A 56485-nucleotide genomic window follows, 5' to 3' on the forward strand; every position below is an offset into this window, starting at 1 on the left:
CACCGCCGAGGACGTGATCGAGCTCAAGCAGATCAGCAACGTCTCGATCATCGGCGTCGGGAGTGGGGCCACGTTCGACCAGATCGGCATCCACATCCGCGAGGCCAGCAACATCATCATCCAGAACGTGACGATCAGGAACGTCAAGAAGTCCGGCTCGCCCACCTCCAACGGCGGCGACGCCATCGGCATGGAGAGCGGCGTCCGCAACGTCTGGGTCGACCACACCACCCTGGAGGCCTCGGGCGGCGAGTCGGAGGGCTACGACGGCCTCTTCGACATGAAGAACAACACCCAGTACGTGACGCTGTCCTACAGCATCCTGCGCAACTCCGGACGCGGCGGCCTCATCGGCTCCAGCGAGAGCGACACCTCCAACGGCTACGTCACCTACCACCACAACCTGTACCAGAACATCGACTCCCGCACGCCCCTGCTGCGCGGCGGCGTCGGCCACTTCTACAACAACCACTACGTCGACATCCACGAGTCGGGCATCAACTCCCGGGCCGGGGCGCGCGCCAGGATCGACAACAACTACTTCCAGGACGCCAAGGACGTCATCGGCACCTTCTACACCGACCAGGCCGGATACTGGCAGGTCAACGGCAACGTCTTCGACAACGTGACCTGGTCCGAGCCCGGCGACGACGCCAACCCCGCGGGACCCAACCCGCAGTCCAACACCAGCGTCAGCATTCCGTACTCCTACACCCTCGACGCCGCGAACTGCGTGCCGAGCGTGGTGAGCCAGACGGCCGGCGCCAACAAGGGCCTGCGGGTGTCGGACGGCAGCTGCACGCCGCAGAACCCCGACCCGACCGACCCGCCGGACCCGGACCCCACGGACCCGCCGGACCCGGACCCGACCGACCCGCCGGACCCGACCGACCCGCCCAGCGGCACCAACCTCAGCCTCGGTGCCGGCTCCGACGGCAGCAGCAAGGCCGACGGCACGAGCTACGGCAACGTCCGCGACGGTGACATGAGCACCTACTGGTCGCCCACGGGCTCCACCGGCTCCATCTCGATCAAGTGGGGCTCCGCCACCACGATCTCCGCGATCAACATCCGCGAGGCGGCGGGCTCCGAGGGGACCATCGGCTCCTGGCGCGTCGTCAACCACGGCACGGGCGCCGTCCTGGCCTCCGGCAGCGGCGCGGGCGTCATCAACTTCTCGCCCGTCTCCCTGACGAAGGTCACCTTCCAGATCACCAGTGCGTCCGGCACGCCGAGGGTCGCCGAGTTCGAGACCTACGCGAGCTAGCGGACAGCCGCACGAGCGCCACCGGCGGCGGCGCGGCCGAACGGCACCGTCAGCGTCGCCGAGGACCGCCTCTGTCCGAGGGCCGTCGACCCCACGGCCCTCGGACAGACCTGCCTCGGCCGGTGCGCGCCGCCGTGCGGGCATCGCCGCGACAGCGCGGGTCGGTCGGGCGGCGTGGAGACTCGGACGTACGCGGTGTCGCCGGGTGTGTTGAGGCTGTCGCCCCGGTGGCCGTAGGGTGTGCCGCGTCAGCCACCGTCGCTCACGACGGTGGTCCGTTGGGAGTCCGGCTCCCGGGTGGGTGGGCATGCTCGAAAGGCGTGTCCCCATGCAGGGCTATGTCGGCGTCCTGAGGATTCCCGGCCTACGCGTCCCCTTGCTCGCCACGGTGATCGGCGCGCTCCCCCTGGGCCTGCTGGGCCTGAGCCTGTTGCTGTACACGCACGAGCGGACCGGCTCGCTCGCCCTCGGCGGTGGAGCGGCGGCTTCGTTCGGCCTGGGAAACGCCGTCGGCCTGAGCGTGCAGGGCCGGCTGATCGACCGCCACGGACAGGCGAGGGTCATCGCCGTCGCGGGTCTGGCCTGCGCGGCCTGGGGCGTCTTCCTGGTGACCGCGACGCCGCTGGTGGCCTGGCGGGGTTTCGCCGTGGTGGCCAGCGCCGGGATGGGAGCGAGCGTTCCCGCGACGACCGGCAGCATGAGGGTTCTGCTGGCCGAACTGGTCCGGGACGTCGGGGCCAGGACGGCCGGGTACGCGCTGCTGGCGGTGCTGTTCCAGTTGGCGGTGCTGACCGGGCCGTTGATGACGTCGCTGCTGCTGGTGGCGGCCGGCCCGGGAGAGGCCGTGCTGGTGGGCGGGTTCCTGGCCTGCGGCGCGGCGTTGCTCTTCTCCAGAGCGGAGGCTTCCCGGTCGTGGCGACCGCTGCGTGTCCGTGTCGGCCGGGAGGGCGCCCGTGGGGCCACCGGCCTCGCCGTCCTGCTGGTGGTCATGGGAGGCGCGGGTGTGTCGGCCGGTGTGGTGGCCGTCGCCGTGCCGGCCGCCGCCCTCTCGCTGGGCAGCGCCGCGGACGGCGGCGTGCTCGTCGCGACGTCCTCGGCGGGTGAGATCGTCGCGGGCCTCGTCTTCGGGGCGGTCTCGTGGCGATGGTCCCACGCTCGGCTGATGCTCGCGGCTCTGGCGGGTTCGGCGGTGGCGCTCGGGCTGGCGGCATGGGCGGCGAACAGTCTCGCGCTGCTGTTTCCCGCGCTGTTCCTGGTCGGTGTGTGCGGTGCACCGTCGGCGATCGCCTCCTCGGCGCTGCTGGACACGCTGGCCCCCCGGTCCGCGCTCACCAGGGCCTACACCCTGATGGTCAGTGTCTGGCTGCTGGGCGGCGCGGTGGGCAACGCCGTGGGCGGGGTCGCGGCGGAGGGCATCGGACACCGGCCGACGCTCGCCCTCGGAGCCTGCTGGCTCGTCGCCGTTCTCGTCGCGGGAACACTGCTTCGGCGTGTCCTCGCTTCCGGTCCCGAGACAGGGAGGCGGCCCTGAGCCGGAGGTGTCGGGCCGTGCGGGGCAGCCGTGCGGTCGATCGCGCGTCAGTCGGCCGACGGACGCCAGCCCTCGGCGACGACGCGGGACGCGTCGCCGGGGCGTTCGCTGGCGAACAGCAGCCGGTCCCCGGCGTACACGCGCAGAGCGTCCACGTAGACGCCCCGCCCCTGGTAGTCGGCGTCGGTCGTGTAGGTGAACCGCAGGCGCGTCGTGCCGGCGGGCAGCTCGGGGACGGTGGCGTGGAGCCACCGGCGGCCGGCGTAGCCGTGGAAGGTGCCGGGGGACTCCCACCGGTGTTCCCCGGCGTGGCTGCCGCCGGTGCGCAGCTCGAACGGGACCGGCCGCCAGCCGCCGCCCTCGTCGGTGGAGGCTTCGAGGACGCCCACGTCGTACTCGGCCTCGGTGTCGTACCAGAGGCGGAAGGTGGCACGCGTTCCGGTCGCGGCCAAAGACGGCCCGAGGGGGACGGTGAGGCGGGCGGTGGCCGCGTCGGCCTGCCCCGCGTACCACGCCGTGCGGCCCACGGCCGGACGCACCGGCACGGCGCGCGCGAGCGCGCGGGACGGCCGACGGCGGTAGACGCTGTCGGTGCCGCGCTGCCGCGTCGGGTGCACGCGGTTGGTCAGGAGCACCAGGACGACGCGCGAGACCGGGTCCACGGTGACGGAGGTGCCGGTGTAGCCGGTGTGACCCGCCGTCACGGGGGAGCAGAGGGCGTCCATGTAGGAGCGTTGGTTCACCTGCCAGCCCAGCCCGCGTGGGGAGGCGCCGATGTCGGCGTTGTGGTCGGTGAGGACCTCCCTCACGGTCTCCTCCGTAAGGAGGCGGGTGCCGGCGTACTGGCCGCCGTCGCACAGCGTCTGGGCGAAGACCGCCATGTCGGAGGTGGTCGAGAAGATCCCGGCGTGGCCGGCGACGCCGCCGAGGGCCCACGCGTTCTCGTCGTGGACGCCGCCGCGGACCATGCCGCGGCCGGTCCACGGCTGGTACTCGGTGGCGGCGACGCGGGGCAGCAGTTCGGGCGGCGGGTTGAAGAGGGTGTCGCGCATGCCGAGGGGGCCGGTGACGCGGTCGGCGACGAGGGCGTCGAGCGGCCGGCCGGTGACGCGTTCGAGGAGGACGCCGAGGGTGATGAGGCCCAGGTCGGAGTACTCGTAGCCGCTGCCGGGCTCGCGGGCCAGCGGCGCGGCGTAGACGGCGGCGAGGCGGGCGGCGTTGTCGGGCAGGGAGGGGTCGTGGAGGTTGAGCCACGACGGCAGGCCCGAGCGGTGGATCAGGAGCTGCCGCACCGTGACGGCCGCCTTGGCCGGGTCGGTGGCGGCGAACTCCGGCAGGTACGCCACGACGGGTTCGTCGAGGGAGAGGACGCCCTGCTCGTGGAGTTGGACGGCGACGGTGGCGGTGAACAGCTTCGTCACCGACGCCATGTCGAAGACGGTGTCCGTCGTCGCCTCCACCCACTCCTCGGGCGGCAGCTCGACGGCGGTCGACGTCTCCTCGTCCCAGGAGGCGTAGCGCACGGCGTGGCCGCGCGCCTCGTGGGCGACGATCACGCCGTCCCGCACCGCGACCAGCGCGAACCCCGACAGGTGCGGGAAGGCGGCGACCTCGTCGGCGATCCGCGCGACGTGTCCGGGCAGGAGCCCCGCCTCCCCGGGGGAGCCCACGCGCAACGGGCGGGAGCGGGCCGGGAAGCGGATGTCGCGCGGGGTGACCGTCGGCGGACCCGAGGCCGCCGCGGCGCCGCCACGGCCCAGGGCGGAGCCGGCGACCGCGGGAGAGGCGGCGCTCAGGGTGACGGCGAGGCCGGCCACGCCCGGCAGGCCGTGGAGGAAACGGCGGCGTCTGATCGGCTTCATCGTCTGCTGTCCCTGCCCTCTCAGCGGTGGACTCTCGGCTCTCGGCGGTCGGCTCTCGGCGGTGGACTCAGCGGTAGAGGAGGTAGCGGCCGCGGAGGCGACGGAAGGCCGCGAGCTCGTCCCGCCAGATCGCCGGCAGCTCGTCGGCGTCCGCGCCCGCCTCCACGGCCAGCCTGACCCGCCGGTCCCCGCTGAGCTTGTCCAGCCAGTACCCGGTGGCCTCGCCGTCCTGCGAGCGCCACCGGTGCTCGGGGAAGAGCCGCCACTGCTCGGTGATCATGGTGAACGCGGTGCGGATCGGGTCGAACGCCTCGGGGTCGGTGACCTGGGCCTCCACCCCGCCACAGGTCCGACCCTGCCACTTGGAGAAGGTGGGAGCGAAGTACGCCTCGCGGAAACGGACGCCGGGCAGGCCGCGGTCGTTCAACGCCTCCTGCCACCCGTGGTCGATGCCGGGCGCGCCCAGCAGCTGGAACGGCTGCGTGGTGCCGCGCCCCTCCGACAGGGCGGTGGCCTCGAACAGGCAGGTGCCGACGTACAGCTCGGCGGTGCGCGGCGTCGGCATGTTGGGGGAGGGCGCCACCCAGGGCAGGCCGGTGTCGGTGAAGCGCTGCTCGCGCCGCCAGCCGGCCATGCGCTCGACGTGCAGCTCCGCCCGCGGGCCGCCGGTGGCCTCCGGCACGAAGACGTCGTTGAACAGGCCCGCCAGTTCGCCGACGGTCATGCCGTGCTGCTGGGCGATGGGCTTCAGGCCGACGAAGCTGGCGTTCTCCGGGTGCAGCACGGGACCGTACGCGTCGCGCCCGGAGAGCGGGTTGGGACGGTCGAGGACGACGAACCGCAGGCCGAGGCGGGCGGCGGCCTCCAGCGCCAGGTACATCGTCCAGATGTAGGTGTAGAAGCGGGCGCCCACGTCCTGGATGTCGAAGACGACGGTGTCCAGGCCGAGGGTGGCGAAGTGCTCCTCCATGGCCGTGGCGTCGTTGTAGGCGTTGTAGACGGGCAGCCCGGTCCTGGGGTCGGTGAAGAAGTCCTCGCCCTCGCCGGCCTGGGAGGTGCCGCGGAAGCCGTGCTCCGGGCCGAAGACGGCGTGCAGGTCGACGCGCCCGTCGTCGGCCATGACGTCGACGACGTGGGTGAGGTCGCGGTCGATGCCGGTGGGGTTGGAGACGACGCCGACGCGCTGACCGGCCAGGCTGGCGTAGCCGCTGTCGCGCAGCGTCTCGAAGCCGGTGCGGACGCGGCGGCCTCCGCCGCCCTCGGCGGTGCGCCCGGCGGTGCGGGCGGTGGCGGGTGCGGCGGAGGAGGCCGCGGCGAGCGGGGCGAGGGCGGCGGCGGTGGTCGTGGTGAGGAGTCGTCTGCGGCGCATCGTCCTGGGGTCCGTTCCGTGTCGTCGCGGGGCTGCCGCGTGCGGGTGTGCGGGAGGGGGTCGAGGGGTTCAGTAGCCGAGGCCGTGGCCGATGGGGTGGAGCGGGCGCGTGGGGTCGTCGGCCGTCGGGACCATGACGGGCAGCGTGCCCGTCGGCTCGCTCTCGCCCAGCAGCACCCGGGTCGCGGCCTCCAGCGCGACCGGGACGGACGAGTAGGTGGCCAGGTGGGTGGTGGCGTCGGGGTAGTGGGCGATGTCGTAGGGCACGTCGGTGGCGATGGTGACGACGGGTCTCCCGGCGTCGAGCAGGGCGTTGACGAGCGCCGCCTGCCCGGCGCGCGAGCGGGTGCCCGCCGTGGTGACGACGACGGTGTCGGCGTCGCGGGCCTCGGCGAGCACGGCGTCGATCGCCGCCGCGTCGGGGTCGGTCCCGGCGTGACGGGCGGTGACCGTCAGGCCGTCGCGGGCCCGCAGACGGTCCGCGAGGGTCTCGGTGGTGGCCCGGCTCGGTCCGGTCCCGGCGACCAGGAGGCGCTGGCCCTCGGGGGCGAGGGGCAGCAGGCCGTCGTCGTTGCGGACGAGGGTGGTGGTGTGGTCGGTGAGGCGCTGCGCCGCCTGTCGGTGCTCGGCGCTGCCGACGGTGTCGGCGACCTGCTCGGGGTCGGCGTAGGGGTTCTCGACGATGCCCTGCTGGTGCTTGAGGGTCAGGACGCGGCGGACGGAGGCGTCGATCCGCCGCTCCGTCAGCTCGCCGCTGGCGACGGCGTCGAGCACCGCGTGGTACGCGAGGTCGAGGTCGGGTGGCATGAGCAGCAGGTCGACGCCGGCCTTCAGGGCGCGGACGGGGACCTCGGCGTCGGGGTAGGTCTCCCGGACGCCGTCCATGCTGAGGGAGTCGGTGATCACCACGCCGTCGTAGCCGAGTTCCTCGCGCAGCAGGCCGGTGAGGATCGGCTCGGAGAGGGTGGCGGGGTCGCCGGAGGGGTCGAGCGCGGGGAACTGGAGGTGGCCGGTCATGACGGCGCCGACGCCGGCCTCGACGGCGGCGCGGAAGGGCGGCGCGTCGAGCGCGCGCCACTCGGCGAGGCTGTGGTCGATCACGGGCAGGCCGGTGTGGCTGTCGACGTCGGTGTCGCCGTGGCCGGGGAAGTGCTTGACGCTGGCGACGACGCCACCGTCGCCGCCGTCGCCCTCGCGCTGGTAGCCCTCGACCTGGGCGGCGGTCAGCGCCGCCGCCAGGGCGGGGTCGCCGGAGAAGGAGCGGACGCCGATCACGGGGTTGGCGGGGTTCACGTTCACGTCGGCGACGGGGGCGTGGTTCATGGTGATGCCCACGGCCCGCAGCTCCTGGCCGGCGACGCGGGCGGCCTCCCGGGCGTCGGCCTCCTGCCCGGAGGCGCCCAGCGCCATGCTGCCGGGGAGGAGCGTCGCGGGCTCGCCGAGGCGCACGATGGAGCCGTGCTCCTGGTCGGTGGTGATCAGCAGGGGCACCCCGGGGGACTGGGCGAGGGAGGCGCGTTGCAGGCCGTTGGAGAGGCCGGCCACCTGGGCGGGGTCGGCGAGGTTGTCCGACCAGGTGAAGTAGATGACCCCGCCGAGGTGGTACCGCTCCACGGCCTGCTGACCGTTGTCCACGCCGAGCCGCTCCTGGTTGGCGGCGACGTCCTCGGGGCGGGTGGTGTCGGCGGTCTCGCCGTTGACGTAGGTGACGAAGAGCTGGCCGACCTTCTCCTCCAGCGTCATCCCCGCCAGTGTCTCGGCGACCCAGTCCCGGCGCTCGCCGGCGGAGCCGTCCGTGGCGGAGGGGCCGCCGGGACCGTCGCCGGTGCCGGCGTCGGGGCCGCCGCCCGGGTCGGCGGTGGTGACGGCGGCGGGGCCGGGGGAGCGGGAGGAGCCCGGGGCGTCGTCGGCGCCCGTGGCCCCGCCGCCGGAGCAGGCGGTCAGCGCGAGCCCGGCGAGGCCGGCGAGCACCGCGAGGCGGCGGCGCGCGGCGTGCGCTGCCTGGGTGACGCGGGAGGCACGGGCGACACGGGCGGAGCGGCTGGTGGGAGCGGTGTGGTGGGCGTGGGGCATCGCGCACTCCTGTGGGGGTGAGCGGAGCAGGAGAACCGTCGCTCCCAGCAGGGTGGCGTAAATCTCCGCCGAATCAAGGGTGTTGCGGCGGGAAGTTTCCTTCAGCGCGAGGCGGCCGGGCCGCGGGGGCCGGGCCTCGGCGGCTCAGGCGTGGTGGCCGGCGGCCGTCCCGGGGGCCGGCTCGGGCTCGGGGTGCGGCTCGGGCGGCGGGACGGGCACGTCGGGCCCCGGCTCGGGGCGCGGCGGCGGACCGCCGGGTCCCGGCGGCCCCGGCGTCGGCGGGGGCGTCGGCTCGGGCGGCACCGGCGGCACCGGGTCGGGCCTCGGCGGCGGTGGCCTGTGCGGGGTCGGGTCGGTCACGGGCGGCGGGTGCCCCCGGGACCTCGCCGTAAACCCGGTGAACGCCGACGGGCGGGGCGGCGCCGGGCGCGCCGGTCAGCCGGGCCGTCGCGCCACGACGAGGCGGCAGCGGGGACTGCCGTCGGGGCGGGTGCCCAGCGAGGACAGCGGCCGGGTCTCCACGGCGAACCCGACGCCCGTGAGGTCCTCCAGCACGTCCGCCAGGCCGAAGGTGCGGTAGTACATGACGAAACGGGGCCGCCACACCGCGTTACGCACCCGCATCGCGGCGTCGAACCCCCAGCTCAGCCAGTACCAGCGCGAGCCGACCCGGGGCGGCGCGACGATCGGGAACGCGAAGACGCCGCCGGGGCGCAGCGCCGCGTGGGTCTGGGAGAAGAGCGCGGGCCGCTGGCGCGGCAGGAAGTGCCCGAAGGCGCCGAAGGAGGTGACGACGTCGAAGGCGCGGGAGAACGGCATGGCCAGCGCGTCGGCCCGCACCCAGTCGACGGCCGGCTCGGGCGCGCGGTCCGTGCCCGCGGCGCCGGGTGGTCTCGCCGCGTGGGCGGCCCGCGCCTGGGCGAGCATGCCGGCGCTGAAGTCGAGGCCGACGACGCGCCGCTCGCACACCCGCCGCAGCACGGGGATGCCGGCGCCCGTGCCGCAGCACAGGTCGAGGCCGGTCTGAAACGGGCCCAGCGCCGGCAACGCGTCCGCGACCGCGTCCAGCACGGCGTCCGGGGTGCGGAACGGCGTGTGGTCGAACGACGGCGCGAGCAGGTCGTAGCCGCGCTCCACGGAGGAGAGGGCCTGGACGGTGAGCTCGCGCAGGGTCGGACCCTGGGGTGTGAACATCCCCGTCACAGTACCGCCCGCCCGCGGGTCGCCCGGCCCACCAGCCCACGGCCGACGACGCCGTCGCCTCGGTGCTCACCGGTCAGTAGGCGGTCAGGCCGTGCCCCAGGCGGTACAGCGGCCGCGCGGGGTCGTCGGCGGTCGGGATCGTGACGGGCAGCCGGCCGCGCGGCTCGTTCTCGCCGAAGACGACGCGCGCGGCGGCCTCCAGCGCGACGGGCACGGCGGAGTAGGTGGCCAGGTGGGTGGTGGCGTCGGGGTAGTCGGCGATGTCGTAGGGCACGTCCGTGGCGATGGTGACGACGGGCTTCCCCGTGGCGAGGAGGTCGTTGACGAGCTGCGCCTGGTCGGGGTCGTCGCGGGTGCCGCTGCTGGTCACCAGCACCACGTCGTGGTTCTGGGCCTCGGCCACCGCCTCCGCGGGGCTCGTGGTGGCGGCCGGGCGGCTGGTCACCGTCACGTCCCGGGTGCCGACGCGGTCCGCCAGGGTCTCGACGGTCGCGCGGTCGGAGCCGGTGACGAGGACGCGCTGGCCGTCGGCGCGCAGGGGCAGCACGTCGTCGTCGTTGCGGACGAGGGTGGTGGTGTGGTCGGTGAGGCGCTGCGCGGCCCGTTGGTTGTCGGGGTCGCCGACGACGTCGGTGTCCGGCCCTCCCGTGACGGCGTCGAGGTCGGTGAAACCCTGCTGGTGCTTGAGGGTCAGGACACGGCGCACGGAGGCGTCGATCCGCCGCTCCGTCAGCTCGCCGCTGGCGACGGCGTCGAGGACGGCGTCGTAGGCGAGGCCGAGGTCGGGTGGCATGAGCAGCAGGTCGACGCCGGCCTTCAGGGCGCGGACGGGCACCTCGGCGTCGGGGTAGGTCTCCCGGACGCCCTCCATGATCAGGGAGTCGGTGATCACCACGCCGTCGTAGCCGAGTTCCTCGCGCAGCAGGCCCGTGACGATGGGGCGGGAGAGGGTCGCCGGGTCGCCCGAGGGGTCGAACGCGGGGAAGCGCAGGTGGCCGACCATGACGGCGCCGACCCCGGCCTCGATGGCGGCGCGGAAGGGCGGCGCGTCGATCCGTTCCCACTCCTCGACGCTGTGGGAGACCGTCGGCAGGCCGGTGTGGCTGTCGACGTCGGTGTCGCCGTGGCCGGGGAAGTGCTTGACGCTGGCGGCGACGCTGCCGTCGCCGTTGCGCTGGTAGCCCTCGACCTGGGCGGCGGTGAGGCGGGCGGCGAGGGTGGGGTCGCTGGAGAAGGAGCGGACGCCGATGACGGGGTTGGCGGGGTTCACGTTCACGTCGGCGTCGGGGGCGTGGTTCATGGTGACGCCGACGGCCCGCAGCTCCTGGCCGGCGACGCGGGCGGCCTCCCGGGCGTCCGCCGGCTCGCGCGAGGCGCCCAACGCCATGCCCCCCGGCAGGCGGGTGACGGGCTCGCGGAACTGCGTGACGATGCCGTGCTCCTGGTCGATGCTGACCAGCAGCGGCACCTGCGAGCCCCGGGCGAGCGCGGCCCGCTGGAGGTCCTCCGACAGCCGCGCCACCTGGTCGGGGTCGGCGAGGTTGTCCGCCCACTCGAAGTAGATGACGCCCCCGAGGTGGTACCGCTCGACGGCCTGCTGGCCGTTGTCCACGCCCAGGTACTCCTGGTTGGCCGAGACGTCCTCCGGACGGGCGGTGTCGGCGGTCTGCCCGTGGACGTAGGTGACGAAGAGCTGGCCGACCTTCTCCTTCAGCGTCATCTCCGCCAGGCGGTCCTCGGCCCACTCCGCGCTGGCCTCGGTGTCGCCGGTGCCTCCCACGCCGCCGTTGCCGCCGGCTCCGCCGCCGCCGTCGCTGGCCCCGCCGCCGCAGGCGGTGCCCAGCAGCAGCCAGGCGACGGCGGCCAGGACCGTGACCAGCACGGCGGGGGAGCGACGGGAACGGTGCCGCGCCGCGTGCCCCGCGCGCGCCGGCTGCACCCGGTGCACCGGCTGCACCCGGTGAACCGCCTGCACCGCCTGAACCGCCTGAACCATCGCGCACTCCTCGGCTCGGGCCAGCGAACGCCCCTCCCAGCAGGGTGAGCCAGATCGCCGCCCGCGGCGAGTCAGGACGCCCGCGCCTCAGACGCGGGCGAGCAGCGCGGCGTGCGCCGCCCGGGGGTCGTCGGCGTAGCACCGCAGGACGCGGGCGCGGGCGGGGCGGCCGAGGGGACGGCGGAAGGTGACCGGCTCGGTGAGCTCGATCGTGAGGTTCGTCAGGCCGCCGACCGGCAGGTCGAGCGTGCCGCCGTCCCCGTCGCCCTCGTCGACGCCCACCAGCCCGCCGACCTCGGGGGAGCGTTGCTCCAACCGGGCGGCGGCTACGTGCCCGGCGGGCACCCGGATGTCGAGGAGCGCGCCGTAGCGGACGCGGAGCGAGCCGTCGCCGCCCACGACGTGGGGGCGGTTCGCGCAGGAGGCGTGGAGGCAGACGATGAAGAGGATGCCCCACACGTCGACGACCAGCACGATCGCGTGCACCAGCGGCCAGGGGATGAGGAACGCCAGCGCCACCGTCTCCACGATCGAGACCATGAGGAAGAGTGAGACGGCGAAGACCTGGCCGGAGGCGTAGGCGGCCGGCACGTCGCCGGCGGCGGCGTTCACGCCGTGGGGCGGGCGGCGGGTCAGCCACCGCAGCAGGCTCAGGTAGAGGGCAACCTCGTGGCGGGCCAGGCGGACCGTGGCCCGCGCCAGGCGCCAGGTGCGGCTCGGGGACTCCGGGAGGCTGCTTCGGGGCGTCATCGGGCCCGCCCGCGCAGCAGCTCGATGGACTGCCGGATGGCCTCGGCCTGGGCGGGGGCGAAGTCGGCGAAGAACGCCCTGGCGAAGCCGCTGTCCGGCCACTCCGCCGCCGCGCCCTCGCCCTCGTTCTCGCTGTCGCCGTCCTCGGCGTCCGCCATGCCCCGGACCAACTCCTCCGGGGTCGCGTCGGCGATGGCGCGCGCGACCTCCGCGACGCGGGGGTCGTCGGTCGGTGCGGTGGCGAGGTCGTCGAGCCGGGCGTAGATCTCGTAGGCGTGGCGCATTCCCTCCGGCCCGGCGTCGGCCGCCGCCAGCAGGCCCTTCAGCCACTCGTCCGAGGCGCCGGACGTGGCGGAGGAGCTCTCCAGCAGGGCGAGCAGCTCCCGTTCCTTCGCGGCCATCGCCGGCTCGGGGCCGGGCAGGCCCGCCGCGGTGTCGGCCATCTCGTGGAAGAACGCGGCCAGCTCGGGCGAGACCGGGCCCTCGGCCGGCAGCCCGCCGCGCTCCTTCGCCTGGGTCAGCAGCTCGGCCAGGCGGGCGCGGCGGGCGCGGATGGCGTCCTCCTGCCGGGCCAGGTCGGCGTCGAGTTCGGTGAGGACCTCGACGAGGTCCAGGCCGGCGTCGTGGGCCGTGACGTCCCGGATCTCGTCGAGGCTGAGTCCGAGCTCGGTGAGGCGGCGGACGCGGGTCAGGGTGACGGCGTCACGCAGGCCGTAGACGCGGTACCCGTTGGCGAGGCGGGCGGGCTCGGGGAGGAGGCCGATGCGGTGGTAGTGCCGCACGGTGCGGGTGCTGACGCCGACGAGGGCGGCGAGTTCTCCGATGCGCATGCGTTCAGTAGAAACGTTGACGTCGCGACAAGGTCAAGTCGAGGTAAAACCGTCCTCGGCCCGAAATACCCCTGGGGGGTATGATCGTTGGTGACGGTGTTCGTGTGGAGCGGACCACACGCCAGGAGATCCGGATGCCGAGCCGGGCGTCCGCCGCCGTGAGGGAGCACGTCGTGCAGCACGAGAACCACCAGCACCACCACGAAGAGCGCCAGCACCACGGGGAGCACCGGCACGGCGCTCACGGACCTCACCCGTCCGCGAGCGACCGCGACCAGCCGCAGGAACGGACACACCCACCGGCCCAGAGCCCGACGAGCCCGACCGGCTGGGCCATGGCGATCCGCGCCACCCTCCACTGCCTGACCGGCTGCGCCATCGGCGAGGTCCTCGGCATGGCCATCGGCACCGCGCTGGGCTGGCACGACGTCCCGACCCTGGTGCTCGCCATCGTCCTGGCGTTCTTCTTCGGCTACCTGCTGACCGTGCAGGCCGTCCTCAGGGCCCGCGTCGGCCTGCGCGCGGCCGTCGGCATCGCGCTCGCCGCCGACACCCTGTCCATCACGGTGATGGAGGCCGTGGACAACGGCGTGCTGCTGCTCGTTCCCGGCGCCATGGACGCCGGCCTGTCCGACGCGCTCTTCTGGGGCGCCCTGGCCTTCGCCCTCGCCGTCGCCTTCGTCGTCACCGCGCCCGTCAACAAGTGGCTCATCGCCCGGGGCCGGGGCCACGCGGTGATGCACCAGCACCACCACGGGTGACGCACGGCCCGGCCGGGTCGCGGCTCCCTCAGGGGCTCAGTCGGGCACGGGCAGCAGGTGCGCCGCGAGGATCTCCGCCTCGCGGCGCAGCCGCTCGGCGTGGTCCGCCCGGCCGGCGCGCTCGTAGTCGTCCGCGGCGGAGAGCCGTTCGTCCCGCTCCGCGCGGACGATGCTCTCGACCTGCTCCTCGGTCAGCGCCCGCCGCGCGACGTCGGCCGCGCCGGCCCCCGCCGGGCTGTCCTCGATCGCCAGCGACGCGCCGGCCAGGGCCGAGCCGTCGACGGCCTCCGCGTTCTCGATCGCCGCCAGCGTGGCGCGCAGCGCCGCGACGGCGACGCGGTCACGGGACCTCATCGCGCCCGGGAGCGCGGCGCGGAGTCGTTGCCGCAGCGAGGCGGCGGGTTCGGTCGACATGCCGTGACCCTACGGGCTGGCCCTGGCCGAGCGCGACGGCGTTCCGGGGGCGGGAGGCGCCGCCGCGACGCCGCCGTGGGACCGCCGTGGGACCGCCGCGAGAACCGCCGCGAGAACCGCCGAAAGAAACTCGCGCGGCGATGTCGAGAATCCGTGGCTGGCTCCGTCCCGGGGGTGAACGCGACCACAATGGGTCGCACCAGTACCGAGGAGAACCACCATGGCCAAGTACCTGCTGCTCAAGCACTACCGCGGCGCGCCGGCAGCGGTCAACGACGTCCCCATGGACCAGTGGACGCCGGAGGAGATCTCGGCCCACGTCCAGTACATGCGCGACTTCGCGACCCGGCTGGAGGAGACCGGCGAGTTCGTCGACGGCCAGGCGCTCGCCCCCGAGGGCACCTTCGTGCGGTACGACGGCGAGGGACGCCCTCCGGTCACCGACGGCCCGTTCGCCGAGACCAAGGACCTCATCGCCGGCTGGATGGTGATCGACGTCGACAGCTACGAGCGCGCCGTCGAGCTGGCCGGGGAGCTGTCGGCCGCCCCCGGGGCGGGCGGGGAGCCGATCCACGAGTGGCTCGAGCTGCGCCCGTTCCTCACCGAGCCCCCCACCATCACGGAGTGACCCATCCGATGGACCCGATGGACGAGGCCCTGATCCACCGCCTCCGGAGCCTCACGCCCAGCGTCATCGGAATCCTCGTCCGCCGCGGAGCCGACTTCGCGGCGGCCGAGGACGCCGTGCAGGACGCGCTCGTCGAGGCGGTCCGGGCCCGGCCGGCCGACGCCTCCGCCACGCCTCCCGGTGCCCCCGGCTCGCCCAGCGCGGGTCGCCCGCTGCGGGACCCGAAGGGCTGGCTGGTCACCGTGGCCTGGCGCAAGTTCCTCGACGCGACGCGGTCGGAGGCCGCCCGCCGACGGCGTGAGGACCTCCTCGACGAGCAGCCCGCGCCCGGCCCCGTCTCCGCCGTGGACGACACGCTCCAGCTCTACTTCCTGTGCGCGCACCCCTCCCTGACGCCGTCGTCCGCCGTCGCGCTGACGCTGCGCGCCGTCGGCGGGCTCACCACCCGCCAGATAGCCCAGGCCTACCTCGTGCCCGAGGCGACCATGGCGCAGCGGATCAGCCGCGCCAAGCGCACCGTCTCCGGGGTGCGGTTCGACCAGCCCGGCGACGTCGCCACCGTGCTCCGCGTCCTCTACCTGGTCTTCAACGAGGGCTACTCCGGCGACGTCGACCTCGCGGCCGAGGCCATCCGGCTCACCCGGCAGCTCGCCGCCGCCGTCGACCACCCCGAGGTGGCGGGGCTGCTCGCCCTCATGCTGATCCACCACGCCCGGCGCGCCAGCCGCACCGCGCCCGACGGCGGCCTGGTGCCGCTCGCCGAGCAGGACCGAAGCCGGTGGGACACCGCGGCGATCGCCGAGGGCATCGCGATCCTCCAGGCCGCCCTCGCCCGCGACCGGCTGGGCGAGTTCCAGGCCCAGGCCGCCATCGCGGCCCTCCACGCCGACGCGCCCACCGCCGAGGAGACCGACTGGGTGCAGATCGTCGAGTGGTACGACGAACTCGCGCGGCTGACCGACAACCCGGTCGTCCGGCTCAACCGCGCGGTCGCCGTCGGCGAGGCCGACGGGCCCCGCGCCGGGCTCGCCGCGCTCGCGGCGCTGGACGACTCCCTGCCCCGCCACGCCGCGGTGGCGGCGTACCTCCACGAGCGCGACGGCGACCCGGCGACGGCGGCGCGGCTGTACGCGGAGGCCGCCGGCAAGGCGCCCAACCTGGCCGAACGCGACTACCTGACGCGGCAGGCCGCCCGCCTCAACACCGCGCGGCGCACCGCCGGCGGGGGCAGGACCGGCTAGCCGGGCGAGGAGAGGTCGAGCCGCATCACGACGCGCCGCCGCGTGGGCCGGCTGACCTCCCGGAAGCCGGCGTCCGCGAAGACGCTGACGCTGCCGACGTAGAGCTCGCCCCAGGTGACGTCCTCCCCGGGCCGCACCGTCATCGGGTACCCCTCGACCGCGCGGGCGCCGCGCTCCCGCGCGTGGGCGACGCTCGCGCGGGCCAGTGCCCGGCTGACGCCGCGGCGGCGGTAGCCCGCGCGGGTGACGAAGCAGGTGACGGCCCAGACGCCGGGGTCCTCCCGGTCCTCCTCGGGCCGGCCGGCCCACGGGACCCGAGCGTGCAGCAGGCGGACGTACGCCGTGCGCGGCGCGACCGCGCACCAGCCCACGGGCTCGCCGTCGAGGTACGCGACGAGGCCGCTGGTGGCGTCCGCCTCGGGACGGCCGGCGGCGGTCTGCTCGCGCAGCCGCTCCGCCCGCTCGGCGACGGGCCCCTCGCGCCACGCCGCGCCCCGCGTCCTGAACCACTGGCACTGGCAGCGGGCCGGCTCGCCGCGCGTGCCGAAGACCGCGCGCAGCTCCTCCCAGCCCGCCTCGTTGGCGGGTACGACCGAGATCATCGTCGCCGCGCTCCTCTCCCACCGTCTCCCCGTCGTATCGGCGAGCCGGACGGCCCGTGGCCGTGGAGTTCCGGATCCTGATCGTCGTGGACAACTGGTGGTACCGCAACATCGTCGAGCCCGGGAAGCTGCCGCTGCTCCTCGCGCTGCTGGCGTTCGTCGTCACCTTCGTCGCGACCCGTTGCACGACGCGGCTGATCCGGGCCGGGCGGGGCCCGTTCCGCGACGTGACGGCGGGCGGGCACCACGTGCACCACATGGTGCCCGGGGTGGTGCTGATGTGCGTCGGCGGCTTCGGCGCGATCGCCGCCGGCCGGGGGTGGGTGGCCGGGGCGACGGCGGTGGTGTTCGGGGTGGGGGCCGGGCTGGTGCTCGACGAGTTCGCGCTGATGCTGTACCTCCAGGACGTCTACTGGTCCGAGCAGGGCCAGAAGAGCGTCGAGGTCGTCGTGGTCACGGCGGCGCTGCTGGTCGTCCTGCTCGCCGGCTTCTCGCCGCTCGGCGTCAACGACCTCGGCGAGGACGAGCGCCAGGACCGCGCCGGCGTCATCACGACGCTGCTGGGGAACTTCGCCCTGGTGCTCGTCGCCCTCCTGAAGGGGAAGCTGCGGACCGCGCTGTTCGGCGTGCTCGTGCCGCTGGTGGCGCTCGTCGGGGCGGTGCGGCTGGCGCGCCCCGAGTCGTGGTGGGCGAAACGCGCCTACCGCCGCCGCCCCCGCACCACGGCGCGCGCCGAGCGCCGCGCGGAGCGGCACAACGCCCGGTGGGGCGCGCTGGAGCGGCGGCTGGACGACCTGCTCGGCGGCGCGCCGACGGCTCCCCGACCGGACCGCTGACCGGCCCTCGACCGGACGACTGACGGCCGCGATCCGCCAGGGCGTTGGCCACCACGGAACTGATCGTCACGAGTTGGGCAACCTCCCGGCCGCCGTGTGGGTCATCCCCGTAGCGTGGACGTCACCGCAGGTGGTGGCGGTGCGTCAGGGGTCGACGTGGAAGGGGAAGGGCCGCATGAGTCGTCGTTCGCGTGGTGTGGTGGGAGCCTGGGCGCAGGCACAGCGGCAACAACAGCTCAGGGCCCAGGCCGCGCACCGCACCTGGGAGCGCCAGCAGCGCGAGGAGGAGCGGCAGCGGCGCGCCTGGGAGCGCCATCTGGCGCGCACGGAGAAGGAGCGCCAGGCCGCGTACCGGCGGGGCCGGGAGGAGGCCGCGCGGCAGCGGACGGAGGAGCTTGAGGCACACGTCGCGCGCCTGGAGGGGCTGCTGGCCGCCGGCTGCGCCGCCCCCGCCTTCCACCCCGACGCCCTGACCAGGCCCGAGGAGATCGAGCCGTTCCAGCCGGGCCCGCTCGCCGAGCCCGTCCCGATGCCCGACCCCGCCCGGTACCAGGTGCGGCAGGACGGATGGGGGCCGTTCGGCGGCGCCCGGCGCGCGCAGGCGGAGGCCGAGGCGCGGGCCAGGTACGAGCGGGACTGGCACGCCGCCCAGGCCGCCGAGGCGCAGCGGCAGCAGCAGCTCGCCGCCTACCGGCAGCAGTACGAGCAGTGGGCGGGCGCCCGGCTGACGGAGATCCGCCGGCACAACGAGGACGCCGCGCAGCTCGTCGCGCGGGTGCGGCGGGGGGAGGCCGAGGCGGTCGTCGAGTTCTTCTCCGCCGCCCTGTACGCGTCCACCGTCTGGCCGGAGGACTTCCCGCACCGGGTCGAGGCGGCGTTCGACCCCGACGACCGCCAGCTGGTGCTGGACTGGGAGCTGCCGGCGTACGCCGTGGTCCCCGAGAACCGGGCGGTGCGGTACGTCGCCTCCTCCGACGAGGAACGCGAGACGGCCCGGCCGGCCACCCAGCGCCGCGCGCTGTACCGGAGCACGCTGGCGCAGTGCGTGCTGCTGGTGCTGCGGGAGCTGTTCGCGGCCGACGCGGCGGGCGCGGCCGGCGCGGCACGCGGCGCGGACGGGGCGCTGCGGTCCGTCGTCGTCAACGGCTTCGTCGACGACCACGACCCGGCGACCGGGCGGCGGACCCAGACCGTCCTGGCCACGGTCACCGCACCGCGCACCGCGTTCGAGGAGCTCGACCTGACGCGCGTCGACCCCGTGGAGTGCCTGGTCGGAGGGCTCGGCGGCCGGCTCTCCACGCGGCCCGACCAGCTCGCGGCCGTCACCCCGGGGCGGCGGCCCGCTGATGTGGGGCGGGGCGTGGTGTCGCTCGGCGACGACGACCCCGACCTGCTGGAGATGGACCCGGTCGCGTTCGAGGACCTGGTGGCTGAGCTGTTCCGCGCCCGCGGCATGCAGGCGGTCACCACGCAGCGCAGCAACGACGGCGGCGTGGACGTGGCGGCCTTCGACCCCGACCCGATCCGCGGCGGCCGGATCATCGTCCAGGTCAAGCGCTACCGGAACACCGTGCCGCCCAGCGCCGTGCGCGACCTGTACGGGACGGTGCAGGACGCGGGGGCGAACAAGGGCATCCTCGTCACCACCTCGGGCTTCGGTCCCGGCTCGGAGACCTTCGCCAACGGCAAGCCGCTGACGCTGATCAACGGCGGCCAGCTGGTGGCGCTGCTCCACGAGGCGGGCCTGCCGGGCCGCGTCGGCGGCGGCGCCCAGGCCCGAACGCCCGCACCCGAGCCCGCGCCCGAGCCCGTGCCCGTGCCTGAGCCGGTCACGCGGCGGGCGGCGGCACCGGCGCCCGTGCCCGCGCAGCGCACGGCGCCCACCGCTCCGGCTCCCGCTCCGGAGGAGGACGCGAACGTGCTGGGCATGGCGTGGCGGGGCGCGGTGGCACTCGACGTGTGCGCGCTCGTCTGCCAGGGCCAACGGGCACTGAGCGACCAGCACTTCGTCTTCTACAACAACCCGCGCACGCCCGACGGCGCCGTCCGGTCCGTGGCCGCGACCCCGCCCGACCGCGCCGCGCTGCGCGTCGCCTTCGACGGGCTGCCCGCGCACGCCGACCGGCTCGTGCTGGCCGCCGCCGTCGACCCGACCGTCGACCCCGACGCGGACCTGTCCGGCTTCGTCGACGCCCGCATCCGCCTGGCCGACGCGGCGGGCGCCGAGCTCGACACCCTCGACGTCTCCGACGGCCGACCCGGCGAGACCGCCCTGGTCCTCGGCTCCTTCCGCCGCCGACCGAACGGCGACTGGGCCTTCGTCACGGGCGGCCGGGGGTACACCGGGGGTCTCGCCGAGCTGATCGCCGACCACGGCATCGACGTGGCCTGACGGGGCCGCGGGAGCGCCGGGCGGACGGCTAGGCCGACACGGCCTAGGAGCGGTGGTACTGCGCGGGGACGTTCACCTCGCCGCCGAGCGTGACGGCGGCACGGCGCGGCCAGGACGGGTCGCGCAGCAGCTCGCGGCCCAGCAGCACGGCGTCGGCCCGGCCGCCGGCCACGATCTCCTCGGCCTGCTGCGCGTCCGTGATCAGGCCGACCGCCGCGACGGGCACGCCGGCCTCCTCGCGCACCCGCTGGGCGAACGGCACCTGGTATCCGGGGCCGACCTCGACCCTGGCGTCGGGGGCGTTGCCGCCGCTGGAGACGTCGATCAGGTCCACGCCGTGGGCCTGGAGCTCCTTGGCCAGCCGGACGGTGTCGTCCGTCGTCCAGCCCTCGCGCGCGTCGTCGGGGTTCTCCGTGAGCCAGTCGGTCGAGGAGACGCGGAAGAAGAGCGGCAGCTCCTCGGGCCACACCGCGCGGACGGCGTCGACGATCTCCAGCGCGAAGCGGGTGCGGCCCTCGAAGGAGCCGCCGTAGGCGTCGGTGCGGTGGTTGCTGTGGGGGGAGAGGAACTCGTGGATCAGGTACCCGTGGGCGCCGTGGATCTCGGCGACCTGGAAGCCGGCGTCCAGCGCGCGCCGCGCGGCGTCGGCGAACTGCAGGACGACGCGGCCGATCTCCTCCTCGGACAGCTCCTCCGGGATGGTCGACGCCGACGCGAAGGGGATGGGGCTCGGGCCGACCGGCTGCCAGCCGAGCGGCTGGTCAGGGGCGATCTCGCGCGGGCCCTCGACCCAGGTGCGCTCGGTCGACGCCTTGCGCCCCGCGTGGGCGAGCTGGATGCCGGGCACGGTGCCCTGCGCCGTCAGGAAGGCCGTGACGCGCCGGAAGGCGTCGGCCTGGGTGTCGTTCCAGATGCCGAGGTCGTAGGGGGAGATGCGGCCCTCGGGGCTGACGGCGGTGGCCTCCGTGATGATCAGGCCCGCGCCGCCGGTGGCGCGGGCGCCGAGGTGGACGAGGTGCCAGTCGTTCGGCGCCCCGGTCGCCTCGCCGTCGGGGGCGGCGCTGTACTGGCACATCGGAGCCATCCACACGCGGTTGGGGATGGTCAGGGACCGAAGGGTGTACGGGGTGAAGAGGGTGGCGCTCACGTCGACTCGACCTCCTGGCGGATGGGCTCGCCGCGAGAATAGTTGCAGACGCCATTACTTGCAAGCGCCGACTATTGCGCCCTGTGTCCTATCCTGGTCGTAGCCGTTGACCGGGACGAAGGAGGACGCGCACATGACCGCGACGGACCCCGCGCCCGCGCCCACGTCCGCCCTGCCCACGTCCGCCCTGCCCGCGCCGCCCGGTCTCGCCCAGGGCTGGTGTGCCCTCTCCCTCCTCCACGGGAGGATCGAGGCCCACCTCGAACGCGTGCTCCAGGCCGGGCACGAGCTGAGCGTGCGCGAGTACTCCCTGCTCGACGTGCTCAGCCGGCAGCTCGACGGCGGCCGGCACCTCCAGATGAAACAGGTCGCCGACGCCGTGGTCCTCAGCCAGAGCGCCACCACCCGGCTCGTCACGCGCCTGGAGGACCGGGGCCTGCTGGAGCGCGTCCTGTGCCCGACCGACCGGCGCGGCATCTACACCAACGTGACCGAGGCGGGCCTGGCCCTGCTGGAGCGCGCGCGGCCCACTCACGACGCGGCCCTGCGCGAGGCCCTCGACGAGGCCGCGAGGAACCCGGAGCTGACGCCGCTGGTCCGCGCCGTCGAGTCGCTGACCGCGCCCGCGTCCGCGTCCGCCCCGAGGTAGCGATCACTCCGTCGACACGGAGTCCTGGCGCTTCCTGGCGTGGAAGCGCGCCTTCTTCTGACGGTTCCCACAGGTGTTCATGTCGCACCATCTGCGGGTGCGGCTCCGGCTGGTGTCGAAGAAGGCGGCCCGGCAGCTCGGTGACGCGCACAGGGCCAGCCTTCCGTCCCGTTCGCCGGCGATGATGCTGATCGCGTCGGCGGCGATCACGCCGAGGGCGTCCTCCACGGACGTCGAGCCGAGCCGCCACTGCCGTTCGCCCTCGGGTGTCAGGATGGCCGCCGCTCGTCCCTGGACGCTGTGGTCGTTGATGACCTGGACGGCGGACGCGGGGAGGGGATCCTGGAGCGCGGCCGCCGTCGCGGCGGCGTGGATCGACTCCCTCAGCTCCCGGGCGCGGTCGAGCTGGGCGGGGGTGCAGGAGTCCACGACGAGGCCGTTCACCGCAAGCCAGTCGACGAGTCGTTGTGGCGTGGGGATGCGCTCCACGGGGTGTCCGTGACGCTCCGAGAGCGTGCCCGTGAAGCTGGTCGCCAGCACGGTACCGAGGCGGAAGTCGGGGAACCCGGTGGCACGCATGGAACCACCATAGCCGGTTGCACGCCGCGCGGCGGCGTGTTAGAACCGTCTTAGCCGGTTCCACTATGGTCAGGAGGACTCATGCCCCGCCTCGCCAGCGACGTGCAGGCATTCGAAGCCCACGCCACCGACGCCGACCTCGACGACCTGCGTGCGCGACTGGCCGCGGCGCGGCTACCGGAGGCCGAGACGGTCCACCGCGCCGCGCCCGGCCCGCGCCGGTGGGACCAGGGCGTTCCCCTCGCCGACCTCGTCGACGTCGTGGACTACTGGCGCACCGGGTACGACTGGCGGGCGTTCGAGGACCGCCTCCACCGCATCGGCCAGTTCCGCACGACCATCGATGACCTGGGAATCCACTTCCTGCACCGCCGATCCGCGCGCGCGGACGCCACCCCCGTGATCCTGACGCACGGCTGGCCGGGCAGCGTCGCCGAGTTCGTCGACGTGGTGGACGAGCTGGCGGATCCGGACGACGCGGACGCGCCCGCGTTCCACGTGGTGGCCCCGTCGCTGCCGGGCTTCGGTTACAGCGACAAGCCGGCCACCACCGGGTGGGGGACCGAGAAGATCGCGGCCGCGTGGGTGGAGCTGATGGGAAGGCTCGGCTACGGCACGTTCCTGGCCCACGGCGGCGACTGGGGAGGCAACATCACCACGGTGCTCGGCGGCAGGTTCCCCGAGCACGTTCTCGGCATCCACACCACGTTCGCGGAGGGACCGCCCGGTCTGACGACGGACGGGCTGACGGCGGTCGAACGCAGGTGGGCCGAGGAGACCCGCGACTTCTGGCACCACCGCGCCGCGTACGCGAAGCAGCAGGCGACCCGACCGCAGACCATCGGCTACGCGCTCGTCGACTCGCCGGTCGGGCTTCTCGCCTGGATCCTAGACAAGTTCGCCGAGTGGTCGGACACCGAGGACAGCCCGTTCGAGAGGATCTCCAGGGACCGCGTTCTCGACGACGTCACCCTGTACTGGCTGACGCGGACGGGCGCGTCGGCGGCCCGCATCTACTACGAGAGCCACAACGCGCTGGACCCGGAACTCCGGGTGGACGTCCCCTCGGCGATCACCATGTATCCCCGCGACGTCGAGAGGTATCCGCGCCCCTGGGCGCAGGAGCGGTACCGACAGATCGTCCGATGGAGGTCGCCCGAGGTCGGGGGCCACTTCCCGTCGCTGGAGGTTCCCGGGTATTTCGTCAGGGACCTACGGGAGGGCCTCGCGGCGGTGCTGGCCGCTCGTCGGTGAGGGCGGCTCGGGGCGCCGGCACTCGATCGTTCTCGGACGGGCGGCGTGGGACCGTCCGCCCCGCAGCCCTCGACGCCCACTCGCCCACCCGCCCACACCCCGACACCGCGTCAGGTCGCGGCCCTCAAGCATCGCGAGGGCCGCGATCAGTGGCGTCGGTGGCGAGAGCGAGCAGAGTTCAGACGTCGGGCAGGGCGTCGCCCTTGACGGCGGTGACGAACGAGGACCACCCGGCCGCAGGAAACACCAGCGCCGGGCCATCGGGGTTCTTGCTGTCCCGCACGGGTATGGCGCCCGGGATGTTGTCTGCCACCTCGACGCAGTCACCGTTGTCCGCGCCGCTGTAGGTTGACTTGCGCCAGCTCGACGGAGTCGAGACCTTGGAAGTTCTAGCTTCCTTCATTCCTGTACTCTTTCAGGTATGTGCTGATCAAGTCGGAGGATTCTTTCCCAGGAAGAGCCTTCGAGCATGCGAGTTCGAAGAGATGCACCAGTTCGGCGATCTTCTTCGGCGATTCGACAAACTCGCCGTTCTTGAAGCTCTCGACCAAGCCGACCGTTCCACCCTCTGCCAGGGCGAGGAGATTCAGGCTACCTCCTAGCATGGGGTGTGCGCCCTGGGCAAACGGGAGCACCTGAACCGCGACCTGCGGCTTCTCGGTTGCTTCAAGGATCGCCGCCAGTTGGGTCGACATGCAGTCGCCCCCTCCGATGGGACGCTTGAGCGCCGATTCGTCCATGATTGCCCAGTAGAAGGGTGGTTCGTTCGTGTCGAAGATGCGCTTGCGCTGCATGCGAGCGTCGACGCGTGCTCTGAGCTTGTCGTCTGACTCACCCGGGATTCCCGACCGGAACAGCTCCAACGCGTACGATTCGGTCTGAAGAAGCCCTGGAACGACCGAGCTGCCGAATGCCTGGATCCGGACTGCCTTCCGCTCATAGGTGACGATCGCTCGGCTGTAGTCCTTGATCTCGCTCTCGCGGGATGCCTCCAGTAATTCGGCGAACAGCCCGTCTGTATCGAAGCGGTTATCGAGTGCTTTCGCCAGGTCGTCGGAAGGAGCTTGCTGGCCCTTCTCCACGCGATGGATATATGTGTGCGGATAGCCGACTTGCTCCGCCAGTTCGCGTAGCGTCAGTCGCTCTTTCGTTCGCAACTTCTCCAGGCGGCGGGCGAGCATGGCCTGCGGCGTGGTGCGGTGGTCATCAGTGTTCGATTCCATATGCTCGAACCTCCGTGCGGCCAAGCGCTGTTCACTGAGGGGTTTTGGTTACAGCGTACGTGTGCACCGGGCGTTCCCGATGGGGGATGGTTATACCAAGTCGGCTGATCGCGAGCCGATAACCCGCCCTTGCGTCACGCGGAGGACTGCGCCCGGTCCTCGGTTGGCTGACATGTTCCGGCAGGGGACGGGTCTCACATCAACAACCAGGCCGCGCACGAGAACCCCGGCGACGGGTGCCACCGCCCCGGGGCGCGGCCGACAACTGCGGAGGAGTTGGCGACGTGGCCAACGGTAACTCGAAGTTCGTTGGGACACTCTTGCGCCCGGCATCCGTGGGCATCGACGACGGCTCGCGCCGGATTCACGGCGCGAGGGTGATGACCCGGTGAGCGGGGAAACGTCGGCGGCCCCGGCCCCGGCCGTGTCGGCCGGCGGACAGCCGGGCCCGGCGCAGGCGCAGAACGGCGGTGCGGACAGCGCGACCCTGAAAAGGCTCCGCGAGGAAGTGCGCAAGGCCAACGAGGCGGCCAGGAAGAACCGGGAGAGCAGGGGCGGCAGGGCACGCGGGGGATCGCGGTGAGCGCTCACGTGGTCCTGCGAGGTGCGACGTTGATGCTGTGCGCGGAACGGGCGCAGGAGGCGCCGGCCGCGTTGTACCGGGCGGCCTGCCTGAGTTGCCCCGCCGAATCCGACCTCGCGCGGGACGACCCCAGGCCCGTTCAGGTCTGGGCGCTGGGGCACGCCGAAGAGTTCGGCCTCGAACACCATCAGTTCCGCGTCACGGCGCACGACTACTGGCGCGTCGACCCGATCCACGCTCCGGTGGGAGCGGTGCCGTGGCCGCCCGTCGGCGGCGCCGCTCCTCCGCCGGGCGCGACCGTCCCCGGCGCCTCGCCCGGCGGTTCGGCCGCGCGGGCGAGACCGCGTCGGGGGTGGCGCCTGCGCAGGGGCATGAGGCGGTGGCGTCGACCGGTGGTGGCCCTGGCGATCCGTGGCGCTGGTTTCCTGCTGGTGTCCGTGCTCGTGCTCTGGTCGGCGCTGGGGGAGGCGTCGCCCGGGAGCGCGCGCGGTCGGCACGCGCCGCGCGGCGGCCGTCGGCGGAGAGGGCGGCGCGTGACGCCGGCCGGGCTGGTGGACCTACTCCGACTCGCTCCGCCCCCGCGCTGGCGATCCCCTCCGTAGACCCCCTGCCCCCTCGGGGGCAGGGACCCGGATCCCGCCCGCCTCCGGGCAGGAGGCGGGCGGGGAAGTCCCCCGATCGGACAAGCCAGGAGCGCGGGCAGACGTGCCCGATCCCAGCGGTCGCTCCCCCCAGCCTGAGGGCTGGGAGGCGCCCCCACGGAGCTCCCGCCCCGGTCCGCCCTCGTACGCGGGGTGCCGCACAGCGGTGAGGGACACCAGGCCCGCCCTTCGCCAGACGACGCGCGGAGGGCGGCCACCGAACCCGTTCCGGGCGGCGGTCGCGGCTGGAACACCGAGCCGCCGCCCGGAACGGGACGACATGACCGCCATCCGTGTGACGGGGACGTACACGCTCCCTCACCCCGACGCCAACGCAGTGCTCACGGCGGCGGAGAGTCCGATGACCATGACTGCCAGCCCGACACGAGATCCCTCCGCCGGCGCCGTGTGAGCCCGGCGACTACTGCGGGCCTGGGCCGTTGAGTGGCTGTGACCCCAGGAGATGAGCATGCGGCTCCCCACGCCTGACCTTCTGGCGTTGATGCGTCCGCACACGGGACACGTGACCGACGTCCGACCAGCGCGCGGCTTCAGTTCGGACCTGGTCGCGGTGATCGAGTGTGAGAACGGGCCGTACTTCGTCAAGGCTGTTCGGAACGCGGGAACACGCCGCGTCTCCATGCGCTGTGAGAGGGCCATCAACCCGTTCGTCCAGCCGCTCTCGCCGCCTCTGCTGTGGCAGAGCGAGGACGAGGACTGGATCGTTCTGGGGTTCGAGGTCGTTGACGGTCGGCGGGCCGATTTCGGCGTGGAGTCCGACGACCTGTGTGAGGCGCGGGGCGAGGAGCGTTACTGATCCTCTGCGGAGGCGGTGCTTCCTCCTGCGGAAGAGGAGCCGGAGGCCGCACCCGCGTGTCACGCGTCGTGCGGAGCGGCGCTCGTGGTTCGCCAGGCGCGGCGAGCGCCTGGAGCGGCTGCGAGGTGTGCGCCGCCTGTTCCCCCTGACGCGACTCGCGAGTAACGTGAACGCGATCCACGTTCATCTCTCGCTGTCCGGGAGGGCAAGGGTGCTGCTGAAGGAAGAACGCGAGGAGCTGGTCGCCGCCGGGCGTCGGCTGGCCGGGGCGGGGCTCGTCATCGGCACGGCCGGGAACCTCTCCGTCCGCGTGGACGAGCTGGTCGCCGTCACGCCCACCGGCGGCGTGATCAGCGAGCTCACCCCGGAGATGGTGACTGTCCTCGACCTGGACGGGAACATCGTGGAGGGTGAGCTGGCCCCCACCTCCGAGGTCCCGCTGCACCTGGCCGTCTACCGGGCCACCGGCGCGGGCGCGATCATGCACACCCACGCGGTGACCTCCACGGCGCTGGCCTGCACCACCCTCACCGAGATACCGGTGGTGCACTACGCGATGCTGAGCCTCGGCGGCAGCCTCCGCGTCGCCCCCTACGCCACCTACGGCACCCGCGAGCTGGCCGCGCACGTCGTCGCCGCGCTCGACGGGCGGCAGGCCGCCCTCATGGCCAACCACGGCTCGATCGCCCTCGGCTCCACCCTCGCGAAGGCCGTCGACCACCTCGAACTCACCGAGTGGGTCGCCGAGGTCTACGCCCGCACCCTCACGCTCGGCACGCCCCGCCCGCTCGACGAACGCGAGCAGGAGGCCGTCATCCACCAGGCCCTGGCCGGGGGCTACGGCACGACGAGGAAGCTGTGAGGGACCCCGTGACCACCCCAGCCGGCGCCACCGAGCGCGCCACCGAGCACGCCACCCGGCGCGCCACCGACCGCGTCGTCTCCGCGTGGCCGGACGTGGACGCCGTCGAACGTCGCCTTGACCGCCTCGTCCACACCCCGCCCCGCCGCCTCCCCGAGCGGGCCCTGGCCGACTACCACGCCTGGTACGTCGAGCACACCCCCGGCTCCCGCGCCACCGCCGAGGAGGCCGCCGCCTACATCCCCGACGGCGTGCAGCACAACCTCGCCCTCAACGACCCCTGGCCGCTGGAGATCGTCCGCGCCGACGGCGCCCACCTCTGGGACACCGACGGCAACCGCTACGTCGACTTCCTCGCCGCCGGCGGCCCCACCGTCCTCGGCAGCAACCACGCGCCCGTCCGCGAGAAGGTCACCGAACTCCTCGCCACCTGCGGCCCCGTCACCGGCATGCTCCACGCCTACGAGGTCCGCCTCGCCAAGCTCATCCACGACTTCGTCCCCAGCGTCCAGCGCTTCCGGATGCTCGGCAGCGGCACCGAGGGCGTGATGGCCGCGCTCCGCGTCGCCCGCGCCCACACCGGCAGGGCCCACGTCGTGAAGGTCGGCGGCGCCTACCACGGCTGGTCCGACCAGGTGGTCTACGGCCTGCGGCTGCCCGGCACCGGCGCTCTGGAGGCCGCCGGCATCCCCGCCGACGCCCTGCGCCTGACCCACGAGGTCCCGCCCGGCGACCTCGACGCCCTCCGCGACCGTCTCGCCGCCAACGAATCCGCGGGCGGCACCGCCGCCGTCATCGTCGAGCCGATCGGCCCGGAGAGCGGCACCCACCTCGCGCGCCCCGCGTTCAACGCCCAGGTCCGCGAGCTGTGCGACGAGTTCGGCGCGCTGCTCGTCTTCGACGAGGTCGTCACCGCCTTCCGCCTCGGCATGGGCGGTGCCCAGGCGTACTTCGACGTCCGACCCGACCTCACCGTCTTCGGCAAGTGCGTGGCCGGCGGCTACCCGGCCGCCGGGGGCCTCGGCGGCAGCCAGGAGGTGATGGCGGTCCTGGAGGGCGGCCTGACCGCCGTCGGCACCCGCGCCTTCGTCGGCGGCACCCTGTCGGCCAACCCCCTGTCCTGCGCCGCCGGCTACCACGCGCTGCTGGAGATGGACCGCACCGGCGCCCCCGCCCGCGCCGCCCGTGCCGGGGACCGGCTGCGCGCCGGCCTGGCGGAGCTGATCGACCGCCACGCGCTGCCCTACGTCACCTACAACATCGGCTCCATCGTCCACCTCCACACCTCCGGCGTCCTCCACCTCTCGCTCGACGACCCGGCGTTCGCCGACGAACTCGGGCCGCGCACCCGGATGCTGGGAGAGATGTCCATGGCCTACTCCGCCGAGGGGATGATCACCATCGCCGGCAGCCGCCTCTACACGAGCATGGCCCACACCGACGCGGTCATCGACGACGCCCTCGCGCGCTTCGGCCGCGTCCTGGCCGCAGCCGCGGCGCCGGGGAACGGGTCGCCGTGACGGGCCCGGCGCCCCGCCTCGTCGTCGGCGTGGACCTCGGCACCTCCGGCGTCAAGGTGCTGCTCGCCACCGCCGACGGCCGTGAGGTCCTCGGCCACGCCGCCGAGCGCACCCCGGTGCGCCTGCTGCCCGGCGGCGGCGCCGAGCAGGACCCCGACGACTGGTGGCGCGCGATCACCACGGCCGTGCGCCGGCTGCTGGCGGGCCGCCCCGACGCCGACCCGGCCCGCGTGGCCGCGATCTGCGTCTCCGCGCAGTGGGGCGGCACCGTCCCCGTCGACGCCGAGGGGCGCCACCTCCACAACGCGCTGATCTGGCTCGACGGCCGGGGCGCCCCCCACACCCGCCGCCTGGCCGGCGGCGGCCTGCGCGTCCCCGGCACCGGGTACAACGCGCGCCGGCTGCGCGCCTGGCTCTCCCGCACGGGCGGCGCGCCCACCCTCACGGGGAAGGACCCCGTCGGGCAGGCCCAGTTCCTGCGGCACGCCCACCCCGAGGTCTACGAGCGAGCCGCCTGCCTCCTGGACGTCCCCGAGTACCTCACGGCCCGCCTGACGGGCCGGCGGGTCGCGGCCTACGACACGGCCGTGCTGCGCTGGTGCACCGACAACCGCGTGCCCGACGCGGTCCGCTACGACGAGCGGCTCGTGCGGCTGGCCGGGTGGGACGCCGCCAAGCTGCCCGAACTCGTGCCGCCCGCCCGCGTCGTCGGGCCGATCCTGCCCTCGGCCGCCGCCGAGACCGGCCTCGGGGAGCACGTCCAGGTGGTCGCCGGCACCGGCGACACCACGGCCACGGCCGTCGGCGCCGGCGCCGTCCGCGACCACGAGGCGCACCTGTACGTCGGCACCTCGGCGTGGCTGAGCTGCCACGTGCGCCGCAAGAAGACCGACGTGCGCACGAACATCGCCTCGCTCCCGTCCGTCGTGCCCGGCCGGTACTGGGTGGCCACGGTGCAGGACGTGGCGGGCAGGGGCGTCGACTGGGTCGCCGGCGTCCTCACGCCCGACGCCGTCGAGGGCGAGGGAGGGGCGGGCGACGGGCGCGCGGTGGCGCGCCTCAACGAGCTGGCCGCAGGCTCCCCGCCCGGCGCGGGCGGCGTCGTCTTCACCCCCTGGCTCAACGGCGAGCGCACCCCCGTCGACGACCCGACCGTCCGCGGCGGCTGGTTCAACCTCTCCCTCACCACCACCCGCGCCGACCTCGCCCGCGCCGCGTTCGAGGGCGTGGCCCTGAACGCCCGCTGGCTGGCCGAGTCGGTCGAACGCTTCACGGGGCGCCCCTTCCCGCACCTGACCTTCGTCGGCGGCGGCGCCACCTCCGAACTGTGGTGCCAGGCCATGGCCGACATCCTGCGCCGCCCCGTCCGGCAGCTCACGGACCCCGTCCTCGCCCCGGCGCGCGGCGCCGCGTTCCTCGCGGGCGTCGCCCTCGGCGAGCTGACGTGGGAGGAGATCCCGGAACGGGTCGCGGTCGCGCGCGAGTTCCTGCCGGACGAGGACCCGGCCGTCCGCGGTGTCTACGACGCGGCGTACGCGACGTTCCGCACCCTCTACCGGCGCAGCCGCGGCCTGTACACCGGGGCCGACCAGGGCGGGCCGCGACGCCGGGCCGCGCCGTGACGCCGCTGGCCGGAAGAGCCCCGGTCACCGGGGTGAGGACCGTAGACTGGAGAAGATGATCAAGATCCCGCCCTCGACCCCGCCTCCGCCCTCACCCCCGGGCTCCGGTGCCGGGTCCGGCTCCGGCTCCGCTGTCGGCACTGGTGTCGGCTCCGGGATGCGGAAGGAGCCGCAGCAGGCGCGCAGCCGCGCCCGCGTCGAGGCCGTCCTGGCCGCCGCCGACCGCATCCTCGCGGAGGACGGCGTGGAGGCGTTGACGGTGCGTCGGATCTCCGCCGAGGCGGGCGTGGCCGTGGGCTCGCTCTACCAGTTCTTCGACGACAAGAACGCGATCCTGGCCGCCGTCGCCCGCCACCACATGGCCGCGCACGCCGCCGCCATGCGCGACATCCTCGACCAGGCGCGCACCGCGCGCTGGTTCGACCTCGTCGGCCTCGTCTTCGACCGGTACGTCGAACTCTACCGGCGCAACCCCGGGTACCTCGCGATCCGCACCGGCCGGTACCTCGGCCGCGAGCTCCTCCAACTCGACGAGGACAACAACGCGATGGTCGCCGAGAGCCTGCGCCGCATCCTCGTCTCCCAGGAGCAGCTGACCGACGGCCCCGCCCTGGCCGTCGCCTGCCGCGCCGGGGTCGCCGCCTCCGAGGCGCTGCTCCAGCTCGCCTTCCGCGACGACCCGGAGGGGGACCCGGCGATCCTCGCCCAGGCCCGCCGCATCCAGCACCTCTACCTCGCGGACGTCGTGGCCGACCCGGCGTACCGGAGCACGGGGCCCGTCGACTGAGCGCGAGGAGGCTTCACAGGCTCCTTCTTACCCGCTAGTAATGTCTGTCATGAGCGCGATCACGCGAGCCGCACGACGAGCCGCACGACGGGCGGGCCTGGCGGGCTGCCTGGCCCTCGGCTGCCTGACCCTCCCCGCCGCCGCGGGCGCCGCCGCCGAATCCGCCGGCACCGCCGCGTCCGCCGCGTCCGCCGGGCCCGGCCTCCAGGACGTCCTGTTCGTCGGCGACAACTGGGACGGCACCGTCACCGTCCTCACCCCCGACGCCGACCTCGACCACCTCGGCACCCTCAACGTCGTCCCCGACCTCGACGAGCGCCTGGCCGAGATCCGCCGCGACCCGATCCGCCTCGCCTTCTTCCTCGGCATCCGCCACCTCGTCGGCGAGGGCCACGACCAGTACGTCGACGACATGTACACCACCCCCGACGGCGGGATCCTCGTCGTCTCCCGCCCCAGCCTCGCCGACGTCGTCGGCATCGACACCGCCACCGGCGAGCTGCTGTGGCGCTTCGCCGTCGACGGCCAGCGCTCCGACCACATGGCCATCTCGCCGGACGGCACGGAGGTCGCCGTCTCCGCCTCCACCGCCGACACCGTCCACCGCCTCGACGTGCGCACCGGCGAGGAGATCGGCAGCTTCCCCACGGGCGCCGGCCCGCACGAGAACGTGTACACGGCCGACGGCGAACGGATCGTCAACGCCAGCATCGGCACCGTCTACACGCCGCTCGACGCGGACTGGCTGGACTGGACCAAGGGAGAGCGCTTCGTCCAGATCACCGACCGCGACACCGGCGAGATCCTGGAACGCGTCAACATGCGCGAGAAGCTCGCCGAGGCCGGCCACCCCCACATGAGCGCCTCCGTCCGCCCCATGACCCTCTCCCCGGACGAGCGCTTCCTGTACTTCCAGGTCTCCTTCTTCCACGGATTCGTCGAGTACGACCTCCAGGAGGACCGCGTCACCCGCGTCACCGAGCTGCCGGTCGCCGAGCACGTCGAGGACCTGCGGCGCGACGAGTACCTGCTGGACTCCGCGCACCACGGCATCGCCATGAACGGCGACGGCACCCGGCTGTGCGTCGCCGGCACCATGTCCGACTACGCCGTGGTCGTGGACCGCGCGAGCTTCGAACGGGAGCCGCTGGTCACCAGCGGCACCAAGCCGTACTGGGCCACCCGCAGCGGCGACGGCGAGCTGTGCTTCGTCTCGTGGAGCGGCACGGACACCGTCTCCGCCCTCTCCTACGCCACCGGCGAGGAGGTCGGCACGGCGTCCGTGGGCGACCACCCGCAGCGGATGCGCGTCGGTGCGTTGCCGGCCGACTGGTCCTCCCCGAGTCCGTGACAGCGCCTCCCGCTGCCCGCGCCGCTGCCCGTGCCACCGCCCGTGCCGGTTCCTAGCGGAAGGCGGCGACGTGCCGGCGCGCCCAGTCCGTGAAGGGGCGGGCCGCCCGCCCGAGGACCCGTTCGACGTCGGGGCTGACGCGCCGCTCGTCGGGGGTGGGCTCGCCCAGGATGGCGAGCGTCGTCTCGACGACGGGCTCGGGCATGAACCGCAGCATCTCCGCCCGCGCCTCCTCGCGGGTCTGCTCGACGAAGCGGACAGGCTCGCCGAGCGCCTCGCCGAGGGCCGCCGCCCGCTGGCGTGGCGTGAGGGGAGCGGGGCCGGTCAGCACGTGGATGCGGGAGGCGTGCTCCTCGCCCCCGCGCAGGGCCGCGGCGGCCACGTCGGCGATGTCGGCGGGGTCGACGCTCGGCAGGCCGACGTCGGCGAACGGCGCGGCGACGATCCGTCGGGCGCGGACCGACCCGGCCCAGGCGAGGGCGTTGGAGTGGAAGCCCCCCGGGCGCAGGATCGTCCAGGCCGCGCCGGACTGCCGCACGGCGTCCTCGTAGGCCCGGGCGGTGCCGCCGTGGGAGGCCGACTCCGGCCGGGTGGCGACCGCCTGGGAGGACAGCAGCACGACCCGTTCGACGCCGCCGGCCTTGGCGACGTCGAGGAGGGCGGTCGGGCTCAGCAGGTGCGCGCTGGCGCCGCCGCCGTCGTGGAGGAAGAGCGCCTCGGCTCCGTCCACCAGCGGCCGCAGGCTCTCCGCGTCGGTCAGGTCGGCCCGGGCGTGCCGGACGCCCTCCGGCACGTCGGCGCCCGTGACGTTCCTGGACACCGCGGTGACCCGCTCGCCGGCCGCGGCGAGGGTCCGTAGCAGAGACCGGCCCACGGTTCCGGTCGCGCCCGTCACAACGATCATGATGAACTCCTGAGCTCCCTGGTTTCGGGTGGACGGAGCGACGCTAACACCGTGGGTATAGTAGGTACCTAGAGGAAAGTGACTAGGTCAGAGCAGAGTGTCGGAGGGACGCGCATGGCCGGGGACGGGGAGTGGGCGGCGAGCGCCGCGACCGATCCGGGGCTCGCCTGCCCGATCAGTCCGGTCGTCGACATCGTCTTCAGCCGCTGGACCACGCCGATCCTGTGGACCCTCCACACGCACGGCCGGCAGCGTTTCGTCGCGCTGGAGCGGCGGATCGACGGCATCACGCCGAAGGTGCTGACCCAGCGGCTGCGGCAGCTGGAGCGGGACGGCCTCGTCGTGCGCACGTACCACCCGGAGGTGCCGCCCCGGGTGGAGTACGAGATCAGCGAGCTCGGGCGCAGCCTCGCGCCCCTCTTCGCGCACCTGGCCGCCTGGGGGTCGAGCAACCTGGACCAGGTCGAGCGGGCCCGGCGGGAGTACGACGCCGCCTCGGCGCGGTAGGCGCGGTAGGCGGTCAGGGGCGACGGGCCGGCTGGCGGCTCGGCAGGGGCGGCAGGCCCGTCACGCTCGTCATCAGCGAGTAGATCGTGGTCGTGGCCGCGATGAACAGGCGGTTGCGGCGCGCGCCGCCGAAGCGGATGTTGGCGACGGTCTGGGGCACGTGGACGCGGCCCAGCAGCGTGCCGTCCGGGTCGTAGCAGTGGACGCCGTCGGTGAGGGCGGCGGCCCAGACGCGGCCGGCGTCGTCGAGGCGGATGTTGTCGAAGCGGTGGCCCGGATTGCTGGCGAAGACGTCGCCGCCGGTGAGGGAGCCGTCCTCGTGGACGTCGAAGACGCGGATGAGGCCGGCGCGGCTGTCGGAGACGTACAGCCGCGTCTCGTCGGGGGAGAAGACCAGGCCGTTGGGGGCCTCGAAGCCGTCGGCGGCGAGGTGGACCTCGCCGCTGGCCGGGTCGACGCGGTAGACGTTGCGGGCACCGATCTCGCTCTCGGCGCGGTTGCCCTCGTAGTCGCTGAGGATGCCGTAGTCCGGGTCGGAGAAGTAGATCGAGCCGTCCGTCGAGCGCACGGTCGCGTCGTTGGGGCTGTTGAGGCGTTTGCCGCCGAAGCGCTCGGCGATCACGGTGAGGGAGCCGTCGTGCTCGGTGCGGGTGACGCGGCGGTTGCCCTGCTCGCAGGTGATGAGGCGGCCCTCGCGGTCGAGGGCGTTGCCGTTGGGGAAGCCGGCGGGGGAGCGGAGGACGCCGACTTCGCCCGTCGTCTCGTCCCAGCGCAGCAGGCGGTCGTTGGGGATGTCGCTCCACAGCAGGTACCGGCCGGCGGGCACGTACAGCGGGCCCTCGGCCCAGCGACACCCCTCGTACAGCACCTCCAGTTGCCGGTCGCCCTTGTCGCACAGCCCGGTGGTGAACCGCTCGTCGAGCACCTCGTAGATCATGGTGACCACGTCTACCACCGGGCCGCGCGCGAACCTAGTCGTTGGTCACGGTGTGGGATCCGAGAAGGGCGGCGTGTTCGAGGACGTCCTCAAAAGGGTCGTCGATCTGCCCCGTCACGAGGAGGCCGGAACGGGGGCCGATCACGGTGGTCCCCGAGTAGTGCTCGTCGGCGTGGGCCGTGCCGGCCGCCGCGAGGAGGGCGACGAGGGTGGCCACGCCGACCGTCGCCGCCAGGACGAGGGACCGGTGGGCACGCGGACTGCTCCGAATGGGTGTCATGTCCTGCTTACCGAGCGGGAGTCGCCCGGGTTACGGCCTGCGGCGGCCGCGGTGCCGGAGGGCGGCGGGCCATCCCCGCCCGGCCCGGCGGCGAGCGCCGCGCGGGGACGCAGCACCAGGGTCGCGGTCAGGAAGCAGGCCGCGCACCACAGCCAGCCGTAGGCGTGGCCGCCGAAGCGGTCGGCGAGCGCGCCGAAGACCAGCGGGCTCAGCATCAGACCCAGGAAGAACGCGCCCTGAACCCGGGCGGAGGCGCGGGCGACGGCGACCGGGCCGCTGAGGTGCATCACCACCAGCATCGCCAGGCCGTTCCACGACGCGGAGCTGAGCCCGGCGAACGCCGCCGCCCCCCACAGCGCAGCCGGGCCCGCCACCTTGGCCAGCAGGACCAGACCGACCGCCACCGCCGCGCCGGCCGCGCACAGCCGCAGCAGCACCATGCCCCGGTGGGCCGGGCGCGGCGAACGGTCGGCCAGCAGCGGCCACGCGACGCGGCTGCCCATCGCGACCAGGCCGACGAGCGCGAACTGGGCGCCCGCGACCCGCACGTCCACTCCGATCTCCTCGTGTGCGTATACCACGAGGAAGGTGTTCAGCCCGGCCGCGCCCGCGCCCATCAGCGCCGCGAAGCAGCCGAGCCGCACCAGCGGCCCGCGCGTCGCCCGCCGGCCGGCCGGCGCGTCGCCGCGCGGCGGCCCGCCGCCGCGGCCCAGCCGGCCGCCGCTCCACGCCAGCAGCGGCAGTGACAGCACGCACCAGGCGGTGCAGCACACCAGAGCCACCCGCCAGCTCGCGCCCAGCGCCACCGCCGGCAGCGTGGCGCCGGCCAGGAACGCGGCGGCCTGCACCCCCGCCTGTTTGACGCCGACGAGCGCCGCGTGGGGCGGGCGCATACCCACGATGCTGAGGTTCGTCGCCGGGTTGGCGGTGGCCGCCGCCGCGCCCGCGAGGACGATGCCGACCAGCAGCCCGGCCAGCGTGGTGGCCGCCGCGGTCACCGCCGTGCCGGCGGCCCCGAGCGAGGCGGCCACGAGCATGCCGCGCCAGCCGCCGACGGCGCCGGTCAGCCGACCCATGACGGGGGACAGTCCGCTGGCGGCCAGGTAGTAGCAGGCGACGACGAGGCCGAGGCCGGTGTGGTCGAGCCCGAACTCCTCCTGGAGGAACGGGGCCAGCGCACCGAGGGCGAACTGCATGAGGCTGGCGCTGACCATGACCGCGGCGAGCGTGGCGGCGGCGCCGACCCGGCCCCGGCCGGGGGCCGCCGCGCGCTCACCGCCCGTGCCCGCCGCGCCCACGTGCCCGTCGTTCTCGTGCCCGTCGTCCTCGCGCACGTCTCCGGCGCGGTGGCTCCCCGTCGCCTTCCCCGGCCGCCGCACTACACTCCCGCGCCCAGGGCCTTGCTGACCCCTCGGGCACACTCCATGACGTCCGCCGCGACCTTCGACAGCCGGTCCGTCGGGAAGCGGAACTCGGGGATGGTCAGCGCCACGTCCCCGATGACCCGTCGGCTGTCGAAGACCGGCGCGGCGATCGCCGCCGCCCCCGGCAGCCGCTGGCCGCGCGAGACAGCGAAGCCCTCGTTCCTGATGCGCGCCAGCAGCCCGGCGAGCTCCTCGCGGTCGACGATGGTGCGCTCGGTGAGCGCCGGCAGGCCGTGGTGCTCGATGACGCGGTCCCGCTCGACCTCGGTGAGGTGGGCCAGTATCGCGAGGCCCGTGGCGCCGGCGTGCACCGGCAGCCAGCGGTCGAGCTGGCGGGTGTAGCGGATCGGCTGCGTCGACTCCACCCCGGTGGCGACGAACAGCTGCATCCGCTGGTAGTCGTAGACGTTGAGCAGCGCCGTCTCGTCGTAGCGGGCGACGAGCTCCTGGAGCAGCGGGCGGGCGGTGCGCGAGAGGGGGAAGCCCTCCGTCGCCACGCGGGCCATCCGCAGGAAGTCGAAGCCGAGCGCGTAGCGGCCCGAGGCGGCGTCGCGGGTGACGACGCCCGCCTCCTCCAGCAGCCCGAGCGTGCGGTGCGCCGCCGAGGGCGGCATGCCCGCGCGCCCGGCGATCTCCCGTACGCCGACGTCGCCGTCGCCGGCGCTGTCGACCATGCAGCGCAGGATCGCGAACGCGCGCGACACCGGGTTGTGCCCGCGCTCCCCGGCCGTTCCCGTCATGGCGTCCCTCTCCCCGCCGCCGGAGAGGTCACGGCGGCGATCACGTCGGGCGGGACCTGGAGCTCGCTGAGCACCTCCTCGGTGTGCTCGCCGAGGGAGGGCGGGTAGCGCGGCGGGGTGGCGCCGGTGCCGTCAGCCAACTTCAGGGGGTTTCCCGCGAGTTCGATGCTGCGTCCATCGTCGCCCACGAGCGCGAGGACCATCTCGCGGTGCCTGACCTGAGGCTCGTTCAGGGCGTCGGCGACCGAGTTGACGAGCGCGGCCGGCACCCCCTCCCGGCGCAGGAGCGGCAGCCACGCGGCGGCGGGGCGGGCGGCGAAGCCGGGCTCCAGCTCCCGGTCGAGGTGCTCGCGGTGCCTCAGCCGGGCGGCGTTGTCGACGAAGCGCGCGTCGTCGGCGAGGTCCTCGCGGTCCAGCGCCCGGCACAGGCCACGCCACATGTCCTCGGTGTTGGCCGTCACGATGACGTCGCGGCCGTCGCCGCAGGTGAACGCGCGGTAGGTGGGGATGCTGACGTGGCCGCGGCCCTGCGGCCCCGGGACCTGGCCCGAGACCAGGTAGTAGGCGGCCTGGTAGCTCAGCATGGAGATCTGCGCGTCGAGCATCGACACGTCGAGGTGGCCACCCTGCCCGGTGCGTTCGCGGCGGAGCACGCCGGCGAGGACGCCCGTCGCGCCGTACATGCCGGCCGCCAGGTCGCCGAGGGGGACCCCGGCGCGGACCGGCGGCCTGCCCTCCTCGCCGGTCATGCTCATGCCGCCGGAGAGGGCCTGCACGATGGCGTCGTAGGCGGGGAAGTCCCGCAGCGGTCCGTCCTGGCCGAAGCCGCTGATCGAGCAGACCACCAGGCCGGGGTTGACCTCCCGCAGCGTCTCGTAGGACAGGCCGAGCCTGTCCATCACGCCGACCCGGAAGTTCTCCACCAACGCGTCGCTGCGCCGCACCAGGTGGAGGAGGGCGTCGCGGCCGGCGGGGGACTTCAGGTCCAGCACAACGCTGCGCTTGTTGCGGTTGACGCTCAGGAAGTACGCGCTGTCGCCGGCCACGAAGTGGGGCGGCAGGCGGCGTGTGGCGTCGCCGGACGGCGACTCGACCTTGATCACGTCGGCGCCGAGGTCGCCCAGGATCATCGTGCAGAACGGCCCGGACAGGAACGTCGTCAGGTCGAGCACGCGCAGCCCGGACAGGGGCCCGTTGGACGGATGGCTAGTCATCACAGGTTCCTCGTGGGGTCGACCTACACGGTCAGGATGTGGACGCAGGACGCGCCGTGGTCGAATCCGGAGATGCCGCCGCCGGAGCAGTGCGTCATGGCGACCCGGGGCGTGCCCGCCTGGCGTGCCCCGGCCTGGCCGCGCAGCTGCCAGACGGCCTCGCAGACCTGCGCCACGCCCGTGGCGCCCACGGGGTGGCCGCGCGAGAGCAGCCCACCACTGGGGTTGACCGCGACGCGCCCGCCGATCGACGTCGCGCCGCTCGCCAGCAGCGCGCCGGCCTCGCCCTCCCCGCACAGCCCGAACGCCTCGTAGTACATGAGCTCCGCGATGGTGAACGCGTCGTGCAGCTCCACCACGTCCAGGTCCTCCGGGCCGATTCCGGCCTCCTCGTAGGCGGCCTCGGCGGTGCGCCGCGCCAGCTCGCTGTGGGCCATGTCCCGGAAGCCGGTGCCGAAGTCGCCCGAGGTCAGCGTCGAGCTGTCGATCCGTGGCCCCGTGACACCGCGGCGGCGGCACTCCTCCTCGGACATGACGACGAGGGCGGCGGCGCCGTCGCTGACCGGCGAGCACATCGGCAGCGTGAACGGCTCGGCGATGGGCTTGGCGGCCAGCACCTCCTCGACCGTGGTCTCCGTGCGGAAGTGGGCGTAGGGGTTGCGCGCCCCGTTGCTGCGGGACTTGACGGTGACCCCGGCCAGCGTGGCGACGTCGGTGCCCGTCTCGTGGAGGTAGCGGGCGGCCCGCATCGCGTAGACGCCGGGCATGACCATGCCGGCCATGACCTCCGGGTCGGTCGCCTCCAGGGGCAGCGTGCCGCCCCCGAAGCGGGTGAGCTGGTCGACGCCCAGCACCAGCACGGTGCGGGCGCGGCCCGAGCGGATCGCGGCGATGGCGTCGCGCAGCGCCGTGGCGCCGCTGGAGCAGGCGTTCTCCAGGTTGCTGATCGGTATGCCGGTCATGCCGAGCCGGCCGAGGATCCGCTGGCCCGCCATCGGGCCGCCGTAGCCGGTGCCGCAGAGCACCTCGTCGATGTCCCCGCGCTCCAGGCCGCCGTCCCGCAGTGCGGCGAGCACGGCCTCACGGCCGAGGTCCTCGAAGCTGCGGGTGCGGTGCTTGCCGAACGGCACCATGCCGACGGCGGTGACGTGGACCTCGGGCCAGTCGGGCCAGCCGACCGGGGCCGCCGGGTCGGGGCCCGAGGCGGCGGCGTGCCGCGTGACGCGCTCCGTGGCGTGCTGCGTGGTGGTCTCGGGCATCTCAGGCCTCCTGTCGCGAGAAGAGCGGGGCCGTCAGGGGGCTGCCCTCGGCGGTGGCCCCCACGACGGCGGGCGCGCCGGTCACCGCCTCGCCGATGGCGGGCGTGTCCTCCTCGGGCAGCCGGCCCAGGACGCGCGGCCCGTCGTCGAGGTCGACGTAGGCCAGCCGGTAGGGGGTGGGGAACTCCGCGGGCGCGGCGTGGATCCGGGTGCGGCTGTAGACCCGCCCCCGGGGCGCGATCCGGTGGAGGGCCGTCGTGCCGCTCGCGCCGCAGACGTGGCAGACGTCGGTGGCGGGGAAGGCCCGGTTGTCGCAGCGTTCGCAGCGGGAGGCCAGCAGCCACCAGGCGCCGTCGGCACGCACCCAGCCGGCGGCGTCCGCCGCCTCGGACGCCGCCTCGGACGGTGACGCCACCTCGGGGGCGGACGGGGGAACGGGGGGCGAGGAGCGGGTCATCACGGTCTCCTTGGTCGGTCGGGAAGAGGGCGCGGCGTGCGGGAGGCGGGGCGTGGGGGCCGCCTCAGGCCGGGGCGGGCGTGGGGGCCAACGCGGCCGTCCAGGGGTTGTAGCCGTAGACGGACACGGCCGGCGCGCCGTCGCGCATGAACGTGTTCCTGTGGGACTCGGTCTGCATCCACGAGGTCCGCGTCAGGCGGATCGCGACGTAGTCGCGCAGCGCGCCCTCCGGGTCCCGCGGCGTCCTGGCCAGGCAGCGGCTGAGGATCACCGCGTCCTCCAACGCCATGGCGGCGCCCTGCGCCATGTACGGGGTCATGGGGTGGCAGGCGTCGCCCAGCAGCACGACCCGGCCCTCTCCCCAGCTGGTCATCGGGTCGCGGTCGCACAGCGCCCACTTGTAGGTGCCCTCGGTGCGGTCGAGGACCGCCCTGACGGGGGCGGGGAAGTCGGCGAACGCGGCGCGCAGCGCGTCCGGGTCGCCGCGGGTGGACCAGGACTCCCGGGTCCAGTCGTCCTCGGGGACGCTGGTGACGTAGTACATCTCGCGGCCGGCGTTGATGAAGTACAGGACGATGTGCCGGTCGGCGCCCCACCACTTGGCGAAGTCGTCCAGGCCCGCGACGTCGAGGCCCGCCGTGGGGACGACGTCGCGGTAGGCGACGCGGCCGGTGTAGCGGGGGCGGTCGGCGCCGAAGAGTTCGGCCCGGACGTGGGAGCGGATGCCGTCGGCGCCGACGACGACGTCGGCCTCCGCCTCGCCGCCGTGGGCGAAGCGCAGCCGCACGCCGCCGGCGTGCTCGGTCAGGCCGACCAGACGGTGACCGAGCCGCAGGTCCTCGGCCGGCACCGCGGTGCTGAGCGCGGTGTGCAGGTCACCGCGGTGCATCTGGAGGAACGGCGCGCCGTAGGTGGCGGCGGCCTCCTCGCCGAGGGGGAAGTCGTGCAGCAGGGCGCCGGTGCCCGCGTCGTAGTTGCGCCAGGAGCGGGGCAGCGAGGCGTGGGGTTCGAGGGCCGGCAGCAGGCCGAGTCCGCGCAGCGCGGCCGTGGCGTTGGGGGAGACGTTGATGCCGGAGCCGATGCGTTCGAAGCGGGTGGTCCGTTCGTAGACGGTGGCGGCGAGCCCGGCGCGGCGCAGCGCGAGGTGGAGCGCGAGGCCGCCGATGCCCGCGCCGACGATCGCGATCCGCGGCGCGTCGCCGGATGGCGGGGAGGTGGTGGTCACGGGAGGGCCGTCCTTCCGGTCGTGGTCGTGGGTCGTGGGCCGTGGTGGTGGCCGTCGGCCGCGTCGGCGGGAGCGGCTACTTCTCGGCCGACCAGGGCAGCAGCCAGCGCCCCAGGAGGTTGAACCCCCAGGCGGACAGGGCGCCCACGAGGCCGACGATGGTGAGGCCGACGAACATCGCCGGCACGTCGAGCACCTGCCAGGAGTTCCAGATGAAGTAGCCGATGCCGTCGTTGGCGGAGAGGAACTCGGTGGACACCACGAGGATCAGGGCCTGCCCGAAGCCCAGCCGGGCACCCGCCATGATCGAGGGCATCGCCGCCGGGATGATGACCCGTCGGAAGCGGATCGTGACCGGCAGGCGGAACGCGGAGCTGACGTCGGCGTAGACCGGGTTGGACTGGATGACGCCGAGGGTGGTGTTGATCGCCAGCATGTAGAAGGTGCCGAGCGCGATCAGGGCGATCTTGCTCGCGTCCCCGATGCCGAAGATGATGATCATCAGGGGGAAGAGCGTGAGCTTCGGCAGCGGGTAGGTCGCGTTGATCAGGAGGTCGAGCGCGTTACGGGCCGGTGTGAGCAGGCCCATCGCGAGCCCGACCACCAGTCCGGCCAGGCCGCCGATGAGGAAGCCGCCGAGCAGCCGCACCCCGGAGACGCCGAGGTTGTGCAGGAGGTCGGAGCGCTGGGTCGGGTCGGTGACGAACAGGCCGGCCTGCCGCAGCACCTCCGAGGGCGGCGGGAAGAACCGGTCGTCGATCATCGCGGAGCGCGAGAGGATCTCCCACACGATCAGCAGCACGACGGGCGTGGCGATGCTGAGCACCACCCGGGAGACGCGCGCGCGGCGGCGGTCGCGGCGGAGCGTCTCGGCGATGCCGTCGACGGCCGTGGCCTGGTGGGAGGAGGCGGGGCGGGTGGTCAGGACGGTCACGAGGCGGCACCTTCCAGGCGGGGCGCGCCGAGCGACTGGCCGACCTGCTCGGCGACCACCTGCCACAGGCCCATGGTGAGTTCGCCGAACTCGGGGTTCTTGCGCAGCTCGCTGACGCGGCGGGGATGGGGGAAGGGGATGCGCTGGTCCAGGCTGACCCGGCCGGGACGGGCGGAGAGGACGATCACCCGGTGGGCGAGGGTCACGGCCTCCTCGATGTCGTGGGTGACGTAGACGATGGTGGAGCCGGTGTCCTCCCACAGCCGCAGCAGTTCCTCCTGCATGATCAGCCGGGTCTGGGCGTCGAGCGCCGCCAGCGGCTCGTCCATCAGCAGCAGCCGGGGCCGGGTGGCCAGCGCGCGGGCGATGGCCACGCGTTGCCGCATGCCGCCGGAGAGCTCGTGCGGGTAGGCGCCGCCGAAGTCGGCGAGGCCGACGAGGCCGAGGGACCAGGCCACCCGGCGGGCGATCTCGGCGGACGGCAGGCGCAGGCTCGCCATGCCGAGGCGGACGTTGTCGGTCACCGACAGCCACGGGAGGGTGGAGTCGCTCTGGAAGACGGTGGCGCAGCGCAGGCGGTCCTCGGCGCCGCCACCACCCGCGCGGGCGGCGGAGGAAGCGCCGTCCACCGTGTCGTGCCAGTCCACCTCCCCGACGTAGGAGCGGTCGAGCCCGGCGAGGATGCGCAGCAGGGTGCTCTTGCCGCATCCGCTCGGGCCGAGGATCGCGAGGATCTGCCCCTGGTCGACGGAGAGCGTGATGTCGTGGAGCGCCTTCACCACCTCGTCCCGGCGGGTGAGGAAGACCTTGGTCAGTCCCCGTACGGTGACGGCGGACTTGTCGGTGTCAGCCACGGGCGCGCCTTTCGTTGGGGAGTGCGGTGGCCGGGAGGGTGGCCAGGAAGTCGTCGACGAGGCGGGTGAACGCGGCGGGCTGCTCGATCGGCGCCAGGTGTCCGGCGCCGGGCAGCTCGCGGTAGGTGGCGTGGGGGAGGAGTGTGGCGAGCCGCCGGCCCACGGCCGGGGGCGTGGAGACGTCGGCGCCGCCGCAGACGACGAGCGTCGGCGCGGTCAGGCGCGGCAGCACGTCCTCGGCGTGGAAGCCGCCGATGGCCTCCCAGCCCCAGGCGTGCGTCACCGGGTCGGCCTCCGCCAGCCAGGACCGCACCCGCGCCACCGTGTGGGGGTGGGTGGCGCGGAACGTCTCGGAGAACCAGCGGGTCGTCGTCGCGTCGAGCACGGCGGCCATGCCGCCGGCGCGAACCCGGGCCGCGCGCTCCCGCGTCGCCCGCCGCATCGCCTCGGAGGCGCCGGGCTGGGTGTCGGCGAGGACGAGCCCGGCCACCAGCTCGGGCCGGGCGGCGGCGGCGAGCTGGGCGACCATGCCGCCCAGCGAGATCCCGACCAGCACGGTCGGCCCTCCCGGCGGCAGCCGCTCCATCTCGGCGGTCAGCTCGGCGGCGAGGTCGGCGACGGTGAAGGGGCCCGCCGGGCGGGGGCGTTCGCCGTGGCCGGGCAGGTCGACCGCCACCGTCGGGTGGCGCTCGGCGAGGCCCTCGACCAGCTCCCAGACGCGGGCGGACAGGCCGATCGGGTGCAGCAGCACCAGCCGCGCGCGGGGCGGGGGGAGAGCGCGCCCGGCGCCCGACGCGCCGGGGTCCGCCGCGCCGTCCCCCGACCCGGCCGTCCCGGCGCCCGACGGTGGGCGGTGGGCCATCACCGCGCCCCGAGCTCGGCCACGGCGGCCTCGGCGTAGCTGGTGTCCACCATGTCGGCGACGTCGATGGGCTCGCGCAACAGGCCCTGCTCGACGAAGAAGTCCTGGAGGTGCCCGAGGTAGTCCTGGTTGACGTGCTGCTCGGGGTCGAGGCCGCCGGGGGAGGCCGCCGCGACGGTCTCCGGGGCGATGTCGGCGCGCTCGGCGATGATGTCGATGACCTCCTGGTCGGGCTCACCCCCGGCGAACGCCTCGTTGTAGTCCCGCACGCCCCGCAGGTAGGCGTTCATGAACGCCTGGGGCGCCTCGTCGCCGTCGTCGATGAAGGTGCGGCCGTAGACCAGGGGGACGAGGGTGATGCCCTCCTCGGGGACGACCTCCACGAGGTCGGAGACGAGCGCGGCGTCGCCGGAGCCGACGGCCTGCGTCAGGAAGGGCTCCAGCATGATCGCGGCGTCGACGGCGCCGGAGGAGAGGGCGCCGGCCATGTTCGCGTAGCTCAGCTCGGTGACCTCGACGTCGTCGAGCGTCATGCCGTGCTGGGCGAGCAGGTCGTTGAGGAGGAGGTAGACACCGGAGGCGCGGGCGGAGATGGCGATCGTCCTGCCTTGGAGGTTCTCCAGCGACTCGGCCGTGTTCGCGCCCACCAGCTCGGGGCTGGCCACGAGCCGCGTGGCGGAGAAGCCGGTGCGCAGGCTCTGCTTGTCACCGACGATCTTGGAGCCGAGGCCCTGGGACATCGCGCTGTACAGGCCCGGCGTGACGGAGATGCCGGCGGCGTCGAGCTGGCCCGTGGCCAGGGCGTTGGTCAGGGCGGGCCCGCTCTCCAGCCGCTCGAACTCGATGTCGATCCCGGCGTCCTCGAAGTACCCGCGCTCGTCGGCCAGGTAGAGGCCGGCGTCGGTCAGGCCGCCGACGGAGCCGAAGCGGACGACCGTGAGTCCGTCCTCGCCCTCGCCGCCGGAGGAGCCGCCGGCCGGGCCTCCGCAGGCGGACGCGAGGAGCGCGCCCAGTGAAACGACCAACGCCAGGCACGTCCGTGCCCTGATCGAAGTGCCCATCGTGATCCCCTCTCGCGACGCCAGATCCCGTGCCAGCGGCCGCTGTTCCGTTAAACGGAACGCTTGTTCCATCGCTTGGGGATGCAGCGTGCATCCCGTCGCGACCTGGGTCAAGGGGTTCGACCGCATCGATCCGGAACGTGCTCGTCCGTTGGCGCCGACGCGGGAGTCGTCGGGGAGCGTTTCGGGCGCGCCTGGAGCGGCGGTCGGCTGGTGGCTGACGCCGCGTCATCGCGGCGCGGTGGGTGGGCGCGTGGCACCTCGCGTTCGTGACGGGAGGGCTTGACGCCGTGCCGTGCGCGCTCTACTGTCCCGGTCAGCATTCCGAACGTTGTTCGAAATAACGAATAGCGATCAACCAACAGAGCCGCCTGCCCCACCCCCACCACGGTCCCCGACCGCCGGGCTCGCGAGCCGTCGCCGCCACGGGCACCCCCTGCCCGCGCTCGCCTCCCACCCCACGTCGCCGCTGGGGCTTGCCGTGCTCTGCTCCGCCACGGAAAGGGAGAGAGAAAACCATGGCAGCGACGAGCGAGCCTGGAGGCGCGACGCGGCGCCGCGCGTCATCCGACGGACGACGGGAGCGCGAGCGGCGACGGGAGAGAGGGGAACGACGAGGGTCGCGGCCGGGTGAGGCCCGGCACGAGGCCGGGCGGCAGGCCCGGCGCGGCCCAGGACGCCTCGGGCTCCTCGTGGCCCTGGTCGCCCTGCTCCTCGGCGGCGGCGCCGTCGCCGTGCCGCAGCAGGCCACGGCCGCCGAGGTGGACACCGGCGCCACCTACGCCCTGGTCAACCGGCACAGCGGCAAGGCGCTGGACCTCTACAACTTCTCGATGGAGGACGGCGCCGACATCGTGCAGTGGAGCCGCAACGACGGCACCTGGCAGCAGTGGCGCTTCGTCGACTCCGGCGGCGGCTGGTACCGCGTCAGGAGCGTCCACAGCGGCAAGGTCCTCGACATCGAGGGCGGCTCCACCGCCAACGGCGCCGGCGTCGTCCAGAACACCGACACGGGCAGCGCCAGCCAGCAGTTCCGGCTGGAGGACTCCTCCGACGGCCACGTCCGCCTCATCAACCGCAACAGCGGCCTGGCCCTCGACGTCCTCGACTTCGCCACGGGCAACGGCGGCCAGCTCGTCCAGTGGCCCGACCTGAACGGCGCCAACCAGCAGTGGGAGCTGATCAGGCTCGGCTCAGGGACCTTCACCAACCCCATCAAGACGAACGGCCCCGACCCCTGGCTCCAGTACCACGACGGCTACTACTACCTCGCCACCACCACGTGGAACTCCACGATCACCATGCGCCGCTCCCTGACCCTCGCCGGCCTGGCCAGCGCCCGCGACCAGGTGATCTTCGACCTCTCCGGCAGGCCGAACGGCTGCTGCAACATGTGGGCGCCCGAGTTCCACCTGATCGACGGACGCTGGTACTTCTACTACGTCGCGGGCCAGAACGTCCCCGACTTCAACCCCACCCAACGCCTCCACGTGCTGGAGAGCGAGGGCGACGACCCCATGGGCCCGTACCACTTCAAGGCCGACCTCGCCGGCGACTGGGAGATCGACCCGAGCATCCTGCGGGTCGACGGCCGGCTCTACCTGATGGGCAGCATCCTCGACGGCACCCAGAGCCTGTCGATCACGCCGATGAGCAACCCCTGGACCCTCAGCGGGCCCCGTCGCACCATCAGCCAGCCCACCCACGACTGGGAGCGCCAGTCCGGCACCGTCAACGAGGGCGCCGAGCCGCTCTACCACAACGGCGAGACCATGATCGTGTACTCGGCCAGCGCCTGCTGGGGCCCCGACTACAAGCTCGGCCTCCTCACCCTCACCGGCAGCGACCCGACGAACGCCTCGCACTGGACCAAGCACCCCCGGCCGGTCTTCCAGCGTGACGACGAGGACGGCGTCTTCGCCCCCGGCCACAACGGCTTCTTCACCTCGCCCGACGGCACCGAGGACTGGATCGTCTACCACGCCAACTCCTCCGCGAGCGGCGGCTGCGACATGAACCGCTCCACCCGGGCCCAGCGCTTCACGTGGAACGCCGACGGCACACCCAACTTCGGCACCCCCCACCCGACCGGCGTCCAGCTCACCGCGCCCTCCGGCGAGTAGCGCGCCGACCCCGCACGTTCCCCTTCCCGCGCCCGTCCCGTTCCCCCGCCCTCAAGGAAGGTTCACCACCGTGTCCACCCAACCCCCCACCCCCGCCAGCCGCCGACACCTCCTGCGCGCCGCCCTCGCGGCCGGCGCGGCGGTGCCCGCGGCCGGCGCCCTCGGCCTCTACCGCGCCTCGGCCGACACCCCCGCCGCACCGACCTCCGCCGGCGCCGGCGCCCGCGCCGCCACCCCGCGCCAGGCGTACCCCAACCCCGGCGCGGTCACCGGCGACATCGCCGTCCACGACCCGACCGTCGTCAAGCGTCCCGACGGCAGCTACCTGCTCGCCCACACCGGCGACAACGTCGCCCTGAAGACCTCCGCCGACCGCACCGCCTTCCGCAACGCGGGCGCCGTCTTCCCCGGCGGCGCGCCGTGGACCGAGTCGTACACGGGCGGCAGCCGGAACCTCTGGGCGCCCGACATCTCGTACCACAACGGCCAGTACTACCTGTACTACTCGGCCTCGACCTTCGGCTCCAACCGCTCCGCGATCTTCCTCGCGACCAGCCCCACCGGCAACTCCGGCGACTGGACCGACCGGGGCCGGGTCATCGAGTCCCGCACCTCCGACAACTTCAACGCCATCGACGCGAACCTCATCGTCGACGGTGGCCGTTGGTGGCTGTCGTTCGGCTCGTTCTGGTCGGGCATCAAGGCCATCGAGATCGACCCCGCCACCGGCCTGCGGCGCGGCGACAGCCTGATCTCCCTCGCGGGCCGCGGCGGCGACGCGATCGAGGCCCCGTACATCTTCCGCCGCGGGAACTACTTCTACCTCTTCGTCTCCTTCGACCTGTGCTGCCGCGGCGCCGACAGCACCTACCGCATCATGGTCGGCCGCTCCACGAGCGTCACCGGCCCGTACGTCGACCGCAACGGCGTGGACATGAACAACGGCGGCGGCACCGAGATCCTCGCCGGCCACGGCAGCATCAACGGCCCCGGCCACCAGGCCGTCTTCGCCGACAGCGACTACGACATCCTCGTGTACCACTACTACAACGACAACGGCACGGCCCTGCTCGGCATCAACTGGATGTCCTACGACTCCGCCGGCTGGCCCTACGTCCACTGACGCGCCCGGTCCCCTGACCCGTCGACCCCCCGCCGGCGCCGACCCCACACGGCGCCGGCGGGCGGGCGAGGCTCCCGGGTCGTTCCGCCGGCGGTATCTGAGTACGCGTACTCAGGTGCCGACCACACCGTCGTTCCATACTTGAACGTATGGAACGAAAAGGACGAACGCTTCTGCTCGCGGCCGTGGGCCTCGTCGTGTCGGTACCCGTGGCCGTGTGGGGCCTGGTGGGACAGCACGACGCTGCCGGCGTGCCCCCCGCCGAACTCGACTACGTGGTCCGCCCCTGGGATCTCCCCGACGGCGCCAGCGTCCTCCTCGGCGGCGGCGCGACGCTCACCGCGCTCGGCTGCGCCGCGGTCCTCGTGCACGCCACCCACGCCGGCCGCCTCCACCCCCGACGGTGGCAGGTGCTGGTCCCCCTGGTCCTGGCCGGGGCGGCGCTGGGCGCCGGCTGGCGCGTGATCACCGCCGGCACGATCGGCGCGAACATCGGCGCGGGCCTGGTCATCCTCGTCGGTGGCCCTCTCGTGGCCGGACTGCTGCTGTGGTCCGCCGTCCAGGGGCTGCGTCAGGTGGCGCAACGGCACTGACCGCGGCGCCTCGGGAGACGCACGGGCGAGGAGCGCCGGTCTCGTGACGGTCCGTCACGCTCGCTCCCGGTCCCTTCCCGGTCGACCAACTCGCTACTACGATCTTCCGCGACACGAGTGGGAGCGCTCCCATTCCCGCGCCAGCCTCCTCTCGGGACGGACGTCTCAAGGAAAGGACTCCCGGATGCATGCCACGCATGCCTTCCCCAGGCTCGCGCGACGCAGATCCGCGCTCTGGCTGACGGTCTGCGCCCTCGTGGTGGCGGCCGTGGCCCTCGCCGCCCCGTCGGGCGCCACCGCGACGACCCCGGCCGCGGCGCCCACCGCGGCGGCGGCGCAGGAGCCGGTGACGGTGGTCGCCTCCGACTTCGAGGACGGCACCACGCAGGGCTGGTCGGCGCGCGGCGGCGAGACCGTCGCCGCCAGCACCGAGGTCGCGCACGGCGGCACCGGCAGCCTGGCCGTGACGGGCCGGACCGGCACCTGGCAGGGTCCGGCGCTGAGCGTGGGCGACCTCCTCACGCTCGGCACCAGCTACGACGTCTCCGTGTGGGTGCGACTCGCCGACGGCACGGCCGGGGACACCGTCCGGCTGAGCGCCGAGCGCCACGTCGACGGACAGGCCAGCTACCACACCCTCGGCAGTGCGCAGGCCACAGCCGGCGGCTGGGTCGAGTTGACCGGCGAGTACACCCCGACCGCGGCCGCCGAGTACGTCGGCCTCTACGTCGAGACGGCGAGCGTCACCGCCGACTTCTTCGTCGACGACGCCCTCGTCTCCTACCAGCCCGACCCGCCGATCCAGACGGACATCCCGTCCCTGCGGGACGCCGTCACCGGCTTCCCCGTCGGCGCGGGCGTCGAGCCCTCCCACCTCTACGGCTCGCGCGGTGACCTGCTGGCCAAGCACTACGAGTCGCTGACCACGGGCAACGCCCTGAAGTGGGACGCCACGCAGCCGACCGAGGGCACCTTCCGCTTCACCGACGCGGACGCCATCGTGGACTTCGCGACGGAGCACGGCATGGCGGTGCGCGGGCACACGCTCGTGTGGCACAACCAGACCCCGTCCTGGGTCTTCACCGACGCGAACGGCGACCCGATGACGCCGACCGCGGAGAACAAGGCGCTGCTGCTGGACCGGCTGGAGACCCACATCAGGACCGTGATGGGGGAGTACGCCGGCCGCGTCGAGGTGTGGGACGTCGTCAACGAGGTCATCGACGAGTCGCAGTCGGACGGGATGCGGCGCAGCCCGTGGTTCCAGATCGCCGGCCTGGACTACATCCGCACCGCCTTCCGCGTGGCGCACGAGGTCGACCCGGACGCCCGCCTGTTCATCAACGACTACAACACCAACGTGCCGGCGAAGCGCGACGCCCTCTTCGACCTCGTCAGCCAGCTGCGCGCCGAGGGCGTGCCGATCCACGGCGTCGGCCACCAGATGCACGTCAACGTGGAGTGGCCGTCCGTCGCGGAGACCGAGACGATGCTCCAGACGTTCGCCCCGCTCGGCCTCGAACAGCAGATCACCGAGATGGACGTCTCGATCTACACCAGCTCCGGCGAGTCCTTCCCGACCCCGCCCGAGGAGCGGCTGCGGGCCCAGGCCGAGCAGTACCGGGCGATGTTCCAGCTGTTCGACCGGTACGCGGACCAGATCACCTCGGTGACGCTGTGGGGTGTGACGGACACCGACAGCTGGCTGAACGGCAGCCGCGCCGACGCGCCGCTGCTCTTCGACCGGGAGTTCCAGGCGAAGGAGGCGTTCTGGGCGGTGGTCGACCCCGACTGGCCGAACGGCCCGGGCGAGCCGACGGGCGACTGCGCCGTCCGGTACCAGGTGGTGGGCAGCTGGTCAGGCGGCTTCGAGGGCCGGGTCACGGTGACCAACACCTCGGCGGAGCCGGTCGACGGCTGGAGCCTGAGGTGGACGTTCGGCGCCGGCCAGCGGGTCACCCAGGGGTGGAACGCCGAGCTCAGCCAGAGCGTTGACGTCGTCACCGCCGAGAACGCCTCGTGGAACGGCCAGTTGGCCGCCGGCGGATCGCGCGCGTTCGGCTTCCTCGCCTCCTGGACGGACGCGAACCCGGCGCCCGAGACGTTCACCCTGAACGGCGTGTCCTGCACGACCGCCTGAGCGGAAGCGCCCGCGACTGACCGCCGCGGTCGGCGGGCGCCTCCGTGAGTGGTCTCCCTGCCCGGCCGTACCCCCGGCCGGGCAGGGGGGCCGTGACGACGACGTTCGACCGCGCGCGTGGCGGTGGAAGCGGCCGCCCACCCCGAACGCCGCCAGCACGCCGGCGCCGCCAACGTCGCCAGCACCGCCAACGTCGCCAGCACCGCCAGCGCCTCCCCGACGCGCCAGCGTCCCGCCGCCCCCGTGCGCGCCGGCCGGCGCGCGGATCAGCCGAGGATCCTCTCCTGGGCCTGGCGCAGCGCCCGCAGTATCTCCGTCTCCCGCGCGGCGTCGAGGCGGACGGTGGGAGTGGAGCAGCTCAGCGCCTCGTTGACGACGCCGTCGAAGCGCAGGGGGAGCGCGATGCAGCGCAGCCCGAGGGTGGACTCCTGCTCGTCGGTCGCGTGGCCGCGCTCCGCCACCGCCTCCAACTCGGCGCGCAGCGCGGCCCGGTCGGTGATCGTGTGCTCGGTGCGCGGGGTCAGCGTCCGCGGCAGGAGCGCGTCCACCTCGGACCAGCGGCGGTGCGCGAGGATGGCCTTGCCCAGGCCCGTGGCCCAGCACGGCAGCCGGCGGCCCGGCTTGGAGACCACGGCGAGGGAGTGGCGGGAGAGGCACGTGGCGAGGTAGACGATCTCGTCACCGTCCAGCCGGGCGAGGTGGATCGTCTCGCCGAGCTTCTCCGACAGCTCGTTCATGACCGGCTGGCACCGCTGCACGACGTCGTCGTGCTCGACGTACGCGGCCCCGGCGCGCAGCGCCCTGATGCCCAGTCGGAAGCCGGAGCCGTTGCGCTCGGACTCCACCCAGCCGGTCCTCACGAGGGTCACCAGCAGCGCGTAGGCGCTGGCCCGTGGGATGTCGAGGTCCTGGGAGACCTCCCGGAGCGAACGGGAGTCCGCCGAGCTCAGGTACTCCAGCAGCGCGATGGTGCGGTCGGCGGACTTCACGCTGCGTACGCGACCGGCTTCGAGCGGCCCGTCCCTCTCGGTCACATCTGTCTCCTCTGCCTCGTGCTCGTCTCTTGACGCATCGACCCGGGCAGCACTTTACTCCCGTCTACAAAGAAAGACAGTGTCTCCATATGTAGACACTCGAACGAAAGCAAGGCTCCATGGTGCTGCCACATCCCCGGCCGGCGACCCCCCTCGGCGGTCTGCTCGGCTTCCCCGTCACCCCGTTCCGGGCGGACGGTGACCTCGATCTGCCGCGCTTCGAGGAGCACCTCGCGGAGATGCTTCTGGCCCGCCCCGCCGCGCTCTTCGTCGCCTGCGGCACCGGCGAGTTCGCCTCGCTCTCCCCGGCCGAGCACGCCGAGGTGGTGCGGGCCGCCGTCACCCACGTGGGCGATGACGTGCCCGTCTACGCCGGGGCGGGCGGCGGCACCCGGCTCGCGATCGAGTTCGCCCGTGCCGCGGAACGCGCCGGGGCCGACGGGCTGCTCGTCCTGCCGCCCTACCTTCAGGTCGGCCCGCCCGAGGGGCTGGTCGCCCACTACCGCCAGATCGCCGCCGCCACCGAGCTGCCGATCGTCCCGTACCAGCGCTCCACCGCGGTCTTCACCCCCGAGGCGGTGGCCGAACTCGCGACGCTGGACCAGGTCGTGGCCTTCAAGGACGGGCACGGCGACATCGAGCTGCTACAGCGCGTCCACACCGTGACCGGGGGCGAGCTGACGCTCCTCAACGGCATGCCGACGGCGGAGACCTACGCCAGCGCCTACGCGGCCGTCGGCGCCCGCGCCTACTCCTCCGCCGCCCTCGCCTTCGCCCCCCGGATCGCCCGCGCCTTCTTCGACGCCTTCGAACGCGGCGACGACGCCGTCCAGCAGACCCTGCTGCGCGAGTTCTACGTGCCGCTGACCCGGCTGCGGCGCAGCACCGACGGCTACGCGGTCGCCCTCGTCAAGGCGGGGCTCGACCTCCAGGGGCACTCGGCGGGCCCGGTGCGCCCGCCGCTCGCGGACGTCACCCCCGAGCACCGCGCCGAACTCGCCCGCCTCCTCGACCGCGGACACGCCGCCCTGGACGCCCTCGGCGTCCCCGCCTGACGGCTCCCCCAGCTCCCGTCCCCCGCACCATCCCACTCCCTACGCATGGCCAGGCGCCCGATGACGCACGCGCCAAGGAGGAACGAGGAACGATGAGGTCCCTTCTCCGACCATCGATAGCCACCGGCCCGCCGGGCCGCCAGGGCCGACCCGCGCGAACCGCCCGCTCCTGTCGAACCGAGCGGAACGGGCGGAACGGGCGGGCCGCCAGGAGCGCCACGAGCGGCAGGACCGCCAGGAACACCGTCGTGCTCCTCGGCGTGGGCGCGCTGCTGTTGACCGGCGCCGGCTGCACGGTCGCCAACTCCGGCTCCGTCGCCGGCGAGGACACGGTCCAGATCGTGCTCCCCGAGGAGCCGCCCACCCTGGAGCCCTGCGACGCCTCGCTCACCGCCACCGGCCGGGTCGTCCGCTCCAACATCACCGAACCCCTCACCGAACGCGTCCCCGAGACGGGCGAGCTGGAGCCGAAGCTCGCCACCGCGTGGACGCAGACCTCCCCGACCAGCTGGGAGTTCACGCTCCGCGAGGGCGTCACCTTCCACGACGGCACCCGCTTCACCGCCGAGGACGCCGCGTTCTCCATCCACCGCACCGTCAACACCGACTTCGGGTGCAACGTCGACGGCTACGTCTTCGGAGACGGCGAGTACACCGCGACCGCCCTCGACGCCACCACCCTGGAGGTCGTCACGCCCGAGCCCGACCCGATCCTCCCGCTGCGGATCTCCTTCGTGGAGATGGTGCCGACCTCGACCAACGCCACCGCCAAGGTGCGCGAGCCCGTCGGCACCGGGCCGTACGCCATCGACACCTGGAACCAGGGCATCAACCTCCGCCTGGCCCGCTTCGCCGACTACTGGGGCCCCGCCCCCGACTTCCCGGCCGCCCTCTACACCTGGCGCACCGAGGGCAGCATCCGGGCCGCCATGATCTCCAGCGGCGAGGCCGACATCGCCGTCGGCCTCGCGCCGACCGACGGAGCCGGCGACGCCGCGGTGGAGTACCCGAACAACGAGACCTCCTACCTCCGCATGGACGCCGCCAAGCCCCCGCTCGACGACATCCGCGTCCGCCAGGCCATCAACTACGCCATCGACAGGGACGGCCTCGTCGCCTCCGTCTTCGCCGGGCTCGGCGAGCCGGCCGGACAGCTCGTCCCCGACGGCGTCACCGGTCACAACCCGGACCTGACGGCCTGGCCCTACGACATGGACCGGGCCAGGGAGCTCATCGAGGAAGCCCGCGCCGACGGCGTGCCCGTGGACACCACGATCACCATCATCGGCAGGAACGAGATCTACCCCAGGGCCGCCGAGACGATGGAGGTGGTGCAGAACGGGCTCACCGAGGCCGGGCTGAACGTCGAGATCGAGATGCTCGACGTCAACGCCTGGCTGGAGTACCTGCTGCGCCCCTTCCCCGAGGACATCGGCCCCACCCTCCTCCAGGCCCAACACGGCAACCAGGCCGGCGACGCCGCCTTCACCATGGACCAGATCTACGGCAGCGAGGGCGCCCAGAGCAGCTGGGGCACCCCCGAGCTCGACGAGCTGATCCAGCAGGCCGAGCTCTCCTCCGGTCCGGAACGGGACGCCGCCTTCGCCGAAGCCCTCGCCCACCAGAGCGAGGAGGTCGTCCGCGACGCCGTGCTGGCCCACATGACAGGCATCATCGCGCTCTCCCCGAACGTCACCTACGAGCCGAACTCGGCGAGCGGCGACGAGATGCACCTGTCCGACATCCACCCCGCGGGCTGAGGACGGACAAGGACAACGATGCTCATCTACCTCCGGAACAGAATCCTCTCCAGCGCCCTGCCGTTCCTCTTCGTGATCCTCGGCGTCTTCTTCCTGGCCCGCCTCACCGGCGACCCGGCCAACCTCTACCTGCCGCTGTCGGCCACCGAGGAGATGCGGGCGGCGTTCTCCGCCCAGCACGGCTTCGACGACCCGCTGTTCGTGCAGTTCGGCGACTACGTCGCCCAGCTGGCCACCCTCGACTTCGGCGACTCCCTGCGCACCGCCCAGCCCGCCGACGAGGCCGTGCTGCGGGCCTTCCCCGCGACGCTGCAACTGGCCGGCGCCACCATGCTCCTGGCCGTCGTCGGCGCCGTCGTCATCGGCAGCCTCGCCGCCTACCGGCCCAACTCCCTCGCCGACCGCGTCGCCAGCTTCCTCTCCGCCACCGCGGCCAGCACCCCCGACTTCTGGTTCGCGATCATGGGCGTGCTGGTCTTCGCCGTCCAGTTGGAGTGGCTGCCGACCTCGGGAACCACGGGCGCGTCCGTCTGGGTGCTGCCCGTCCTGACCCTGCTGATCCGTCCGTTCGGCGTCCTCGTCCAGGTGGTGCGCGGCGCGATGGTCTCCGCCCTCGCCGCGCCCTACATCAAGGTGGCGCGCGCCAAGGGCGCCAGCGAGCGGCGCGTCGTCTTCGGGCACGCGCTGCGCAACGCCGCCGCCCCCGGCCTCACCGTCGCCGGCGACCTCACGGTCGGCCTGGTCAACGGCGCCGTCGTGGTGGAGACCATCTTCGGCTGGCCGGGCGTCGGCAAGCTGATGATCGACTCCATCCTCCAACGGGACTTCGCCGTCCTCCAGGCGGCCGTCCTCATCACGGCGTTGACCATCTTCCTGCTCAACATCCTCATCGACGTCTGTTACGCGCTCCTCGACGCGCGGGTCCGACAGGGAGCGATGGCATGACCACCACCGACACCACCAGCGCGACGACGGGCCGAACCACCCGGATGCTGCGCCTCCTCCTCCGGGACCGGATGGCGACGGCGGCGACCGTCGTGCTGCTCCTGGTCGCGCTCTGCGCGCTCCTCGGGCCCCTCCTCCTCGGAGACCTCGCCCGCGAACAGAACCTCCAGGCGGTCAACCGGCGCCCGTTCAGCCTCGACGACGGCTGGGAGTTCGTGCTCGGCAGCGACTCCCTCGGCCGCAGCGTCCTCGCCCGACTGGTCG

At 73.7% G+C, this 56485-nt stretch carries 53 protein-coding genes (1 of these 53 cut by a window edge); 25 read left to right on the forward strand and 28 right to left on the reverse strand.

Annotated elements, in window-relative coordinates:
• On the forward strand, nt 1–1267 hold a 1267-nt coding region (locus ACTWP5_RS11535), incomplete at its 5' end, for a pectate lyase family protein (protein ID WP_443220761.1).
• A gap of 328 nt (nt 1268–1595) precedes the next feature.
• Entirely contained in the window at nt 1596–2798 is a 1203-nt protein-coding gene (locus ACTWP5_RS11540) for an MFS transporter (protein WP_443220762.1), read from the forward strand.
• Nucleotides 2799–2845: 47 nt separating this feature from the next.
• On the opposite strand, the gene ACTWP5_RS11545 is transcribed toward ACTWP5_RS11540, so the two are convergent.
• The 8 genes from ACTWP5_RS11545 to ACTWP5_RS11580 form a co-directional block, all read right to left on the reverse strand.
• Complete coding sequence (locus tag ACTWP5_RS11545; protein WP_443220763.1) at nt 2846–4660, reverse strand: serine hydrolase; 1815 nt, start codon at nt 4658–4660, stop codon at nt 2846–2848.
• 67 nt (nt 4661–4727) lie between these two features.
• Complete coding sequence (locus tag ACTWP5_RS11550; protein ID WP_443220764.1) at nt 4728–6029, reverse strand: exo-beta-N-acetylmuramidase NamZ family protein; 1302 nt, start codon at nt 6027–6029, stop codon at nt 4728–4730.
• 69 nt (nt 6030–6098) lie between these two features.
• Nucleotides 6099–8102, reverse strand: a complete 2004-nt coding sequence (locus tag ACTWP5_RS11555; protein ID WP_443220765.1) for a glycoside hydrolase family 3 protein — start codon at nt 8100–8102, stop codon at nt 6099–6101.
• Nucleotides 8103–8246: 144 nt separating this feature from the next.
• Nucleotides 8247–8462 (reverse strand): hypothetical protein, encoded by a 216-nt coding sequence (locus tag ACTWP5_RS11560; protein WP_443220766.1) that lies wholly within the window; start codon nt 8460–8462, stop codon nt 8247–8249.
• 75 nt (nt 8463–8537) lie between these two features.
• Nucleotides 8538–9296, reverse strand: a complete 759-nt coding sequence (locus ACTWP5_RS11565) for a class I SAM-dependent methyltransferase (protein ID WP_443220767.1) — start codon at nt 9294–9296, stop codon at nt 8538–8540.
• Nucleotides 9297–9378: 82 nt separating this feature from the next.
• Nucleotides 9379–11301 (reverse strand): glycoside hydrolase family 3 protein, encoded by a 1923-nt coding sequence (locus ACTWP5_RS11570; protein ID WP_443220768.1) that lies wholly within the window; start codon nt 11299–11301, stop codon nt 9379–9381.
• Between the two features lie 87 nt (nt 11302–11388).
• Nucleotides 11389–12051, reverse strand: a complete 663-nt coding sequence (locus ACTWP5_RS11575; protein ID WP_443220769.1) for a hypothetical protein — start codon at nt 12049–12051, stop codon at nt 11389–11391.
• Nucleotides 12048–12881, reverse strand: a complete 834-nt coding sequence (locus ACTWP5_RS11580; protein ID WP_443220770.1) for a MerR family transcriptional regulator — start codon at nt 12879–12881, stop codon at nt 12048–12050. The genes ACTWP5_RS11575 and ACTWP5_RS11580 overlap by 4 nt, the downstream gene beginning before the upstream one ends.
• A gap of 134 nt (nt 12882–13015) precedes the next feature.
• Here ACTWP5_RS11580 and ACTWP5_RS11585 point away from each other — a divergent pair, with 134 nt between their 5' ends.
• A complete protein-coding gene (locus tag ACTWP5_RS11585) occupies nt 13016–13642 on the forward strand; it encodes a DUF4396 domain-containing protein (protein WP_443220908.1) in 627 nt (208 codons plus the stop codon).
• A gap of 36 nt (nt 13643–13678) precedes the next feature.
• Here ACTWP5_RS11585 and ACTWP5_RS11590 read toward each other — a convergent pair whose 3' ends face one another.
• On the reverse strand, nt 13679–14056 hold the full coding sequence (locus ACTWP5_RS11590; protein WP_443220771.1) for a hypothetical protein: 378 nt from the start codon (nt 14054–14056) through the stop codon (nt 13679–13681).
• Nucleotides 14057–14276: 220 nt separating this feature from the next.
• Between ACTWP5_RS11590 and ACTWP5_RS11595 the strand changes: the two genes are divergently transcribed.
• Nucleotides 14277–14684 carry a YciI family protein gene (locus ACTWP5_RS11595; RefSeq protein WP_443220772.1) on the forward strand — a complete coding sequence of 136 codons (408 nt, stop codon included), beginning with the start codon at nt 14277–14279 and terminating at the stop codon, nt 14682–14684.
• A 17-nt stretch (nt 14685–14701) separates the two neighbouring features.
• Nucleotides 14702–15925 (forward strand): RNA polymerase sigma factor, encoded by a 1224-nt coding sequence (locus ACTWP5_RS11600; RefSeq protein ID WP_443220909.1) that lies wholly within the window; start codon nt 14702–14704, stop codon nt 15923–15925.
• Here ACTWP5_RS11600 and ACTWP5_RS11605 read toward each other — a convergent pair.
• On the reverse strand, nt 15922–16527 hold the full coding sequence (locus ACTWP5_RS11605) for a GNAT family N-acetyltransferase (RefSeq protein WP_443220773.1): 606 nt from the start codon (nt 16525–16527) through the stop codon (nt 15922–15924). The two genes, ACTWP5_RS11600 and ACTWP5_RS11605, sit on opposite strands and share 4 nt — an antisense overlap.
• Nucleotides 16528–16613: 86 nt before the next feature.
• Here ACTWP5_RS11605 and ACTWP5_RS11610 point away from each other — a divergent pair, with 86 nt between their 5' ends.
• Together ACTWP5_RS11610 and ACTWP5_RS11615 are read left to right on the forward strand one after the other, a co-directional pair.
• Complete coding sequence (locus tag ACTWP5_RS11610) at nt 16614–17363, forward strand: hypothetical protein (RefSeq protein ID WP_443220910.1); 750 nt, start codon at nt 16614–16616, stop codon at nt 17361–17363.
• A gap of 175 nt (nt 17364–17538) precedes the next feature.
• On the forward strand, nt 17539–19755 hold the full coding sequence (locus tag ACTWP5_RS11615) for a restriction endonuclease (protein ID WP_443220774.1): 2217 nt from the start codon (nt 17539–17541) through the stop codon (nt 19753–19755).
• Nucleotides 19756–19798: 43 nt separating this feature from the next.
• Here ACTWP5_RS11615 and ACTWP5_RS11620 read toward each other — a convergent pair whose 3' ends face one another.
• Nucleotides 19799–20902, reverse strand: coding sequence for an NADH:flavin oxidoreductase/NADH oxidase (locus ACTWP5_RS11620; RefSeq protein WP_443220775.1), 1104 nt, complete (start codon nt 20900–20902; stop codon nt 19799–19801).
• A gap of 133 nt (nt 20903–21035) precedes the next feature.
• Between ACTWP5_RS11620 and ACTWP5_RS11625 the strand changes: the two genes are divergently transcribed.
• Nucleotides 21036–21551 (forward strand): MarR family winged helix-turn-helix transcriptional regulator, encoded by a 516-nt coding sequence (locus tag ACTWP5_RS11625; RefSeq protein ID WP_443220776.1) that lies wholly within the window; start codon nt 21036–21038, stop codon nt 21549–21551.
• A 3-nt stretch (nt 21552–21554) separates the two neighbouring features.
• Here ACTWP5_RS11625 and ACTWP5_RS11630 read toward each other — a convergent pair whose 3' ends face one another.
• Nucleotides 21555–22130, reverse strand: a complete 576-nt coding sequence (locus ACTWP5_RS11630) for a CGNR zinc finger domain-containing protein (protein ID WP_443220777.1) — start codon at nt 22128–22130, stop codon at nt 21555–21557.
• An 81-nt stretch (nt 22131–22211) separates the two neighbouring features.
• Between ACTWP5_RS11630 and ACTWP5_RS11635 the strand changes: the two genes are divergently transcribed.
• On the forward strand, nt 22212–23384 hold the full coding sequence (locus ACTWP5_RS11635) for an epoxide hydrolase (RefSeq protein ID WP_443220778.1): 1173 nt from the start codon (nt 22212–22214) through the stop codon (nt 23382–23384).
• Nucleotides 23385–23562: 178 nt separating this feature from the next.
• Here the strand turns inward: ACTWP5_RS11635 and ACTWP5_RS11640 are convergent, their stop codons facing one another.
• Both ACTWP5_RS11640 and ACTWP5_RS11645 read right to left on the reverse strand, forming a co-directional pair.
• Complete coding sequence (locus tag ACTWP5_RS11640) at nt 23563–23787, reverse strand: DUF397 domain-containing protein (RefSeq protein WP_443220779.1); 225 nt, start codon at nt 23785–23787, stop codon at nt 23563–23565.
• Nucleotides 23774–24607: a helix-turn-helix domain-containing protein gene (locus tag ACTWP5_RS11645; RefSeq protein WP_443220780.1), complete on the reverse strand. Its 834-nt coding sequence runs from the start codon at nt 24605–24607 to the stop codon at nt 23774–23776. The genes ACTWP5_RS11640 and ACTWP5_RS11645 overlap by 14 nt, the downstream gene beginning before the upstream one ends.
• A gap of 579 nt (nt 24608–25186) precedes the next feature.
• Here ACTWP5_RS11645 and ACTWP5_RS11650 point away from each other — a divergent pair.
• From ACTWP5_RS11650 to ACTWP5_RS11680, 7 genes are all read left to right on the forward strand, one after another.
• The gene (locus tag ACTWP5_RS11650) at nt 25187–25792 is read left to right on the forward strand and encodes a DUF7848 domain-containing protein (protein ID WP_443220781.1); all 606 of its coding nucleotides are present in this window, start codon (nt 25187–25189) and stop codon (nt 25790–25792) included.
• 508 nt (nt 25793–26300) lie between these two features.
• Nucleotides 26301–26648 carry a hypothetical protein gene (locus ACTWP5_RS11655; protein ID WP_443220782.1) on the forward strand — a complete coding sequence of 116 codons (348 nt, stop codon included), beginning with the start codon at nt 26301–26303 and terminating at the stop codon, nt 26646–26648.
• 211 nt (nt 26649–26859) lie between these two features.
• Nucleotides 26860–27510, forward strand: a complete 651-nt coding sequence (locus tag ACTWP5_RS11660) for a class II aldolase/adducin family protein (RefSeq protein ID WP_443220783.1) — start codon at nt 26860–26862, stop codon at nt 27508–27510.
• A gap of 8 nt (nt 27511–27518) precedes the next feature.
• A complete protein-coding gene (locus ACTWP5_RS11665; RefSeq protein WP_443220784.1) occupies nt 27519–29030 on the forward strand; it encodes an aspartate aminotransferase family protein in 1512 nt (503 codons plus the stop codon).
• Nucleotides 29027–30652, forward strand: a complete 1626-nt coding sequence (locus ACTWP5_RS11670) for a xylulokinase (protein WP_443220785.1) — start codon at nt 29027–29029, stop codon at nt 30650–30652. Before ACTWP5_RS11665 ends, ACTWP5_RS11670 begins: the two co-directional genes overlap by 4 nt.
• Before the next feature lie 55 nt (nt 30653–30707).
• Nucleotides 30708–31439: a TetR family transcriptional regulator gene (locus ACTWP5_RS11675; RefSeq protein ID WP_443220786.1), complete on the forward strand. Its 732-nt coding sequence runs from the start codon at nt 30708–30710 to the stop codon at nt 31437–31439.
• A gap of 49 nt (nt 31440–31488) precedes the next feature.
• Nucleotides 31489–32790, forward strand: a complete 1302-nt coding sequence (locus ACTWP5_RS11680) for a YncE family protein (protein WP_443220787.1) — start codon at nt 31489–31491, stop codon at nt 32788–32790.
• Nucleotides 32791–32842: 52 nt separating this feature from the next.
• Here the strand turns inward: ACTWP5_RS11680 and ACTWP5_RS11685 are convergent, their stop codons facing one another.
• Entirely contained in the window at nt 32843–33694 is an 852-nt protein-coding gene (locus ACTWP5_RS11685) for an NAD(P)H-binding protein (RefSeq protein ID WP_443220788.1), read from the reverse strand.
• Between the two features lie 114 nt (nt 33695–33808).
• On the opposite strand from ACTWP5_RS11685, the gene ACTWP5_RS11690 reads away from it, so the two are divergent.
• Entirely contained in the window at nt 33809–34201 is a 393-nt protein-coding gene (locus ACTWP5_RS11690; RefSeq protein WP_443220789.1) for a winged helix-turn-helix transcriptional regulator, read from the forward strand.
• A gap of 13 nt (nt 34202–34214) precedes the next feature.
• On the opposite strand, the gene ACTWP5_RS11695 is transcribed toward ACTWP5_RS11690, so the two are convergent.
• From ACTWP5_RS11695 to ACTWP5_RS11750, 12 genes are all read right to left on the reverse strand, one after another.
• Nucleotides 34215–35138, reverse strand: a complete 924-nt coding sequence (locus ACTWP5_RS11695) for an SMP-30/gluconolactonase/LRE family protein (RefSeq protein WP_443220911.1) — start codon at nt 35136–35138, stop codon at nt 34215–34217.
• A 34-nt stretch (nt 35139–35172) separates the two neighbouring features.
• Complete coding sequence (locus ACTWP5_RS11700) at nt 35173–35418, reverse strand: hypothetical protein (protein ID WP_443220790.1); 246 nt, start codon at nt 35416–35418, stop codon at nt 35173–35175.
• The gene (locus tag ACTWP5_RS11705) at nt 35415–36752 is read right to left on the reverse strand and encodes an MFS transporter (protein WP_443220791.1); all 1338 of its coding nucleotides are present in this window, start codon (nt 36750–36752) and stop codon (nt 35415–35417) included. The genes ACTWP5_RS11700 and ACTWP5_RS11705 overlap by 4 nt, the downstream gene beginning before the upstream one ends.
• A 44-nt stretch (nt 36753–36796) precedes the next feature.
• The gene (locus ACTWP5_RS11710; protein WP_443220792.1) at nt 36797–37582 is read right to left on the reverse strand and encodes an IclR family transcriptional regulator; all 786 of its coding nucleotides are present in this window, start codon (nt 37580–37582) and stop codon (nt 36797–36799) included.
• On the reverse strand, nt 37579–38796 hold the full coding sequence (locus tag ACTWP5_RS11715) for a CaiB/BaiF CoA transferase family protein (RefSeq protein ID WP_443220793.1): 1218 nt from the start codon (nt 38794–38796) through the stop codon (nt 37579–37581). The genes ACTWP5_RS11710 and ACTWP5_RS11715 overlap by 4 nt, the downstream gene beginning before the upstream one ends.
• 23 nt (nt 38797–38819) lie before the next feature.
• Complete coding sequence (locus ACTWP5_RS11720) at nt 38820–40055, reverse strand: thiolase family protein (RefSeq protein WP_443220794.1); 1236 nt, start codon at nt 40053–40055, stop codon at nt 38820–38822.
• A gap of 1 nt (nt 40056) precedes the next feature.
• A complete protein-coding gene (locus tag ACTWP5_RS11725) occupies nt 40057–40512 on the reverse strand; it encodes a Zn-ribbon domain-containing OB-fold protein (RefSeq protein WP_443220795.1) in 456 nt (151 codons plus the stop codon).
• 64 nt (nt 40513–40576) lie between these two features.
• Nucleotides 40577–41737 (reverse strand): FAD-dependent monooxygenase, encoded by a 1161-nt coding sequence (locus ACTWP5_RS11730; RefSeq protein WP_443220796.1) that lies wholly within the window; start codon nt 41735–41737, stop codon nt 40577–40579.
• 76 nt (nt 41738–41813) lie between these two features.
• Nucleotides 41814–42671 (reverse strand): ABC transporter permease, encoded by an 858-nt coding sequence (locus ACTWP5_RS11735; RefSeq protein WP_443220797.1) that lies wholly within the window; start codon nt 42669–42671, stop codon nt 41814–41816.
• Entirely contained in the window at nt 42668–43525 is an 858-nt protein-coding gene (locus ACTWP5_RS11740) for an ABC transporter ATP-binding protein (RefSeq protein WP_443220798.1), read from the reverse strand. The genes ACTWP5_RS11735 and ACTWP5_RS11740 overlap by 4 nt, the downstream gene beginning before the upstream one ends.
• Nucleotides 43518–44387, reverse strand: coding sequence for an alpha/beta fold hydrolase (locus ACTWP5_RS11745; RefSeq protein ID WP_443220799.1), 870 nt, complete (start codon nt 44385–44387; stop codon nt 43518–43520). The genes ACTWP5_RS11740 and ACTWP5_RS11745 overlap by 8 nt, the downstream gene beginning before the upstream one ends.
• Nucleotides 44387–45448, reverse strand: a complete 1062-nt coding sequence (locus ACTWP5_RS11750) for an ABC transporter substrate-binding protein (protein WP_443220800.1) — start codon at nt 45446–45448, stop codon at nt 44387–44389. The genes ACTWP5_RS11745 and ACTWP5_RS11750 overlap by 1 nt, the downstream gene beginning before the upstream one ends.
• Nucleotides 45449–46140: 692 nt before the next feature.
• Here ACTWP5_RS11750 and ACTWP5_RS11755 point away from each other — a divergent pair.
• From ACTWP5_RS11755 to ACTWP5_RS11770, 4 genes are all read left to right on the forward strand, one after another.
• Complete coding sequence (locus tag ACTWP5_RS11755; RefSeq protein ID WP_443220801.1) at nt 46141–47571, forward strand: family 43 glycosylhydrolase; 1431 nt, start codon at nt 46141–46143, stop codon at nt 47569–47571.
• Nucleotides 47572–47641: 70 nt separating this feature from the next.
• On the forward strand, nt 47642–48694 hold the full coding sequence (locus ACTWP5_RS11760) for an arabinan endo-1,5-alpha-L-arabinosidase (protein WP_443220802.1): 1053 nt from the start codon (nt 47642–47644) through the stop codon (nt 48692–48694).
• A gap of 149 nt (nt 48695–48843) precedes the next feature.
• The gene (locus tag ACTWP5_RS11765) at nt 48844–49287 is read left to right on the forward strand and encodes a hypothetical protein (protein ID WP_443220803.1); all 444 of its coding nucleotides are present in this window, start codon (nt 48844–48846) and stop codon (nt 49285–49287) included.
• Nucleotides 49288–49471: 184 nt separating this feature from the next.
• Nucleotides 49472–51427, forward strand: a complete 1956-nt coding sequence (locus ACTWP5_RS11770; RefSeq protein WP_443220804.1) for an endo-1,4-beta-xylanase — start codon at nt 49472–49474, stop codon at nt 51425–51427.
• A 266-nt stretch (nt 51428–51693) separates the two neighbouring features.
• Here the strand turns inward: ACTWP5_RS11770 and ACTWP5_RS11775 are convergent, their stop codons facing one another.
• The gene (locus ACTWP5_RS11775) at nt 51694–52461 is read right to left on the reverse strand and encodes an IclR family transcriptional regulator (protein ID WP_443220805.1); all 768 of its coding nucleotides are present in this window, start codon (nt 52459–52461) and stop codon (nt 51694–51696) included.
• A gap of 119 nt (nt 52462–52580) precedes the next feature.
• On the opposite strand from ACTWP5_RS11775, the gene ACTWP5_RS11780 reads away from it, so the two are divergent.
• From ACTWP5_RS11780 to ACTWP5_RS11795, 4 genes are all read left to right on the forward strand, one after another.
• Nucleotides 52581–53516, forward strand: coding sequence for a 5-dehydro-4-deoxyglucarate dehydratase (locus ACTWP5_RS11780; protein ID WP_443220806.1), 936 nt, complete (start codon nt 52581–52583; stop codon nt 53514–53516).
• 248 nt (nt 53517–53764) lie between these two features.
• A complete protein-coding gene (locus ACTWP5_RS11785; RefSeq protein WP_443220807.1) occupies nt 53765–55276 on the forward strand; it encodes an ABC transporter substrate-binding protein in 1512 nt (503 codons plus the stop codon).
• A gap of 18 nt (nt 55277–55294) precedes the next feature.
• Nucleotides 55295–56221, forward strand: coding sequence for an ABC transporter permease (locus ACTWP5_RS11790; protein ID WP_443220808.1), 927 nt, complete (start codon nt 55295–55297; stop codon nt 56219–56221).
• Nucleotides 56218–56485, forward strand: partial view of an ABC transporter permease gene (locus ACTWP5_RS11795; protein ID WP_443220809.1) — the beginning only. It continues 689 nt past the right edge of the window; only the first 268 of its 957 coding nucleotides appear in the window; it begins with the start codon at nt 56218–56220; the stop codon falls past the right edge of the window. Before ACTWP5_RS11790 ends, ACTWP5_RS11795 begins: the two co-directional genes overlap by 4 nt.

It is taken from the genome of Streptomyces sp. 4N509B, assembly GCF_052245655.1.
GTDB lineage: Bacteria > Actinomycetota > Actinomycetes > Streptomycetales > Streptomycetaceae > Streptomyces.

Bases quoted from the DNA above. Each gene is read 5' to 3' on its own strand.
- ACTWP5_RS11770 (WP_443220804.1), top strand. From the start codon at position 49,472: ATGCATGCCACGCATGCCTTCCCCAGGCTCGCGCGACGCAGATCCGCG.
- ACTWP5_RS11750 (WP_443220800.1), bottom strand. From the start codon at position 45,448: ATGGGCACTTCGATCAGGGCACGGACGTGCCTGGCGTTGGTCGTTTCA.
- ACTWP5_RS11580 (WP_443220770.1), bottom strand. From the start codon at position 12,881: ATGCGCATCGGAGAACTCGCCGCCCTCGTCGGCGTCAGCACCCGCACC.
- ACTWP5_RS11685 (WP_443220788.1), bottom strand. From the start codon at position 33,694: ATGATCGTTGTGACGGGCGCGACCGGAACCGTGGGCCGGTCTCTGCTA.
- ACTWP5_RS11765 (WP_443220803.1), top strand. From the start codon at position 48,844: ATGGAACGAAAAGGACGAACGCTTCTGCTCGCGGCCGTGGGCCTCGTC.
- ACTWP5_RS11615 (WP_443220774.1), top strand. From the start codon at position 17,539: ATGAGTCGTCGTTCGCGTGGTGTGGTGGGAGCCTGGGCGCAGGCACAG.
- ACTWP5_RS11655 (WP_443220782.1), top strand. From the start codon at position 26,301: ATGCGGCTCCCCACGCCTGACCTTCTGGCGTTGATGCGTCCGCACACG.
- ACTWP5_RS11545 (WP_443220763.1), bottom strand. From the start codon at position 4,660: ATGAAGCCGATCAGACGCCGCCGTTTCCTCCACGGCCTGCCGGGCGTG.
- ACTWP5_RS11700 (WP_443220790.1), bottom strand. From the start codon at position 35,418: ATGACACCCATTCGGAGCAGTCCGCGTGCCCACCGGTCCCTCGTCCTG.
- ACTWP5_RS11695 (WP_443220911.1), bottom strand. From the start codon at position 35,138: ATGATCTACGAGGTGCTCGACGAGCGGTTCACCACCGGGCTGTGCGAC.
- ACTWP5_RS11555 (WP_443220765.1), bottom strand. From the start codon at position 8,102: ATGCCCCACGCCCACCACACCGCTCCCACCAGCCGCTCCGCCCGTGTC.
- ACTWP5_RS11640 (WP_443220779.1), bottom strand. From the start codon at position 23,787: ATGAAGGAAGCTAGAACTTCCAAGGTCTCGACTCCGTCGAGCTGGCGC.
- ACTWP5_RS11625 (WP_443220776.1), top strand. From the start codon at position 21,036: ATGACCGCGACGGACCCCGCGCCCGCGCCCACGTCCGCCCTGCCCACG.
- ACTWP5_RS11675 (WP_443220786.1), top strand. From the start codon at position 30,708: ATGATCAAGATCCCGCCCTCGACCCCGCCTCCGCCCTCACCCCCGGGC.
- ACTWP5_RS11550 (WP_443220764.1), bottom strand. From the start codon at position 6,029: ATGCGCCGCAGACGACTCCTCACCACGACCACCGCCGCCGCCCTCGCC.
- ACTWP5_RS11710 (WP_443220792.1), bottom strand. From the start codon at position 37,582: ATGACGGGAACGGCCGGGGAGCGCGGGCACAACCCGGTGTCGCGCGCG.
- ACTWP5_RS11745 (WP_443220799.1), bottom strand. From the start codon at position 44,387: ATGGCCCACCGCCCACCGTCGGGCGCCGGGACGGCCGGGTCGGGGGAC.
- ACTWP5_RS11680 (WP_443220787.1), top strand. From the start codon at position 31,489: ATGAGCGCGATCACGCGAGCCGCACGACGAGCCGCACGACGGGCGGGC.
- ACTWP5_RS11540 (WP_443220762.1), top strand. From the start codon at position 1,596: ATGCAGGGCTATGTCGGCGTCCTGAGGATTCCCGGCCTACGCGTCCCC.
- ACTWP5_RS11780 (WP_443220806.1), top strand. From the start codon at position 52,581: ATGGTGCTGCCACATCCCCGGCCGGCGACCCCCCTCGGCGGTCTGCTC.
- ACTWP5_RS11585 (WP_443220908.1), top strand. From the start codon at position 13,016: ATGCCGAGCCGGGCGTCCGCCGCCGTGAGGGAGCACGTCGTGCAGCAC.
- ACTWP5_RS11645 (WP_443220780.1), bottom strand. From the start codon at position 24,607: ATGGAATCGAACACTGATGACCACCGCACCACGCCGCAGGCCATGCTC.
- ACTWP5_RS11790 (WP_443220808.1), top strand. From the start codon at position 55,295: ATGCTCATCTACCTCCGGAACAGAATCCTCTCCAGCGCCCTGCCGTTC.
- ACTWP5_RS11715 (WP_443220793.1), bottom strand. From the start codon at position 38,796: ATGACTAGCCATCCGTCCAACGGGCCCCTGTCCGGGCTGCGCGTGCTC.
- ACTWP5_RS11720 (WP_443220794.1), bottom strand. From the start codon at position 40,055: ATGCCCGAGACCACCACGCAGCACGCCACGGAGCGCGTCACGCGGCAC.
- ACTWP5_RS11575 (WP_443220769.1), bottom strand. From the start codon at position 12,051: ATGACGCCCCGAAGCAGCCTCCCGGAGTCCCCGAGCCGCACCTGGCGC.
- ACTWP5_RS11635 (WP_443220778.1), top strand. From the start codon at position 22,212: ATGCCCCGCCTCGCCAGCGACGTGCAGGCATTCGAAGCCCACGCCACC.
- ACTWP5_RS11565 (WP_443220767.1), bottom strand. From the start codon at position 9,296: ATGTTCACACCCCAGGGTCCGACCCTGCGCGAGCTCACCGTCCAGGCC.
- ACTWP5_RS11605 (WP_443220773.1), bottom strand. From the start codon at position 16,527: ATGATCTCGGTCGTACCCGCCAACGAGGCGGGCTGGGAGGAGCTGCGC.
- ACTWP5_RS11590 (WP_443220771.1), bottom strand. From the start codon at position 14,056: ATGTCGACCGAACCCGCCGCCTCGCTGCGGCAACGACTCCGCGCCGCG.
- ACTWP5_RS11725 (WP_443220795.1), bottom strand. From the start codon at position 40,512: ATGACCCGCTCCTCGCCCCCCGTTCCCCCGTCCGCCCCCGAGGTGGCG.
- ACTWP5_RS11690 (WP_443220789.1), top strand. From the start codon at position 33,809: ATGGCCGGGGACGGGGAGTGGGCGGCGAGCGCCGCGACCGATCCGGGG.
- ACTWP5_RS11595 (WP_443220772.1), top strand. From the start codon at position 14,277: ATGGCCAAGTACCTGCTGCTCAAGCACTACCGCGGCGCGCCGGCAGCG.
- ACTWP5_RS11570 (WP_443220768.1), bottom strand. From the start codon at position 11,301: ATGGTTCAGGCGGTTCAGGCGGTGCAGGCGGTTCACCGGGTGCAGCCG.
- ACTWP5_RS11600 (WP_443220909.1), top strand. From the start codon at position 14,702: ATGGACGAGGCCCTGATCCACCGCCTCCGGAGCCTCACGCCCAGCGTC.
- ACTWP5_RS11630 (WP_443220777.1), bottom strand. From the start codon at position 22,130: ATGCGTGCCACCGGGTTCCCCGACTTCCGCCTCGGTACCGTGCTGGCG.